47 protein-coding genes and 1 other annotated feature (2 of these 48 cut by a window edge) are annotated in these 57,671 nt (G+C 51.8%); of the genes, 42 read left to right on the top strand and 5 right to left on the bottom strand.

Annotated features, from left to right (window positions below; all coding sequences use genetic code 11):
* Positions 1–695: the 5' portion of an NCS2 family permease gene (locus CBE73_RS07385; RefSeq protein WP_094093691.1), read on the bottom strand. The gene continues 607 nt to the left of window position 1, outside the view; only the first 695 of its 1,302 coding nucleotides appear in the window; its start codon is at positions 693–695; its stop codon lies beyond the left edge, outside the window.
* A gap of 839 nt (positions 696–1,534) precedes the next feature.
* On the opposite strand from CBE73_RS07385, the gene CBE73_RS07380 reads away from it, so the two are divergent.
* The 7 genes from CBE73_RS07380 to CBE73_RS07350 all read left to right on the top strand — a co-directional run bounded on the left by CBE73_RS07380 (position 1,535) and on the right by CBE73_RS07350 (position 9,732).
* Positions 1,535–3,103 (top strand): response regulator transcription factor, encoded by a 1,569-nt coding sequence (locus tag CBE73_RS07380; RefSeq protein WP_094093690.1) that lies wholly within the window; start codon positions 1,535–1,537, stop codon positions 3,101–3,103.
* 450 nt (positions 3,104–3,553) lie between these two features.
* On the top strand, positions 3,554–4,333 hold the full coding sequence (locus tag CBE73_RS07375) for an HAD family hydrolase (RefSeq protein WP_094093689.1): 780 nt from the start codon (positions 3,554–3,556) through the stop codon (positions 4,331–4,333).
* A gap of 41 nt (positions 4,334–4,374) precedes the next feature.
* Complete coding sequence (thpR, locus tag CBE73_RS07370; protein ID WP_094093688.1) at positions 4,375–4,902, top strand: RNA 2',3'-cyclic phosphodiesterase; 528 nt, start codon at positions 4,375–4,377, stop codon at positions 4,900–4,902.
* Positions 4,903–4,912: 10 nt separating this feature from the next.
* Complete coding sequence (locus CBE73_RS07365) at positions 4,913–6,454, top strand: bifunctional metallophosphatase/5'-nucleotidase (RefSeq protein WP_094093687.1); 1,542 nt, start codon at positions 4,913–4,915, stop codon at positions 6,452–6,454.
* Positions 6,426–7,391: a carbohydrate ABC transporter permease gene (locus CBE73_RS07360; RefSeq protein WP_094093686.1), complete on the top strand. Its 966-nt coding sequence runs from the start codon at positions 6,426–6,428 to the stop codon at positions 7,389–7,391. Before CBE73_RS07365 ends, CBE73_RS07360 begins: the two co-directional genes overlap by 29 nt.
* Positions 7,388–8,221, top strand: coding sequence for a carbohydrate ABC transporter permease (locus CBE73_RS07355; RefSeq protein WP_157739434.1), 834 nt, complete (start codon positions 7,388–7,390; stop codon positions 8,219–8,221). Before CBE73_RS07360 ends, CBE73_RS07355 begins: the two co-directional genes overlap by 4 nt.
* An 89-nt stretch (positions 8,222–8,310) precedes the next feature.
* Positions 8,311–9,732, top strand: coding sequence for an extracellular solute-binding protein (locus CBE73_RS07350; RefSeq protein ID WP_094093684.1), 1,422 nt, complete (start codon positions 8,311–8,313; stop codon positions 9,730–9,732).
* 200 nt (positions 9,733–9,932) lie between these two features.
* Here the strand turns inward: CBE73_RS07350 and CBE73_RS07345 are convergent, their stop codons facing one another.
* Positions 9,933–10,898: an S-layer homology domain-containing protein gene (locus tag CBE73_RS07345; RefSeq protein ID WP_094093683.1), complete on the bottom strand. Its 966-nt coding sequence runs from the start codon at positions 10,896–10,898 to the stop codon at positions 9,933–9,935.
* A gap of 119 nt (positions 10,899–11,017) precedes the next feature.
* Positions 11,018–11,914 (bottom strand): helix-turn-helix transcriptional regulator, encoded by an 897-nt coding sequence (locus tag CBE73_RS07340; RefSeq protein ID WP_094093682.1) that lies wholly within the window; start codon positions 11,912–11,914, stop codon positions 11,018–11,020.
* A gap of 134 nt (positions 11,915–12,048) precedes the next feature.
* Here CBE73_RS07340 and yicI point away from each other — a divergent pair, with 134 nt between their 5' ends.
* The 6 genes from yicI to CBE73_RS07310 all read left to right on the top strand — a co-directional run bounded on the left by yicI (position 12,049) and on the right by CBE73_RS07310 (position 22,916).
* On the top strand, positions 12,049–14,367 hold the full coding sequence (gene yicI / locus CBE73_RS07335) for an alpha-xylosidase (RefSeq protein WP_094093681.1): 2,319 nt from the start codon (positions 12,049–12,051) through the stop codon (positions 14,365–14,367).
* A 165-nt stretch (positions 14,368–14,532) separates the two neighbouring features.
* Positions 14,533–16,311 carry a sensor histidine kinase gene (locus CBE73_RS07330; protein WP_229752471.1) on the top strand — a complete coding sequence of 593 codons (1,779 nt, stop codon included), beginning with the start codon at positions 14,533–14,535 and terminating at the stop codon, positions 16,309–16,311.
* Positions 16,312–16,464: 153 nt separating this feature from the next.
* Positions 16,465–17,529, top strand: a complete 1,065-nt coding sequence (locus tag CBE73_RS07325; protein ID WP_094093680.1) for an ABC transporter permease — start codon at positions 16,465–16,467, stop codon at positions 17,527–17,529.
* A 12-nt stretch (positions 17,530–17,541) separates the two neighbouring features.
* Positions 17,542–18,447, top strand: coding sequence for a carbohydrate ABC transporter permease (locus CBE73_RS07320; protein WP_094093679.1), 906 nt, complete (start codon positions 17,542–17,544; stop codon positions 18,445–18,447).
* A 169-nt stretch (positions 18,448–18,616) separates the two neighbouring features.
* Positions 18,617–20,338 carry an ABC transporter substrate-binding protein gene (locus CBE73_RS07315; protein ID WP_094093678.1) on the top strand — a complete coding sequence of 574 codons (1,722 nt, stop codon included), beginning with the start codon at positions 18,617–18,619 and terminating at the stop codon, positions 20,336–20,338.
* 133 nt (positions 20,339–20,471) lie between these two features.
* Positions 20,472–22,916, top strand: coding sequence for a glycoside hydrolase family 95 protein (locus CBE73_RS07310; protein WP_094093677.1), 2,445 nt, complete (start codon positions 20,472–20,474; stop codon positions 22,914–22,916).
* Here the strand turns inward: CBE73_RS07310 and CBE73_RS07305 are convergent.
* A complete protein-coding gene (locus CBE73_RS07305; RefSeq protein WP_244905530.1) occupies positions 22,913–23,755 on the bottom strand; it encodes an AraC family transcriptional regulator in 843 nt (280 codons plus the stop codon). The two genes, CBE73_RS07310 and CBE73_RS07305, sit on opposite strands and share 4 nt — an antisense overlap.
* 123 nt (positions 23,756–23,878) lie before the next feature.
* Here CBE73_RS07305 and CBE73_RS07300 point away from each other — a divergent pair, with 123 nt between their 5' ends.
* Positions 23,879–25,906 carry a beta-galactosidase gene (locus tag CBE73_RS07300; RefSeq protein ID WP_094093676.1) on the top strand — a complete coding sequence of 676 codons (2,028 nt, stop codon included), beginning with the start codon at positions 23,879–23,881 and terminating at the stop codon, positions 25,904–25,906.
* A 178-nt stretch (positions 25,907–26,084) separates the two neighbouring features.
* The gene (locus tag CBE73_RS07295; protein WP_094093675.1) at positions 26,085–27,068 is read left to right on the top strand and encodes a phosphotransferase family protein; all 984 of its coding nucleotides are present in this window, start codon (positions 26,085–26,087) and stop codon (positions 27,066–27,068) included.
* A 133-nt stretch (positions 27,069–27,201) separates the two neighbouring features.
* Here CBE73_RS07295 and CBE73_RS07290 read toward each other — a convergent pair whose 3' ends face one another.
* Positions 27,202–28,275 carry a M42 family metallopeptidase gene (locus CBE73_RS07290; RefSeq protein ID WP_094093674.1) on the bottom strand — a complete coding sequence of 358 codons (1,074 nt, stop codon included), beginning with the start codon at positions 28,273–28,275 and terminating at the stop codon, positions 27,202–27,204.
* Between the two features lie 447 nt (positions 28,276–28,722).
* On the opposite strand from CBE73_RS07290, the gene spoVAC reads away from it, so the two are divergent.
* The 27 genes from spoVAC to CBE73_RS07155 form a co-directional block, all read left to right on the top strand.
* On the top strand, positions 28,723–29,226 hold the full coding sequence (gene spoVAC, locus CBE73_RS07285) for a stage V sporulation protein AC (RefSeq protein ID WP_094093673.1): 504 nt from the start codon (positions 28,723–28,725) through the stop codon (positions 29,224–29,226).
* Positions 29,226–30,242 carry a stage V sporulation protein AD gene (gene spoVAD / locus CBE73_RS07280; protein WP_094093672.1) on the top strand — a complete coding sequence of 339 codons (1,017 nt, stop codon included), beginning with the start codon at positions 29,226–29,228 and terminating at the stop codon, positions 30,240–30,242. The genes spoVAC and spoVAD overlap by 1 nt, the downstream gene beginning before the upstream one ends.
* Positions 30,243–30,246: 4 nt before the next feature.
* Entirely contained in the window at positions 30,247–30,597 is a 351-nt protein-coding gene (gene spoVAE / locus CBE73_RS07275) for a stage V sporulation protein AE (RefSeq protein ID WP_068696623.1), read from the top strand.
* A 237-nt stretch (positions 30,598–30,834) separates the two neighbouring features.
* Positions 30,835–31,791: an AAA family ATPase gene (locus CBE73_RS07270; RefSeq protein WP_094093671.1), complete on the top strand. Its 957-nt coding sequence runs from the start codon at positions 30,835–30,837 to the stop codon at positions 31,789–31,791.
* 5 nt (positions 31,792–31,796) lie between these two features.
* Positions 31,797–33,050 carry a DUF58 domain-containing protein gene (locus tag CBE73_RS07265; protein WP_094093670.1) on the top strand — a complete coding sequence of 418 codons (1,254 nt, stop codon included), beginning with the start codon at positions 31,797–31,799 and terminating at the stop codon, positions 33,048–33,050.
* Positions 33,047–35,332 carry a transglutaminase TgpA family protein gene (locus tag CBE73_RS07260; RefSeq protein ID WP_094093669.1) on the top strand — a complete coding sequence of 762 codons (2,286 nt, stop codon included), beginning with the start codon at positions 33,047–33,049 and terminating at the stop codon, positions 35,330–35,332. Before CBE73_RS07265 ends, CBE73_RS07260 begins: the two co-directional genes overlap by 4 nt.
* 314 nt (positions 35,333–35,646) lie before the next feature.
* On the top strand, positions 35,647–36,174 hold the full coding sequence (locus CBE73_RS07255; RefSeq protein WP_094093668.1) for a YqeG family HAD IIIA-type phosphatase: 528 nt from the start codon (positions 35,647–35,649) through the stop codon (positions 36,172–36,174).
* The gene (yqeH, locus tag CBE73_RS07250; protein WP_094093667.1) at positions 36,171–37,304 is read left to right on the top strand and encodes a ribosome biogenesis GTPase YqeH; all 1,134 of its coding nucleotides are present in this window, start codon (positions 36,171–36,173) and stop codon (positions 37,302–37,304) included. Before CBE73_RS07255 ends, yqeH begins: the two co-directional genes overlap by 4 nt.
* Before the next feature lie 27 nt (positions 37,305–37,331).
* Positions 37,332–38,207 (top strand): shikimate dehydrogenase, encoded by an 876-nt coding sequence (locus CBE73_RS07245; RefSeq protein ID WP_094093666.1) that lies wholly within the window; start codon positions 37,332–37,334, stop codon positions 38,205–38,207.
* Between the two features lie 91 nt (positions 38,208–38,298).
* Positions 38,299–38,592, top strand: coding sequence for a ribosome assembly RNA-binding protein YhbY (gene yhbY / locus CBE73_RS07240; protein WP_094093665.1), 294 nt, complete (start codon positions 38,299–38,301; stop codon positions 38,590–38,592).
* 19 nt (positions 38,593–38,611) lie between these two features.
* Entirely contained in the window at positions 38,612–39,214 is a 603-nt protein-coding gene (locus tag CBE73_RS07235) for a nicotinate-nucleotide adenylyltransferase (RefSeq protein WP_094093664.1), read from the top strand.
* Positions 39,198–39,806 carry a bis(5'-nucleosyl)-tetraphosphatase (symmetrical) YqeK gene (gene yqeK, locus CBE73_RS07230; RefSeq protein ID WP_094093663.1) on the top strand — a complete coding sequence of 203 codons (609 nt, stop codon included), beginning with the start codon at positions 39,198–39,200 and terminating at the stop codon, positions 39,804–39,806. The genes CBE73_RS07235 and yqeK overlap by 17 nt, the downstream gene beginning before the upstream one ends.
* A gap of 28 nt (positions 39,807–39,834) precedes the next feature.
* The gene (gene rsfS / locus CBE73_RS07225; RefSeq protein WP_094093662.1) at positions 39,835–40,182 is read left to right on the top strand and encodes a ribosome silencing factor; all 348 of its coding nucleotides are present in this window, start codon (positions 39,835–39,837) and stop codon (positions 40,180–40,182) included.
* Positions 40,179–41,075: a CvfB family protein gene (locus tag CBE73_RS07220; protein WP_094093661.1), complete on the top strand. Its 897-nt coding sequence runs from the start codon at positions 40,179–40,181 to the stop codon at positions 41,073–41,075. Before rsfS ends, CBE73_RS07220 begins: the two co-directional genes overlap by 4 nt.
* A 119-nt stretch (positions 41,076–41,194) precedes the next feature.
* On the top strand, positions 41,195–42,034 hold the full coding sequence (locus tag CBE73_RS07215; protein WP_094093660.1) for a class I SAM-dependent DNA methyltransferase: 840 nt from the start codon (positions 41,195–41,197) through the stop codon (positions 42,032–42,034).
* A gap of 199 nt (positions 42,035–42,233) precedes the next feature.
* The gene (gene namA, locus CBE73_RS07210; protein ID WP_094096183.1) at positions 42,234–43,253 is read left to right on the top strand and encodes an NADPH dehydrogenase NamA; all 1,020 of its coding nucleotides are present in this window, start codon (positions 42,234–42,236) and stop codon (positions 43,251–43,253) included.
* Positions 43,254–43,537: 284 nt separating this feature from the next.
* Positions 43,538–44,416 carry an ROK family protein gene (locus tag CBE73_RS07205; RefSeq protein ID WP_094093659.1) on the top strand — a complete coding sequence of 293 codons (879 nt, stop codon included), beginning with the start codon at positions 43,538–43,540 and terminating at the stop codon, positions 44,414–44,416.
* 188 nt (positions 44,417–44,604) lie between these two features.
* Positions 44,605–45,579 carry an ROK family protein gene (locus tag CBE73_RS07200; protein ID WP_094093658.1) on the top strand — a complete coding sequence of 325 codons (975 nt, stop codon included), beginning with the start codon at positions 44,605–44,607 and terminating at the stop codon, positions 45,577–45,579.
* 36 nt (positions 45,580–45,615) lie between these two features.
* Positions 45,616–46,662, top strand: coding sequence for a Gfo/Idh/MocA family protein (locus CBE73_RS07195; protein ID WP_094093657.1), 1,047 nt, complete (start codon positions 45,616–45,618; stop codon positions 46,660–46,662).
* Positions 46,663–46,744: 82 nt separating this feature from the next.
* Positions 46,745–47,021: a binding site (T-box leader), on the top strand.
* An 83-nt stretch (positions 47,022–47,104) separates the two neighbouring features.
* Positions 47,105–49,546 (top strand): leucine--tRNA ligase, encoded by a 2,442-nt coding sequence (gene leuS / locus CBE73_RS07190; RefSeq protein ID WP_094093656.1) that lies wholly within the window; start codon positions 47,105–47,107, stop codon positions 49,544–49,546.
* Positions 49,547–49,834: 288 nt separating this feature from the next.
* Positions 49,835–50,440 carry a ComEA family DNA-binding protein gene (locus CBE73_RS07185; RefSeq protein ID WP_229752472.1) on the top strand — a complete coding sequence of 202 codons (606 nt, stop codon included), beginning with the start codon at positions 49,835–49,837 and terminating at the stop codon, positions 50,438–50,440.
* Between the two features lie 24 nt (positions 50,441–50,464).
* The gene (locus tag CBE73_RS07180) at positions 50,465–50,974 is read left to right on the top strand and encodes a deoxycytidylate deaminase (RefSeq protein ID WP_094096182.1); all 510 of its coding nucleotides are present in this window, start codon (positions 50,465–50,467) and stop codon (positions 50,972–50,974) included.
* Positions 50,975–51,232: 258 nt separating this feature from the next.
* Positions 51,233–53,941 carry a ComEC/Rec2 family competence protein gene (locus CBE73_RS07175; protein WP_094096181.1) on the top strand — a complete coding sequence of 903 codons (2,709 nt, stop codon included), beginning with the start codon at positions 51,233–51,235 and terminating at the stop codon, positions 53,939–53,941.
* A 174-nt stretch (positions 53,942–54,115) separates the two neighbouring features.
* Positions 54,116–54,664 carry an RNA polymerase sigma factor gene (locus CBE73_RS07170; protein ID WP_094093654.1) on the top strand — a complete coding sequence of 183 codons (549 nt, stop codon included), beginning with the start codon at positions 54,116–54,118 and terminating at the stop codon, positions 54,662–54,664.
* Positions 54,661–55,971, top strand: coding sequence for a zf-HC2 domain-containing protein (locus CBE73_RS07165; protein WP_094093653.1), 1,311 nt, complete (start codon positions 54,661–54,663; stop codon positions 55,969–55,971). The genes CBE73_RS07170 and CBE73_RS07165 overlap by 4 nt, the downstream gene beginning before the upstream one ends.
* Positions 55,972–56,250: 279 nt before the next feature.
* The gene (holA, locus tag CBE73_RS07160) at positions 56,251–57,270 is read left to right on the top strand and encodes a DNA polymerase III subunit delta (RefSeq protein WP_094096180.1); all 1,020 of its coding nucleotides are present in this window, start codon (positions 56,251–56,253) and stop codon (positions 57,268–57,270) included.
* A gap of 67 nt (positions 57,271–57,337) precedes the next feature.
* Positions 57,338–57,671, top strand: the start of a protein-coding gene (locus tag CBE73_RS07155; RefSeq protein WP_157739432.1) for a GNAT family N-acetyltransferase. It continues 629 nt past the right edge of the window; only the first 334 of its 963 coding nucleotides appear in the window; it begins with the start codon at positions 57,338–57,340; its stop codon lies off the right edge, out of view.

Here is a 57,671-nt window from a genome sequence, read left to right as displayed (position 1 = left end):
TCGCCGTACTGCTGAAGCGGTTTGCCTTCCATTTTATTCGCGGAGGGATGAGTTGCTCCCAGCACGTAAGCCAGCGCCGTGCCGACCAGGATACTGATCAGCAGATCGCCTTTGACCTTGCGCACGAACAGAACGAGCGCCAGCAGCAGCGTAATGCAGGCCGTGATGACGTTGGGGTCGCTGAAGTGGCCGATGGTCACAAACGTCGTTTGATGCGCGATGACGATCCCGCTCTTCTGCAGGCCAATAAAGGTCAGGAATAGACCGATGCCGACGCTGATGCCATGCTGCAGGTTATGAGGGATAGCGTCGCTGATCTTTTTATATAAAGAAGAGAAAGCCAGTCCCGCAAATAAAAGGCCTGCCGTAGTGGTCACGGCCAGCGCTTCCTGCCAGCTCAGCTTCATGGAATGGACCAGCGTATAAGTGAAGAAAGCGTTGATGCCCATGCCGGGCACGACGATAATCGGGGACTTGCCCCAGAAGGCCATCAGCAGACATCCGGCCATAGAGGTGAGCAGTGTCCCGACCATGGCGGCTTGCAGCGGCATGCCGGCGTCGTGCAGGATAGCCGCGTTGACCATCACTATATATACCACAGAGAAATAAGAGATCAGCCCTGCTCCGATTTCCTTTCTAATGCTGTGCTGCCCGGGAATAAACCCGAGACTTCCAGACAGCCAATTTCGTTTCATGTCTTTCGTAAACCTCCATTCTTTCTAAGCAGAGAAATAACAGCACATGTAAGCATACAATTGAAGGGCGGCAAGTACAAGGAATTCTTCTCCAGTATGCCCTTTTTTTCTAAAATCCTTGAAAGGGGAGGTAAAGTTTTAAACAATGGTTAAAATGTTAGGTTTATTCACACGAAAAGGGCGTGAACGCCTGGTATTTGCCTTAAAACTCTTGACTTCAATAGAAAACCTCCTATAATTAAACACATACGAAGCGGTTTTTAGAAAAAGATTCATTATTACGGGAGGATTCCTGACATAATGAATTGAAGATGATTCGGCGGCTGACGTCTCAAGCAGGACCTTCCTCTCCTTAGGTGAACCGCAGGAATTGGAAGTTGAGGTTGTCGGGGAATACGCCTGTATCATCAGACAAAGACAGCAGAGTAAGGTCCGTAAGCTGCCGGATGTGAACCGCCCTCTTTCCTCCGGCACTGGACCATCATCCTTGTTGATCATCTTCGTTAATCTTCTTCATCAATCATCTTTGTTAAATCTGTTCAGAAGAACGCAATGCTCTAATGGATATTTCCTCCCATACCCTCTGGAGTGCCGGTTTGCAGCCTGACGCAAGTGCTTGAAGCATACGCGTACGGTGCTGGAACCGGCCATTTTTTTGCCTTTTGCACCGTAAAGATTAAAATTGTGTTATTCAAACGCGATATTTTAAAAGATTTTACTGAAATATATCCGTATAATGCTAATATAAATCTAATTTGTTGTCCGTACATATGAAAGCGCTGTAGAAATGGCTTGATGAAAACATCAGGAGATTTGCTTGGAAGGAGGACCTAGCTTTGATGAAAGTGCTGATTGTCGATGACGAGCCAAAAGTCCGCGAGGGGCTAAAGGCGATTATTCCTTGGGAAGACTGTGGTTTTACCGTTGCGGGAACCGCTTCGAACGGGCTCGAGGCTGTTGAACAATACGAGAAGATCAAACCGGAGCTGGTGGTTGCCGACATCCGGATGCCGGGCATGGACGGGATCCAGCTCATTCAAACGTTAAGGGAACGCGACGATCGACTGCGCATTTTGATTTTGAGCGGGTATGCCGATTTTGATTATGCCAAGAAGGCGATCGCACATAGAGCAGATGGGTATTTGCTGAAGCCGGTCGATGAAGAGGAGATGGTTTCCTATCTGGAGAAAATCCGGATGGACCACAAGCAGGCGGAGGAGAAGCGGCAGTGGAGTGACGTATCAGAGAAGTGGAGCCGTGATATTTTTGTCCAATCCTTGCTGACGCACACCGGCGATGAAGAGGAAACCGCTTTGGAGGCTAAAGCCGAAAGCCTTGGCCTGAATGGGAAGGCGTATCAGGTCATGTTAATTGACTTTCACCAGCGCACCGGAAGCTCCAGTTATCTGGGCATGCTTGAGGAAGCGGAGAAAAGGATCAATGATTATTTTGAAGCGAGCGGCCGGGGGCTGGCTTTTTCGGTTCATTTTCAAACGGGAATCCTGCTCAAATCAACGGTTCTTGGCGAGCAGATGCGCAGGCAGCTTTATGGTGAAATTTCGGCCGTGCTAGAGGGAACGGGGGTGCAGGCCACGATTGCGCTAGGGCCGCTTGTCCGGACCATTCATGAAATCTCCAATTCCTATGAGGCGGCGCGGGAGCTGCTGGATCATGAATTTTTTATTGATTCGGCCGGGATCTTGTGCATGGAGGATGCGGAGGCTATGCTTTCGGGAGAGATGGGGGTGCCCGAGCCGGAGGATCTGGAGGGCAGGCTTTTTTATGCGATGGACATCGGCAGCCGGGAGGCTCTTGAACCATTGATCCATTCAGCCGGGGATTGGCTTAAAGCGTCAGGAGCTTCTGAAGAGGCCGTCAAACGTTACTTTGCCGAACTGCTCAGCAGCCTGCTTGCCAGGTTGTCTGCCAGCCATTCCGCTCTTGGCAGCTGTCTGAAGGATTACACTGACCGAATTGCCCTCGTCTACCAGCAGCGGAATCTCCAGGAGTTATACCGGCATGTCATCGAACTGCTGAATCTGGTCATGGAACCGCTGGCTAGTCGGTCTCAGGGACAGGATATCAAAGCGCTGCTGGATTTCATCCATCGTAATTTCGGCGATAATCTAAAGCTGGAGACGCTGGCGGGAGTGTTCAATTACAACACGGCGTATCTGGGGAAAATGTTCAAGAACGCCACGGGCGAATACTTTAACACTTATCTCGACAAAGTCCGGATCGAGCATGCGAAGCAGTATTTGCAGCAGGGGATGAAGGTCTATCAAGTTGCCGAGAAGGTCGGCTACACGAACGTTGATTATTTCCACAGCAAATTCCGCAAATACGTAGGGATGTCGCCTTCCGCCTACCGCAAAAACGGCGAGCCGGAGGAAGGCGGCCGAGTCTAAAAGCTTTAGCAATAGGCTGAAGATCTCTGATTCCTACCTTGGTTGCCCTACACAGGTTTTAGTCGGGTGTAAAACTGGATATAAAAGGATTAAAGGCGCAGTCTCCCTTGTGGGGCTGCGCTTTTTTTGTGGAGAAAACAACCTATTTTTACGTTTATTTTACAAGGGGTTAACGAAGAGTTGTATAAACTGTCGGAAGACTCTTGTATGCTTGTGTATCGCCCTTTTCTCAAAAGGCGGAACAGACTGTACATGATCCATCTATTGGGAAAGGAGCAGATAACATGCTGTTTAAGTTGTTTTTCGATAAATTTTTACACTAATTTTACAGGGCGTTAACGAAGAGGTGTATAAACGGCTGAACCATCTCTTGTATGCTGGCGTAATGCCCTTTTATCAAAGGGCGGACAGAACGGATATGATCCATCAATTGTGAAAGGAGCAGGTACCATGCAATCCAAGCTGTTTTTCTTTGATTTTGATGACACCCTTTATAGTCACCGGATCAAAAGCGTGCCGAAGAGTACCCGCGAAGCGATCGGCAGGCTGCAGTCCCTCGGTCACAGGGTGGTGATCGCAACGGGAAGAGGGCCGGAGTCGATAGCTTTCATTCAGGAGCAACTGGCCCTTCCTTGCGAAACCATAACCTTTCTGAATGGCCAGCTTGTCTTTCACCAGGGCCGGAAAGTGTTTGAACGATTTATACAACTGCCGTCCGTCGGATCGATGATGGAAAAAGCGAGAACCCATGGTTTTGCTTATGGAGGGCACTGCGAACACGGTGAGATTGTAGACCATGTAAACGAGCGGGTGCAAGCAGTCTGGAGCGATTTCAGCTCCCCGCTGCCGAAGGAAATGGCCCGGTTCGAGGCCAGCTATCCTTTATATCAGGCGCATCTTTATATCACAAAAGAGGAAGCGCGATATATGGAGGAATATTTAGACGATTATTTAACGAATTGGTCCCATGAATATTTAGTTAACCTGATCTCGAAACAGGCAGGCAAATCACAGGCTATCCGCTGGCTTATGGCTGAAGCCGGAATCCCGCAAGAGCATTCGTTTGCGTTCGGGGACGGCTTTAACGATGTGGATATGCTGTTGGCTGTCGGTCATGGAATTGCGATGGGCAACGCAACCGACGAATTAAAGTCGGTAGCGGAATTGGTGACCGGGAGCGCTGATGAGGACGGAATCTGGGAGGCGCTGCATGATTACAAAATCATCTGACGTCCGGCTACTTAATAAAGACTGAAATGGATGGATAGACGTTGGAACTTTTTATAGGCTTAGATACTCCGCCAGCTATTAAAAGGGAGTTGGAACGGGTGCAAAATCAGCTGCGTTTGTTTGACCCCAAGGGTGCATATGAACCTTCCATAAATTTCCACCTCACCTTGCGTTACATCGGTGAATCACCGGATGTCAGGACGATTGTCGAAAGAATGGAGCAGATCGAATGCGAGGGGTTCAACTTGACCCTTCACGAACTGGGGTTGTTCGAGCATTCGGAACGGAACGTAGTATGGAGCAATGTACAAGAGGAACCTCGCCTGCAAGCTTTGCAGCTGGAAGTTGATCGCAGGTTATCCGATATGGGTATCGGAACGGCGAGTTTCTTGTTCAACCCTCACATTTCTCTTGCTTTTCACTGCCGCTCCGACATTCCGGATGCGTTCCCTTCCTGCACGATCTCGCCCTTGTCCTTCAAAGTGTGCGGGTTCCATTTGTATGAAGTGGAGCATACACAGGAGGGCAAGCGGTTTCGCAAGCTGAGAGATTTCAAACTAAGGGAGTGACGGAGACAACATGGTGACCAAGACCGTATCGATTATCGGAATCAACGATTTTCACGCTGAACTTTTCGAAACCGGCCATGCACTCGGCTCTGCCAAGCTGTGTACCCTTGTTGAGCGTCAGAAGCTGGACAATCCCCACACAATCGTTGTCTTCGGAGGAGATAACTTCAAAGGCGACCCTATGTCGGAAGAACTGTCGGGCGAGCCGGTTGCCTATCTGATGAAAAGGCTGGGAACAAAGGTTTCGGCCGTGGGCAACCATGAATTCGAATACGGGCTGAAGGCGCTTGGAAACTGGTCGGCGCAAGGAGCCTTCACATTTGTTGCCGCGAATGTCCTGGACAGCAGGACCGGCGAGATTGCTTCGGGCTTCAGGCCTTATGTCATGGTGGAGGAAGCCGGCACCAAGATTGCACTACTGGGTTTGTCTACCCGGGAGAGGCTGGACCGCCATGGATACGAGCAGGATGTACGTATTCTGGAAATTGCGGACGGGGCTCGTGAAGCACGGAAATGGGTGGATTACTTAAACAAAGGGGCTGACCCGCTGGGTAAACCGGATGCGATCATAGCATTGACGCATTTCGGTTTTCGGTATACGGCGGATCATTCCGGGCTTGTTGGCGAAGAGGTCTTGGAGCTTTGCCGGCAGGTTCCCGAGCTGGCGGGGGTATTTACCGCCCACTGGCATCAGTTCATAAGCGCGGAGGTTTATGGCGTTCCCGTTGTTCAAGGAGGCAGCCATGGCCGAGGGTTTGCCAGGCTGGCAATTGAATTTTCTTGCGATAATCGGGTCCGCAAGGTCATCCCTGATTATTTGGATGCCAGCGGGACAGCTGGCGAAATGACTCCGGACCCTGTAATGCAGGGGGAACTGGAAGAATACAAAAGACGTACGGCGCGTACGCTTGGTGCCGTAATCGGGCGGCTGGAGCAGGAGATTGTGCACAAGTCTCCGATCACAGCAGAGGTAGACATGGAAGGAACGCCGCTGACGAGACTCGTGACCGACATCATGCGAGAACAAACGGGCTGTCCTATCGCACTTATTTATTCAGGCCGCATGGGTCCGGGGCTTACGGCAGGCGAAGTGACGATGTACGAGCTCCGCAAGCTGTTTTATTTCAACGACGAGATCGTCACGATGAAGCTCCGAGGCGAGGACTTGATCCGAAATATCGAAAACGGCATCAGCACGCTGAGCATTGAGCGGGCTTCGCCTATTGCGATTAGCGGGCTTAAGGTCGCAGCCGATTATGACAAACCGTTTGGTGCACGAATCGAATCCATCCTGCTGGAGAATGGCCAGCCGCTGGAGCCGGACCGTTATTATGAAATCGCCGTCGATGAATTCCTGGATTCTAACGAGATGGGTTATGATTTCTCGTCGGGCATTGAACGACGATACACAGGTATTTTTTTACGTGACCGCACCATTCAAACCATTCGGGAACAGGGTGGAATGTCCGCCGAACTTCCGGAATCCATCCTAGTCAAAAACAAAAAGGAGATCAATTTCGGCTATGTTCAAACAGAAGCGAAGTTCCTCTAAATCGCGTTACGACCATTCGGCTTATGTCTATCTGCTTCCGGCATTGCTGCTGCTTGGAGTCTTCACGGTTTATCCCGTTCTGCATACGTTCATTACCTCTTTCAAGCTGGGCTACCGGTTTCTTACGGGGGATTATACGGGTTATGGCATCAAGCAATATGTGGATGTCGCAAATGATCCGACATTCGGTAAAGCGCTCATCAATACGCTGTTTATCGCTTTCGTCTGCGTCCCTTGCTCGATGCTTGTTTCTCTTGCTTTGGCGCTTGCCCTGAATTCAATCAGACGGCTCAGAGGAGGATTCCTGACGATCTTTTATCTTCCTCAGGTCACGAACGTGATTGCTGCAGGCATGGTTTTTGCTTATATTTTCGACACGCATTTTGGGCTTATGAATTCCATCCTTGGATGGTTTGGGATGAAGCCGGTCGCCTGGATCAGCGGGGAAGGGATTTTAGGCTCGCAGCATCGGTACAATGAAGCTTATATGCGCAGCCTGTTCGTCTTATTCGTCTACAGCGTATGGGATGGATTGTCCCTCCATATCCTGTTGTTTCTCAGCGGACTTCAAAACATCGACCGCTCGTATTACGAGGCGGCCAGCCTGGACGGCGTGAGCAGATGGACCGTTGTCCGCAAAATCACGCTGCCGCTGCTGTCGCCTACCACCATTTTCGTTTTCGTTACGTCCGTTATTTTTGCCTTCCGCTCATATGCCAGCGTGATTGCTTTGTTTGGCGGTTCCTACGGGCCGCCGGGGGACAACTCCAAAATGATGATTACGCTGGTCGGGTATATTATGGATGCTTTGGGGGATTATTTGACGCCGGGGGCTGTAAGCAGCGCCAGTGCCGCCTCTGTAATTTTAATGGTGATGGTCATGATCGTTGTATATCTGCAATTAAAATGGACGAAAGGGAAGGTATTCTACCAGTGAGGACTACATCAAGGTTTGGTCAGGCGCTGCTTTACCTGTTTTTGATCCTTTCCGCCGTGCTGGTGCTGGTTCCGTTTTATTGGATGATCAGTACGTCCCTGAAATCGTCGGCAGAGGTCAATCTGTCGCCTCCGACGTTATTCCCGGCGCATTTTCGTCTGCGTAATTACATGGATGCCCTGGTTCAGGCCCCTTTGCTTACTTATCTGCTTAACAACTTGATTGCCGGAATGGCTACGGTAACCGTCAGCACGGCTGTTTCGGTTCTGTCGGCCTTTGCGTTTGCCCGGCTTCGTTTTCGAGGGAAACATGCGTTATTTTTCCTTGTGCTTGCGACAATGATGATTCCGCAGGAAATGCTGATCATCACCAATTTTCAGACGATTGCGCACTGGGGATGGATGAATACCTGGCAGGCCCTGGTCGTGCCTTATTGGGTGAATCCCTTCAATATTTATCTGCTTCGGCAAACGTTCCTGCAGGTTCCGGATGAGTTGTATCAGGCTTCCAAAGTAGATGGATTAACCAACTTCCGTTACTTGCGGAGTGTTGTGCTGCCACTATCCGGTTCGGCTGTGGCAACGTCCCTGATCCTGTCCATGATCTTGATCTGGCAGACCTACGCATGGCCGAATTTGGTTACGACGAAGGACAGCTTGAGACTCGTTTCCAACGGTTTGCAGAATGCTTTTACCAATAGCGTAGGAACGGTAGCCTATGAATTACAGATGTCTGCGGCAGTGCTGGTAACGCTGCCTTTGGTGATTATGTTTCTCTTCTTAAGAAAACAAATTTTCACGGGGATGGCCCGTGGGGGAATCAAGGGTTAATGCGTTATTAATTCTTAGAGCCTAAATTCGGTGAGGCTCGATGCCCCCACCCTCTTAATAATCCAATTGCTAAGGGAGAGGTAATATAAATGAAGAAAATCTTGTTGTCCATTTTAATTGTTCTGTTATTGCTTCCGCTCACTGCTTGCGGCAAACGAATTGCCGAAACCGGAAATTCCGGCGGCCAATCTGCGCAGGCTGGAAACGGAGCAGTTTCTTCGCAGGATCAAGGTGCCTTGGAAGCAGCCGTTCAAAGCGTCCTGACCGATAAGAAAACGGTGAGCGTTTCGTTCTGGACGGGAACCGGCACGTCGAATTTTCCTGTGCTTCAGAAAATGGTCGGCGCTTTTCAAACCAAATATCCGAATATCAAGGTGGAATTCTCCAACCAGGGAGCCGTCGGCGAACTGACGGACAAGCTGACCCAAAACATCGTTTCCAAGTCAACGCCAACCTTGTCCAATATCGATGCCGCAACCTTTCCCGAATATATCAAAAGCGATGCCATTGTTGATCTGATGCCGTACTATCAGAATAAGGAAATTGGACTGGCAAGCAGCAGCGATGGACTCTTTTCATATTATTTGGACGAAGTAAAAAGTTTGGGTCCGGAAGGCACGATGTTCGGTTTTCCAACCAACAAAAAGACGTCGGACGTACTGATTTATAATAAAACCTATTTTGACGGCAAAGGCTGGCAGGCGCCCAAAACATGGGATGAAGTAGTAGCCGATGCCAAAACCATCAAGGAGGAAACGGGCAAACCGGGTTTCAGCTTCGACAACGCGTACGGCGACGCCCCGTTTAATCTGCTGTCCAGACAATGGGGGAGTCCATACATCAAAGAGGATGGAACGATTGATATTGACAATGACGCCAGCCGGGATTCTCTTACCTTTTATAAGGAAAATATGGACAAGGGTTATTTCACGATGCCCGAGCTGCTGCCCAGCACGGCGGGTAAAAAGTACAGCAGCAACGCTTTTGTAAATGAAGAGACCTATATGTTTATCGGGGCTGCCGCAGGCGCGCAGTATGCCGTACCTAAACCCGAAGCCGGTCAAAAAAGCTTTGAAGTAGGCGTGGCACCCGTACCCCAAAAAGACCCTGACCATCCGGTCAGCTTCTCTAAGGGAGAAGACTATGTCATCTTCGCGAATGCCACTGAAGAAGAGCGGGTTGCCGCGTGGCTGCTCATCTCTTTCTTGACGGAGGCCAAGCCAAATGTGGAATGGCTTACAGCCACGGGGAATCTGCCTGTCAGCCAAGCCATGCTGGATGAACCGGCGTATAAGCAGTTTCTGGCTGCCAAGCCAAGCAACGATCCGGCGTATTATCGGGCTGCTGCGGTCAATGCCGTGCTGGCGTCCGGTAATCTGGACTTTAACCGGGTCATTCCGCAATCCGGCAAGCTGTCCCAGGCGATTGGAGACATGTGGGAGGCGATCATGATCGGGGGCGGGGATGTTAACCAGCAGCTGCAGGCTGCGCAGGCTAAAGCTCAGCAATAGCTCCGCCCGGTTCATTGTTGGGTCAGACATGGGAATGTGGATGTTTGCCGCTGCATTTAATGCCCCTTTAAAGCAAAATAAGTTACTAAAAAGGCGTTCCGGAATAGTCCTCCGGAACGCCTTTTTGCTTCAATGAACTATAGAAGCCGAAGATTTATTTGTGGTCAAGCTGCTCCGCCTTGTACAGGCCGCCTGCCTGATCAACTGGCCGGTGATTCGCCTCCGCCGTTCGCCAATACGGGTTTGTAATCGGCAGGAATATAGGCGCTTGCGGAGGTTTCCGTGATGACCTGGGGCACGATCATAGCGGGATCCGGTTTTCCAACCGTCGTATATAGGAGAGCCTGCCCGTCTTTGAACACGATTGAAGATATGCTCAGAGAATAACCCGGTGTTGGCGCATTGGCAGTGATCGTCACTTCGTTCACTTGATCATTGATTTTGCTGACACTTAGGCTGTAGTCCGTCAATGGATCATTGACCGGAACAGCGGGAATCAGCGGATGGGACATGCCCGGCGCAAGGCCGCCGTCTTCTTGTTCCTGCATTTTCTTCACATACTGAAGGCTGTCATACAGCCGGCCTGCCGCGGTACTGCGGGTCACCGTCTGTTTGGGCAGGAAGTTGTTATCCTTGTCCAGCAGTTTAAAACCGATATTGAGTAAATGCTGGACACTGCTTGCGTAAGCAGGATTCAGAGACTCTTCATCGTTAATATGCGTGTACAACAGTATAGTCGGGTAGTTTCCCGTGGTATTGATAGCTTGGGACAGCAGGTTAACGAGAACTTCCCGTGTCATGGGAGCGTTTGGATCGACCTCTTTCGGAATCGTAAGGCCGTTCGCTGCGGCAATAGTGAAAGCGTTGGAATACCAGGCCTCCGCCTTCAGCTTGCTGGACAGGCTGCTGACAGGAGCAGGGATTTTGCCTTCCGGAACCGTTAATTGAAAGCCGTTTACAATCGCGGAGACGCCAGCAGCGTAAGTCATGACGCCTTGAGGATTAAATGTGCCGTCAGGTTGACCGCTCAGCACGTGATTCTTCTGAAGGGCTTCGATCTTATCGGCATTAACATCGGACTGCGTATCCGAGAAGGCCCATGCCGGCATGGCGGCCGTGCTTAGAAGCAGAAGGGTAAGCAGGAATGTGCGGACAGATTTTCTCATTAGTACAGTTCACCTCTTGGTTATTATTGGTTAGCTTTAAGTTACCCTTATGACGGCAATTCCAATGAAAAGGTTGCAAGTCCATTTCATCAGCATCTGCCTCATTATATATCTCCTATTTATATATCCCCGATTTCACCGCGCCGGAACGCGGACGGGGAACATTTCATCATTTTGCGGAACACGCGGATGAAGTAGCTGATATTGTCAAACCCCACCTCAAGCGCAATATCCGAAATTTTGCGTTCTGATTGGGTCAGCAGGCCCGCTGCCAGGCGAATGCGGTAGCTGTTGATATAGTCTACCGGAGTTTGCCCGGTCATCGATTTGAAGAAACGGCAAAACTGGCCTTCGCTCATTGGAATCAGCCCTGCCAATTCTTTGAGGCGGATAGGCTTGTCATATTCCTGTTGAATATAAAACAGCACCTTCTTCAGCCGTTCCATTCGTGTCAAAGCACTGGAATTGCTGACGCTGCGGTCGCAGGCAATGCCTTCAGAGGCTATTTCATGCAGCATGAGAAGCAGATGCCCCTTTACGCCTGCTTCATAACCGTGTCTTTGCTGCTCACAAAGCTTTAACACGGCATCCAGATGATCCAGCAGACAGGATTCTGCTGCGGTTGTGCGGCTTATCAGCCTCGGAAATGAGGCCTTTCGTTCCTGAAACGGCAGAACGAGCGAGTTTTGAATAGCATCGTAATTGGCGCTGCTCAGCAGCTGCGTACCGAAGACAAGGGCAAAGAAACGGCAGCCTTCATCGCCGTATGCGTGACCTGCATGAATATCCCCGCCGTCAATGAAGACGGCCTCACCCGCATGTACAGGGAATAGCTCTTCATCCACCTGAAACATGACACTGCCCTCCAGGACGTAGAAAAATTCCGATTCATCATGCCAGTGGCAATCCACCACGTGTTCCCCCGGCCCGTATGCCAGCGAATAAGCGCCGAACGGTCGTAAATGTTCGCTGTGCACGCGGCTTTCCTTGAGCATTTGCTTCATGGCTTGCTCCAATCGAATCACCTCGTCAATATTGTGTTATAAACTCATTAAATTATGTTAGTTTTCCGAAATGAAGATCATTATAATGCAAGTATAGCGCTTACATCAGAGAATGTAAAAGTAAAAGAAAAGGCAGTGTGATCAGAATGAAATTTACGGACGGCAACTGGTTGATTCGCGAAGGCTTTACGATTATTCCGGCAGTACAGCTTCACGAAGTGGAGCAGGAAGGCCGCACTTTGAATGCTTATGTCTCGGCAGTGCCGCTGACTGGCCGTGCAGATACGATTAACGGCGTGCTGCTTACAGCCCAATTCCACGCTCCGGCTCCGGGTGTTATCGGCGTGAAGTGGGTTCATTTTGACGGTGTTCGTAATACGGGGCCGCATTTTGAACTTAGTGCGGCGGACGACAGCCATGCCGTGATCACCGAGACGGAGGAAGAAGCTGTTTTGACCAGCGGCAATCTAAGCGTAAGGATCAGCAAGGGCTCACATTTCTCTTTTGCTTTCTATAGAGGCGGCGAACGGATTACAGCCAGCGGTTATAAAGCCGGCGCCCATGTAGTGGACAGCGAAGGCAGCGTGTATATGCGCGAGGAGCTGGATTTGGCGGTAGGCGAATATGTTTACGGCCTCGGCGAACGGTTCACGGCCTTCCAGAAGAACGGGCAGGTTGTGGACATTTGGAACAAAGACGGCGGCACCAGCTCCGAGCAGGCCTATAAAAATATTCCCTTCTACGTTACCAACAAAGGGTACGGCGTATTCGTCAATAACCCCGGCGGCGTATCCTTCGAGGTCGCTTCCGAGAAAGTGAAAAAAGTGCAGTTCAGCGTTCCTGGACAATCGCTTGAATATTATGTGATCGACGGTCCTGACCCGAAAGGTGTGCTGGACAAATATACGGACCTGACCGGCAAACCGGCTCTGCCGCCGGCGTGGACGTTTGGTTTGTGGCTGTCGACTTCCTTTACTACCAATTATGACGAGGCCACAGTGAATTCTTTTGTGGACGGAATGGCTGAACGCGATTTGCCGCTGCATGTATTCCACTTCGACTGCTTCTGGATGCGGGAATTCCACTGGACAGACTTCAAATGGGATGAACGTGTATTCCCCGATCCGGTAGGTATGCTGCAGCGCCTCAAAGCCAAAGGCCTGAAGATCTGCGTCTGGATCAACCCTTACATCGCCCAGAAATCACGTCTGTTTGCGGAAGGCAAAGAACGCGGTTATTTGATGAAGAAGCCAAACGGCGACGTCTGGCAGGTGAACCTGTGGCAGCCTGGCATGGCGCTGGTTGACTTCACGAATCCGGCGGCCTGTGAGTGGTTCGCCGGGTATTTGAGAGAGCTGGTCGACATGGGCGTAGACAGCTTCAAAACGGATTTCGGCGAGCGGATTCCGGTAGACGTAGAATACCATGACGGCTCCGATCCGGAAAAAATGCACAACTACTATACTTATCTCTATAACAAAGTAGTTTTTGACACGTTGAAAGAGAAGCTCGGCGAAGGGGAAGCGGCCGTGTTTGCCCGTTCAGCTACTACCGGCGGTCAGAAATTCCCGGTTCACTGGGGCGGCGACTGCTACGCCGACTACGAGTCGATGGCGGAAAGCCTGCGCGGCGGATTGTCTCTGGGACTTGGGGGCTTCGGCTTCTGGAGCCATGACATTGGCGGTTTTGAAAACACGGCGCCGGCTCACGTGTTCAAACGCTGGCTGCAATTTGGCCTGCTGTCCAGCCACAGCCGGCTGCACGGCAGCACCTCGTACCGGGTGCCATGGGCTTATGACGAAGAATCCGTAGAAGTGGCTCGCAAGTTCACCAAACTGAAAGCCAAATTGATGCCTTATCTGTTCGGCAAAGCGGTAGAAGCTTCCAAGCGGGGCGTGCCTGTAATGAGACCGATGCTGCTCGAATTCCCTGAAGACCCGACGGCCGATTCTCTCGACCGCCAATATATGCTGGGCGACGCCCTGCTGGTAGCTCCGGTGTTCAGCGAAGCTGGCCATGTCACTTACTATCTGCCGGAAGGCCGCTGGACGCACCTCCTGACGGGCGAAACGGCGGAAGGCGGCAAGTGGTATAAAGAAACCTATGACTTCCTCAATCTGCCTTTGTTCGTTCGCGAGAATACGATTCTGGCGCTGGGATCTAATGATACCCGCCCGGATTATGATTATGCGGATGGTGTGGAGTTGGCGGTCTACGGCCTGGAGGACGGCACTTCAGCCAGCCGGATCGTTCCTAACCTGAAGGGCGAAGCCGAATTGACCGTAACGGCTGAACGTGCGGGTCAAACCTTGACGCTGAAGGCTGAAGGGGCTGGCAAACCTTTTGCCGTTTCAGTACACGGCCTGGGCGAAGTGGCTTCCGTTCAAGGCGGAGAGCTGACGGACGGCAAAGTGCAGGCCGGTGCGTTTGACGGTCAAACAACGGTGATCATTACGCTCAAATAATCGATACCGAGAAAAGTCCCTGGCTGTTTCCGTTCGAGAGAACGGGGCCGGGGCTCTTTCTTGTTCTCTTTCTTTTACCCTTTCTACAAGGGCTTCAGTTAATTATGGTATGATGATAGACAAAGAGTGATGTAAGCGCTTCTAAGAAAGCGGGGGGCATGGAGATTGTTAGATAAGCTGCTGCAGAAAACCAACAACCTGAAGCTAAAGCACAAGCTGCTCGTTTCCTACGTGCTGATTGTCATGATTCCGATCCTGATCGTAGGCAGCGTCGTAACCTATTATTTCAGGCAGCAGACACTTGATCGGGCTGTTGAGCAGGCTACAAATAACGTAGAGAAAATTACAATGCAGCTGGAGACGATGTTTAAGGTGCCGCTTAACGTTTCGGATCTTCTGTTTTTTGATAAAGAGATGAAACAGATCGTGAATACGAATTATGAAAGCGACCTGCAGCTGACCATTGCTTACCGGAACTTCAGCGCTTTCAGGGATTTCAAGAATCAATACCGTGAACTTTCCGGCATCCAGATTTATTTCGACAACCCCACCCTGGTTAATAATCTGGAGATTATCCCTTTAACGGCGGCCGCCAAGGAGTCGTATTGGTATAAGAAAGCCATGGCAACCAAAGCGGTCAACTGGCTTTACGTGAAAGGGGAGCAGGACGCGCCCGTCAACCGGTTGTCCCTGGTCAGGCAGGTGCCTTTTCCGGAATATCACACGTTCGGTGTGCTGGTGGTCGAGGTCAACCAATCCGAGTTAAACCGGATGCTGATCCAGGAGCCTTTTGAAACGGTGATCGTGGACGAGCAGGGATATGTGGCCGCCGCCAAAAATGCCGGCATGGTCGGCAAAAAGCTGGAGGATATCGGTTTCAGCAGTGAGCTGAACAGCCTCGCCAAAGGGACTTACCGGCAAGAAATTAATCACCGGGATTCTTACGTGGTTGTTAATTCAATTTATCCGGACTCCAGCGTAAACGGGTTAAAGGTGATTTCCTTGTTCGAAACCCAGAGCATTGTGAAAGGCGCCAATAGGGTTGCTTTGATAGGGCTTCTGATTATTGCGCTGGTGCTGCTGGTCGCCTTGTGTTTTGTATATACTGTATCCATTTTGACGACGAAACGGCTTCTGCTGCTCAGCAGACGATTTAATAAATTGGCGATGGGGAATCTGAACGTAGTCTCCCGAATCGACGGCAGCGATGAAATCGGTCAGCTCTCCAGGCAGTTCAACTATATGGTGGAGAGCATCAGCAGGCTGATGAATCAGGTCGTAGAGACAACCGAACAGAATAACCAGCTTGAGATCGCGCAGCGGGAAATCAAGCTGAAGATGATGGCCAGCCAAATCAATCCGCATTTCCTGTTTAACGCGCTGGAGTCGATCCGGATGAACGCCTACTTGAAGGGAGAAAAAGAACTGGCCAACATCGTGCGGCTGCTCGGCAAGCTGATGCGCAAGAATCTTGAAATCGGCCGGGAGAAAACGACGCTCCAGAACGAAATGGAAATGGTTTCCTCGTATCTGGAGATTCAAAGATTTCGTTATGAAGACCGGCTGGAATACGAATTAAATGTAGCTCCGGAAACGGCAAGGCTGCGTGTGCCGGCCCTGATCGTCCAGCCGCTTGTGGAGAATGCTGTTGTGCACGGGCTGGAGAACAAGGACGGGACGGTCAAAGTTGTCGTCAATCTGACGATTCAGGATAAAGAGCTTCGCGTAAGCGTTGAGGATAACGGCAGCGGCATGACGCCGGAGCGGCTGCAGGAAGTGCGGGAGTTTATATCCGGGCCGGAAGAAGAGAACAACCGGATTGGCCTCCGGAACGTGCATCAGCGTCTCACTTTGTCCTACGGCGAAGGCAGCGGGCTGGTCATCGATAGTAAATATGGGCAAGGAACACGAATGAGTTTTTCGATCCCTCTCTTTTTAGTCTAGGGGATCGAGAAACTCTTCTTTTTTTCGGACTCTGATGTCTGATTTTTTGGGTCGATCTCTAATTTTTATATGGTTTTTTCTCCAATCTGTCGGGTATTTCTGAAAGCCCTTACAAGCTAGAATGAAGGCATAGCAGAGAGGGGGAGTAATGCAATGGAAACGCTAACAGCCAACTCGGCATCCACGAACGAAAGCGTATCCTCTGTGCCTACGGAACGTGAACAGAACAAGAAATCAAGGTGGAAAGGGTTCCGAAAGCATTCGAATTTGCCTGTAAATGAAAGCCGGGCCGGGCTGCCGCCCAAGAGACCAAAAGGGATTTGGCGGACCCTGATTCAGCAGAAGTATTTGTATCTTATGTCCTTACCTTTTGTGATCTGGTTGTTTGTCTTTAACTACCTGCCGCTCTGGGGCTGGACGATGGCTTTTCAAAACTACAAGCCGGCCAAATCCTTCAGCGAACAGAAATGGGTGGGTTTCGATAACTTCACAAGATTGTTTCACGACGATCAGTTTTATCTGGTGCTGCGAAACACGCTTGCGATGAGTGTGCTGGGACTGATCTTCGGATTTATTGTCCCGATTGTGTTTGCGATTTTGCTTAATGAACTTCGTGGTATGGCGTTCAAACGGGTGACGCAAACCGTTTCCTATCTGCCTCACTTTGTATCCTGGGTAGTCGTAGCCGGCATTATCTCGAATCTGCTGTCGATGGACGGCATCATCAACCAGCTTTTGGTCTGGCTCCATATTATTGATGAGCCGATTCAATTCATGGCTAAAGGGACTTGGTTCTGGGGGATTGTAACCGCTTCCGATATTTGGAAGGAAACCGGCTGGAACGCCATCATTTATTTGGCCGCTATTACCGGCATCGATAAAGAGCTTTACGAAGCCGCCCGTGTGGACGGGGCCGGACGTTTCCGGCAAATCTGGAACATTACGATCCCGGGCATCCGCTCTACCATAATGGTTCTCTTCATTATGTCGATCGGGCATCTGCTCAGCATCGGCTTCGAGAAGCAAATGCTCCTCGGCAACAGTCTCGTAACGGATTATTCGCAGGTGCTCGACCTGTACGCCCTGAATTACGGAATTAAAATCGCCCACTTCTCTTATGGTACGGCGATCAGCATGTTCAACTCAGTTATCAGCATTATCCTGCTCTTTAGCGTCAACGGTCTGTTCAAAAAATTCGCGAAAGAAAGCATCATGTAGGAGGTGGGCAGTATGGCAAGCAGCAGTAAGGCATTTAATGCAACCAAAGGCGAGCGGACGTTTGACGTGATCAACTACATCCTTCTCGGCCTGGTGCTTGTGGTCACGCTGTATCCGTTCCTGAACGTGCTGGCGATCTCGCTGAACGATTCGACCGACACGGTCCGGGGCGGAATCTACATCTGGCCTAGAGAATTTACGCTGGAAAATTATAAAACGATTTTTGGTTATACCTCACTGGTTCAAGGTTTTAAAATTTCAATCCTGCGGACGGTCATCGGCACCCTGCTCGGGCTGATCAGCTCTTCCATGCTGGCTTATACGCTGAGCCGGCCGGATTTCCGGAGCCGCCGCTTCGTATCGGTCTTCCTGGCGATGACGATGTATTTCTCCGGCGGCATGGTTCCGGTCTACATCCTGATGCGCGACCTGCACCTGCTCGGCACCTTCGGCATCTATGTCCTGCCCGGCATGGTCAGCGCATTTAACGTCTTCGTGATCCGCTCTTTCATCGACGGCCTGCCTTATGCCCTGCAGGAATCGGCCAAACTGGACGGCGCTAATGATTTTGTGATCTACTACAAAATCATTCTGCCGCTGTGCAAGCCGGTGCTGGCCACGATCGCTTTGTTCCTGGCGGTGGGCCAATGGAACTCCTGGTTTGATACTTATCTCTATAACGGCAACAAACCTAGCTTGACCACGCTGCAATACGAGCTGATGAAAATATTGGACAGCACGAATCAAGGCAGCGCGATGACCAATGCCAACGATCTGGCGAACCAGATGGCTAACGTTTCACCTGAATCGATTAAAATGGCCATCACCATCGTCGTTACCCTTCCCATTCTGATTGTTTATCCGTTCCTGCAAAAGTACTTCGTAGGCGGGATGACGCTGGGTGCGGTGAAGGCTTAATCCGCTAAGGCATGGATAACTAGGCAAGGATTGGCTGTGGCGAAGGAAATCAGAGTATAAACAAAGGTATGTCCAGGCATCAGCCTGATGTACAATATAAGCTTCATGGTATGACAAGGTGTGACAAGGAATGACAAGCTTCGTACAATTTTTCTAGGGGGAAAGTAGAATGAAGTGGAGAAATTCAAAATCACTTGCCGTTCTGACGCTGGCTGGCGTACTTTTGCTGAGTGGCTGCGGAGGCGGAAATAACAGCAATGCAGGCAATGCTTCTTCAAATGGAGGCAGCGCATCCAATTCCGCAGATGATACCTCACCGGTTTCTTTCAGTTTCTTTGGTGCAGATACCAGCCCGAACTGGAACAACATGCAGGATGATGTAGGGAAAGAAATTACGGCCAAAACAGGCGTAACGATTAATGCTGAATACGATGTGGGCAGCGGCGGCGGCCAAAGTAAAATCGCCCTGATGGCGGCCAGCGGCCAATATCCGGATTTGATTTTTGCTAAAGGCGAGCTGGGCAAGCTCGTTGATGCCGGTGCGGTGATTGACCTGACGGATTTGATCGACAAATATGCGCCGCACATCAAAGAGATGATGAAGGACAGCATGAACCGTATGAAATACAGCAATGACGATGAAGCGATCTATTCCATTCCAACTAACGTAGGTGTCGACAACGAATATTTTGATGCGACCGGCGGTTTCGAAGTGCAGCTTCGTGTTCTGGAGGAGCTCGGTTATCCGGAAATCAAAACGCTGGACGATTACGAGAAAGTGCTGAAGGACTATGTGGCTAAACACCCGACTACAGACGGTCAACCTACGATTCCTTTGACGCTGAACGCTGACGACTGGAAAATCATGATTACCGTAACGAACCCGGCGTTTATCGCCACAGGCGCTCCGGATGACGGCGAATATTACGTGAACCCGGAAACCTATGAAGCTATGCTTCACTACAAACGTCCGGAAGAGAAAGAATATTTCCGCTGGCTGAACAAAATGTACAACGAAGGACTGCTGGACAAAGACACGTTTGTACAGAAAGACGACCAGTATCAGGCCAAAATCTCCAGCGGCCGTGTACTCGGCTTGATTTCTCAGGAATGGGAATACCAAAATGCCGAAAATGCTTTGAAAACAGCAGGCAAAAACGATTACACTTACGCGCATTTCCCGGTTCAATTGGACGGATCGACACAAGATCATGAACTGCAATCCGCAGGTCTTGACGGTTACGGCATCAGCATCACAACGGCTTGCAAAGACCCTGTGCGCGCCATCAAATTCATGGATTGGCTTGCTTCCGATGAAGGCCAGGTACTCAGAAACTGGGGCATTGAAGGTAAACATTACACGGTGGATGCAAACGGTCAACGCGTAATTCCTCAGGATATTCAGGACAGAAAAGTCAACGATGCCAACAACTTTGCGAAAGAATCCGGCATCGGCTTGTACCGGATATTTGGTCCTAACTTTGGCGACGGAGTGAAGGATTCTACGGGCAACTACTACACGACGAACTTCCCAGAGCAAATCGTAGCCAGCTACTCCGAGCCGGAGAAAGCAGCTTTGAAAGCTTATAACGCAACAACCTGGAAAGATCTGTTCCCAAGTGAAAAAGATCTGCCTGTCAAAGAGTGGGGCGCCCTTTACAATATGCCGGTGCCTACGGATGGCGACTATCAGGTGATTTACCAGAAAACGCAGGATATCATCCGTAAACGGATTCCGGAAGCGGTATTGGCTAAGCCGGCTGACTTTGACAAAGTTTACGATAGCTTTATCGCCGATCTGAATAAAGCCGGCGCCGAGCAGATGGAAGCGGAATATACCGAGCTTGTGAAAGCGAGAGTTTCTCTCTTTACCGGTAAAGACGTTCAATAATCGGCACTGGTATATCTAAAGTTTAAAGTTTAAAGGTTAAAGATTCATCAAATTAAAAACGCTCAGTAAAGGCCCGTTCCTCTGGTTCGGGCTTTTACTGCAGCTAAAAGAGGATAGGAGTGAGACAATTCCTATGGCACACAATCAGGAATGGAAGCTTTATTATAACCGGCCCGCTTCCTGCTGGGAAGAAGCGCTGCCTGTCGGCAACGGACGGATCGGCGGGATGGTATACGGAGGGACGGCCCAAGAAAAGATTGCGCTGAACGAAGATACGCTCTGGTCGGGATTCCCGCGGGATCAAGCGAATTATGAAGCGATCCGCTATTTAAAGCAGGCGCGGGAGCTGATTTTCTCCGGGGAATATAAACAGGCGGAAGAGCTGATGAACCGCCACATGCTGGGCGGGCGTACGGAATCCTATCTGCCGGTTGGCCATTTGCATCTGGAGCATCCGGAGGCTGCCGGCGAAATTCAGCCTGGTGCAGTTTATTCCAGGGAACTGGATCTGGACAGCGGAATCGCCAGAACGGTGTATGAGTTGAACGGAAGATGTTACACCCGTGAAGCGTTTGTCAGCGCGGTAGATCAAGTAATGATTGTGCGGTTGGAGACAGGAGACGGGCAGCCATTTGATCTAAGTGTGCTGCTTGATTCACCGTTAATGTATAGCTGCCGGAAGGGGGCTGGAGGTCACTTGCTGATGACCGGCAAGGCCCCCAGCCATATAGCCGATAACTATTTCGGGAACCATCCTCAATCGGTGCTGTACGAAGAGGGAGTAGGCATATCTTTTGAGGTCCGGGTGCAGGCCGTTCTGGACGCAGGGACGGCCGAGGTGACCGGGGATGGAACTCTTTATGTCGCCGGAGCCTCGAAAGTGACGCTGCTGCTTGCTGCCGAAACCAGCTTTGCCGGGTTTGACCGTGCGCCCGGCGAGAATCCGGAATGGACGCTGCGGAATGCCGAAACACTGCGAAGTGCAGCGGAGCTGAGAGAGGATGTGCTGCTGCAGCGTCATCTGGAAGACCACCGCCGGTTGTTCCGCCGGGTAACGCTGGAGCTGGGCTCGCACCCGGAAGCGGAGCGGCTGCCCACGGATGAGCGGCTTGCCCGTTATCGCGAAGGCGGCAGGGACCCGCAGCTGGAGGCGCTTTATTTTCAATATGGGCGTTACCTGCTGATGGGCAGTTCAAGACCGGGCACGCAGGCGGCCAATTTGCAGGGCATTTGGAATCCCCATGTGCAGCCCCCATGGAACAGCAATTATACGACCAATATTAATACGGAAATGAATTATTGGCTTGCGGAAACCGCCAATTTGAGCGAATGCCACGAGCCGTTGCTGGACCTGATTCAGGATCTCAGCGTGACCGGAGCGAGGACGGCCCTGATCCAATATGGAGCTCAAGGCTGGACGACGCACCATAATGTGGATCTCTGGCGGTCTTCCGGTCCTTCGGACGGCGACTCGAGCTGGGCTTTCTGGCCGATGGGCGGGATTTGGCTCTGCCGTCATCTGTGGGAGCATTATCAGTTTCAGCCGGATGAAGACTATTTACGTACTACGGCTTTCCCGTTGATGCAGGGGGCGGCGTTGTTCGCGCTGGATTGGCTGATCGAAGGACCGGACGGGCAATTGACAACGGCGCCTTCAACTTCGCCCGAGAATAAATTTCTGACCCGGGACGGTGAGGCTTGCAGCGTATCGTCCGGAACGACGATGGACATGGCCTTGATTAACGAGCTGTTTGGCGCTTGTCAGCAAGCGGCGGAGATTTTAGGAATTCGTGAGGCGTGGCTGGAGGAGATCCGGCAGGCGGCGGGACGCTTGGCTATTCCCGGCATCGGCCCGGACGGCCGTCTGCGGGAATGGAGCGAAGATTTTGCGGAGGCTGAACCGGGGCATCGGCATGTATCGCATCTTTATGGCCTGTATCCAGGCGAATTGATCACGCCGGAGACAACGCCGGAACTTGCTGCAGCGGCCCGGCGGTCGCTGGACAGCCGGGTTGCCCGGGGAGGCGGTCATACGGGCTGGAGCTGCGCCTGGCTGATCAATCTGTACGCCAGGCTGAAGGGCGGTGAGCAGGCGTACGGCTTCCTTAGAACGCTGCTATCGCGTTCTACTTATCCGAACTTATTCGATGAGCATCCCCCGTTTCAGATAGACGGCAACTTTGGGGGCGGCGCGGGCATGGCCGAAATGCTGCTGCAGAGCCATGGAGGCTGCCTTGATCTGCTCCCAGCCCTGCCGCAGGCCTGGGAGCAGGGCTGCGCTGCCGGCCTGCGAGCGCGGGGCGGCTATACGGCTGCGCTGGAATGGGCGGATGGCAGGCTGACTTCTGCGGCCATTGAATCTTCGCAGACCGGAACCTGCTGCCTTCGCAGCCGCGAAGCTTTAACAATAACCGCCACATTGACGGGTTCTTCCGAAGAGAAGGGAAGCCGGTCTGTTTCACATGCGGAGACAAACCTTCCGAATGTTACCGATGATTCGGCGAATGGGCGGGAGCCTGTTTGGGAATATCGCTTTGAAGTTGAAGCCGGATATACGTATTGGATCAAAGCTGTTTAATGCAGCTTCCGGAACTGATCGGGCGTCATGCCGGCGGTCTTCCGGAAGGTAGCGACGAAGTGGCTGGGATCGCGGAAGCCTGTGGCTCGGGCGACTTCACTGATCGTGCTTCCGCGGCTTGCGGCAAGCAGTTCTTTAGCTTTGCGCAGCCTTACCTGAAGGAAATAGGCATAAGGCGAAACGCCAAAGGTTTCGCGGAACAGGCTGTTTAAATGCCGCCCCGAGACACCCAGCACTGCGCCGAAATCGGCAAGTCCAACCTCGGGGCTGGCAAGCTGGTCATCCATCCATCTAAGCAGGGGCTGCAGCTTCTCAAGGTTGCGGGTAATGGCTTTGTTATGGTGTAGAGCACCAAATTTGCTGAGCAGGCCGACAAAGCGGTAAGTATCGGAGGAAGCTTCCAGGCCAAAGGTGTCTTCTCCGGATTCAAGCCGCTCCAGCATAGCCCAAAGCAATCCGGGCAGTCCGGCGTCAGGCTCCCAGCTGAAAAAGGCCGATTCGCGGATGCCAAACGCATGAACGATTTCGGCCGCCGCCGGGCCGCCAAAGGTCAGATATAAAGTACTCCATGGGGAATCTTCTGCGCGATAGCGATGAGCTTCGTCTGGGAACAGCAGCATTCCGCTGTTTGGAGGCAGGAGGTAATTACTTTGCCCCATCGTGAGCAGTCCTTCGCCTTCCACGGTCTGAATCCAGTGGTACAGCGGATAACCTGAGGTGCGGACGATTTCCTCCTGACTGGGATTAAAGCCGGCACTCTCTACCTGGAGAGGGAGGGACTGTTCCCCGGCCGGCGTGAAGACGAATCTGCGGTGAATTTGCGTATTCATGACCTTCATAACCTCAATTTCTATTTGGTTTCCATATTCTTATATCGAATCTCCATTATCTTATATTTAAAGCCGATGAAAGCGGTATTACAATGATAATATAATTATATATAAAAGGATGTGCAGCGCAAAATGATCAATTCCAAACTGCCTAAAATCTGGTACGGCGGCGATTATAACCCGGAACAGTGGGAACCGGAGGTCTGGAAGGAAGACGAAAGAATGTTTAAGCTTTCGGGCATCGATGTCGCCACAATTAACGTCTTCTCCTGGGCGCTGAATCAGCCCAGCGAACATGAATATGACTTTGCCTGGCTCGATGAGCAGATGGACCGTTTGCACCAAAGCGGTACTTATGTCTGCCTCGCAACGAGCACAGGCGCGCATCCGGCCTGGATGGCCAGACAATACCCGGATGTACGCCGGGTAGACAAAAGCGGGCATAAACGCCAGTTCGGCGGGCGCCACAATTCCTGTCCAAATTCGCCGACCTACCGTAAATATTCGGAAGCGATCGCCGGCAAGCTGGCGGAACGCTACAAGAAACACCCTGCCCTGCTGATTTGGCACGTATCCAACGAATACAGCGGCATGTGCTACTGTGAGAACTGCGCAGCTGAATTCCGCGTCTGGCTGCAAAAGAAATACGGAACGCTGGACGCCGTGAACAAAGCGTGGAATACCCGGTTCTGGGGGCATACCTTCTACGATTGGGAAGAGATTATTCCGCCTAGCGAGCTGAGCGAAGAATGGGGCCACAACCGGAGCAACTTCCAGGGGATGTCCCTCGATTACCGCCGCTTTATGTCGCAGAGTATTCTGGAGTGCTACAGATTGGAGTATGACGCCATCAAAAAGCATACGCCGGATATTCCCGTAACGACGAACCTGATGGGCTTCTATCCGGAGCTGGACTATTTCGAGTGGGCCAAATATCTGGACGTCGTGTCCTGGGACAACTATCCGGCGCTGGATACCCCGGTCAGCTTCACGGCCATGACCCACGACCTGATGCGCGGGCTGAAGAGCGGCCAGCCGTTTATGCTGATGGAGCAGACGCCAAGCCAGCAGAACTGGCAGGCGTACAACTCGCTGAAACGCCCTGGCGTGATGCGCCTCTGGAGTTATCAGGCGGTGGCCCGTGGCGCGGATACGGTGCTGTTCTTCCAGCTGCGCCGTTCGGTCGGCGCCTGCGAGAAATACCATGGTGCGGTTATTGAACACGTGGGCCATGAGAATACCCGTGTATTCCGCGAATGCGCGGAGCTGGGCCATGAGCTGCAGCAATTGGGTGACACGCTGCTGGATGCCCGAAGCCGGGCCAAAGTAGGGATCGTCTATGACTGGGAGAACCGCTGGGCAACCGATCTGACAAGCGGGCCTTCCGTCGCCCTCGACTATGTTAAGGAAGTGCATAAGTTCTACCACGCTTTGTTTGATCTGAACATCCAGACCGACATGATCGGGGTGGAGGAGGATTTTTCCAAATATGATCTGGTCATCGCGCCTGTCATGTATATGGTGAAGGCCGGTTTCGCAGATAAGGTGGAACGGTTTACGGAAGCAGGGGGCACCTTCGTGACGACCTTCTTCAGCGGAATCGTAAATGAGAACGACATCGTGACATTGGGCGGTTACCCTGGAGAGCTGCGTAAGGTACTCGGCATCTGGGCCGAAGAGATCGACGCTTTGTTCCCGGATCAGCGCAACGAGATTGTGATGAAGCAGCAGTGGGGAGGCCTGAAAGACAGCTACGAATGCGGCCTGCTGTGCGATCTGGTGCATGCGGAAGGCGCAGAGGTGCTGGCGGAATACGGCCAGGATTTCTATCAAGGTATGCCGGTGCTGACCCGCAATAAATTCGGTAAAGGCCAAGCTTATTATGTGGCTAGCAGCCCGGATGAGTCCTTTATGAAAGGCTTCCTGGCCAATCTCTGCGAAGAAGCTGGCATCCAGCCGCTGCTAGTCACACCGGAAGGCGTGGAAACGGCTGAACGTTATAAAGACGGACGAAGTTTCCTGTTCGTCCTCAACCATAACGCGGAAGCTTCCGAGCTCGAACTGGGCGGGAACAAATTTAAGGAGCTGCTCAGTGATGCCGAACTGGCAGGAACAACCACCATCCCGGGACGCGGCGTGTTGATTTTGGAACAGCTCTAGGCCGTTACCGGAACAGAATTAGGACGATAGCGAAGCAAAAAACTCAAAAGAAAGCATTTTCATTTCCCAGCTCTTCTTATATAGTATTCGTTAAGAAGACAGGGGAGGAAACCGCCAGCATGAAGAATGTTGCTCATCTGGCGGTTTTCTTGTTTCCGAAAGAGACGGAGGAGTTAGCATGAAGAGCGCAACAAAAGCAGAACTGACTGAGGAGCAGCTGCAGAAGCTGATTAGGCATATTTTTGACGAGCAGACGGTTATACACCACTCCCAGGAGCTGGAGGACGGTTGGTTTAACGCGGCCTACCGGATTACCCTGCGTTCAAGCCGGGAGGGGAAGACGGTGATCCTGAAGGTCGGGCCTCCTCAAGGCGCACACTGCATGCGCTATGAGCGAAATATGATGAACGCTGAAGTGAAAGCGCTGTTAAAGCTCCGTGAGGCTGGAGTGCCCGTTCCTGAAGTCTACGGGTATGATCCAAGCCGGACGCTGGCTCTAAGCGAATATTTTGTAATGGAGTGTCTGACGGGCGAACCGTTTAATAAAATAAAGGAACAGCTTCCACGGGAGCAGGCCGAGCAGGTGCAGCGAGAGCTGGGACGGATCAATAGAGCAATCAACGGTATTGCCGGCACTCAATTCGGTTATTTGGCGAATCCGGAATCCCGGAGCGGCGATTGGGCCGAATGTTTCCTGAACATGGTCGAAGGTTTGCTGCTTGACGCGGCGGATGTGGGGTGCGAGCTTCCAGCCGAAGCGGATGAGATCCGCAGAACTTTTGAGCGGGGACGGGCCAGCCTCTCCGAAGTAAAAGAACCTCGTTTGGTCCACTGGGACTTGTGGGACGGTAACGTGTTTGTGGACGATGGGCGGATTACGGGCATTATCGACTGTGAGCGGGCTTTATGGGGCGATCCGCTTATGGAATATTATTTCCGCTCGATTGTAGACTCGCAGGCTTTTCTGGAGGGCTACGGGCCTCTGCCGGAAACGCCGGGAAGTGTGAAGCGGAAGCGGATGTACGATATGTATTTGAATCTTATTTTTCATATTGAGTGCGTATTTCGGCAGTTTGATAACGAGGGCCATATCGATTGGGCGAGAACAAATCTCTGGAAAGACTGGCCGTCCTTCCAGCTGGTGATGGAGCAGCAGCCTTAAATGGGCTGCAGTCCGCGTAGAAAAAGGCAGCCGGCGGGGTATCCCTGCCGGCTGCCATTATTTTTATAAACCTTCTATATATTAGATTAGGTTTGCGAAAATGGGGTTCGTTGCAGATCAAGCACGCTATAGATCAAGCACGCTCCAGAATCGTGTTCAGCGTAGTGCGGTCAAGACCGCGCACCAGCTTCGTAATCAGCTCTTTAGCTGCCGCGTAATCATCCGTGTGGATGATCGAAGAAGAGGTGTGGATGTAACGCGAGCAGATGCCAATCACGGCTGATGGAACGCCGATACCGCTCAGATGAACCTGTCCCGCATCGGTGCCGCCTTTGGAAATGAAATACTGGTATTTGATCTTGTGGGTGGAGGCTGTATCCTCCACGTATTCGACCATACCGCGGTGCGTCAGCATACCCGGATCAAAGATGCGCAGCAAAGCGCCGTCGCCCAAACGGCCGAAAGCTTGACGATCTCCGGTCATGTCGTTGGCCGGGCTGGCGTCCAAAGCAAAAAAGATATCCGGCTGAATCAGGTTCGCTGCTGTGCGTGCGCCTCTGAGGCCGAGCTCTTCCTGAACAGTGGCGCCGGCGTAAAGCACGTTTGGCAATTTTTCCTTATGTAGGTTCTCCATCAATTCGATAGCCAAACCGACACCGTAGCGGTTGTCCCAGGCTTTGGCCATGATTTTCTTCGGATTGGACAGCGGTGTGAATTCGCATACCGGCACGATCTGCATACCGATTTTGATGCCAAAGCTTTCGGCCTCTTCACGGCTGTCCGCGCCAACGTCCAGATACATGGACTTGATGTCGACTGGTTTGTTGCGCTGCGATTCATCGAGCAGGTGAGTCGGAATCGAGCCTACCACGCCGTTCACCGGACCGTTAGGGGTAATAACCTGAAGTCTTTGGGCCAGAATCGTCTGGCTCCACCAGCCGCCAAGCGGTTGGAAGGAGATCATGCCTTTGTCGCTGATGCCGGAAACCATAAATCCGACCTCGTCCATATGACCGGCAACCATAACCTTTGGTCCGCTTTCGTCACCGCGCAGCACGCCGAACAAGCTGCCCAGACGATCCTGAACAAATTCTTCGGTATAGGCTGACAATTTGTTTTTGACAAAACCCCGAAGCTCGCGCTCAAACCCCGATACGGACGGGAACTCTGTCAGCTGTTTAAATAATTCAAGTGTTTTCTGTTCCATATGTGCCTATTCGCTCCTTTCAATATGTTATTAGTATGAACCAATACGGGCGGGATGTCCATTTTGGAAAAAGGCGCTCAGACAGGCACCTCGAACAGTCTCTCCCGCATAAAATGGCGAAGGGCTGAATACCGAAGGCGGAGGGCTTGGGATGCTGGATGAGAGACAGAAAGAGTGGCTGCTGATTTGTCTATTGTTCATTTTATTGGTGATTGTTCTTCAGCTGGTGTAAGGGGAATCAAGAAATCAAAGGGATCCGGGGATTCGGCTAAAAAATGTAGGAACGGTGCACTTAGACCTGAGCGGAGAACGCTTGGGTGGGAAGGCGCCGTTTTTATTTTTATCCAACATAATTATCCAAACATAATTATCCAATCATAAGTGTGGGACAAATAACAAATAATAACGGCTAAACAACAGATTTTTCTTAAGAAGGAGGCGTCAGTCATGGCCACTAAAACAAAACCGGGGACAAAAGTTAAGCTGAATTCCATATCGCTGAACGCTGAAGATTACAAGCAGATCGCCAAGAAACACGAACCGTCCCGCAGTGTATTTAAGAACTGTATTCGGGCTTTTTTGGTCGGAGGTTTAATTTGTATCATCGGACAAGCGATCCAGGAATTTTTCAAAGCGGTTTTTGACATGACGGAGCGGGAGGCTGCGAACCCGACAGTAGCCGTGCTGATTATTATCTCCATTATTCTCACCTGCCTTGGCATTTATGACAAAATTGCACAGTGGGCGGGAGCGGGGTCAGCCGTGCCGGTTACCGGTTTTGCCAACTCCATGTGTTCATCGGCTCTGGAGAGCCGCAGTGAAGGGATTGTGCTTGGTGTTGGCGCCAACATGTTTAAGCTGGCGGGATCTGTCATTGTCTTCGGCGTGGTAGCCGCCTTCATTATCGGGGTTATTTACGCGATATTCGGCATTCAAGGGGGGCATTCCTGATGCTGCTCGGCGGACAAACCTGGGAATTCAAGACAAAGCCGGTCATTATCGGAGCGGCCGCCGTTGTGGGGCCGGAGGAAGGACAAGGACCGCTTGCCGCGGATTTTGATTACGTGTTTGACAACCTGGAGATCGGCGAACCCACTTGGGAAAAAGCCGAGCGCAAGCTGCTGGAGCATGCCGGCACTACCGCGCTGATGCATGCGGGCATTACCAAAGACCAGCTGCAATACTTCGTCGGCGGAGACCTGATGAACCAGATTATCAGCGCCTCCTTTGCGGCACGTACCTTCGGGGCTCCATATCTGGGCGTCTTCGGCGCCTGCTCCACCTCCATGGAAAGTTTGGCGGTCGCTTCGATGATGGTTGACAGCGGCAACGCCGGGTATGTGCTGGCGGGAACGGCGAGTCACAACTGTACAGCCGAGAAGCAGTTCCGCTACCCGACCGAATATGGTTCCCAGAAGCCTCCAACGGCCCAGTATACGGTAACGGGCTCAGGGTGCGCGGTAGTGGCGGCGAAAGGAAGCGGCCCGCGTGTCACCCATGCCACGGTCGGCAGAATTCAGGATCTGGGTATCACGGACCCGTTTAATATGGGGGCTGCCATGGCTCCGGCCGCTGCCGACACGATCGTTTCGCACTTCCGCGATACGGGCAGAACACCTGCCGATTACGACTTGATCGTGACGGGGGACCTGGCCTCTGTTGGGCTGCCGATCGTCAAGGATATATTGCAGCGTGACGGGGTTCCGATGGAGCAGACGAACTTTGAGGACTGCGGGCTGATGATTTTTGACCGGGAGAAGCAGCCGCAGGTGATCGCCGGGGGCAGCGGCTGCGGTTGTTCGGCTTCCGTTACTTATGGTCATATTCTGAAAAGGATAACTTCCGGCAATCTCAAGCGGGTTCTTGTCGTAGCGACAGGCGCGCTTCTGTCGCCGCTGTCTTACCAGCAGGGAGAATCGATCCCCTGCATTGCTCACGCTGTTGCGATAGAGAAGGAGGGAATGTAAACCAATGATCTTTTTGTGGGCTTTTCTTATTGGAGGCGCATTTTGTGTAGTCGGACAGCTGATGTTTGACGTGGCCAAGCTGACCCCTGCCCATACGATGAGTACGCTTGTGGTCATCGGGGCGGTTTTGGACGGTTTGGGCCTATATGAGCCGCTGGTGAAATTTGCCGGTGCAGGAGCTTCGGTGCCGATTACCAGCTTTGGCAACTCCCTTGTTCACGGGGCGATTACCGAGCTGCACCGGGATGGCTGGATCGGCGTGATCACCGGAATCTTTGATGTGACAAGCGCCGGGATTTCTTCGGCGATCATCTTCTCGTTTTTGGCGGCGCTTGTGGTTCGTCCGAAAGGCTGATCGGCGGGAAGACTCAAGGTTTAGGAAGAAGAATGGCAGGAAGGGAGAATGCTCCCTTACCTGTCTTTTTTTGTTTTATTTATTATTGAATAATAAGGAAAACCTGGGTTGGCATGTACTTAATTGAGTATTATCATGTACAATAATCATAGAGCCCTATTTTTATAGGAAAATCCCAGTTGAATGAAACTAACTCATAATTTAACAATTTGACTATACTCTAGGAGGCTAAAGGATATGCCCTTAAACCCCGAATCATTAGCTGTTGTTTCCGCTGTTAGAACGAATTTGGAATCCTGCATCCTGGGGAAATCCTTTGAAATCAGGCTGCTGTTGACTGCCCTGCTGGCCGGCGGACATGTACTGATAGAAGATGTGCCGGGAACGGGGAAAACCCAATTAATCAAAGCGTTAGCGAAATCCATGAATGGAGAATACCGGCGTGTCCAGTGTAATCCGGACATTTTGCCGAGCGATATAACAGGCGTTTCCATTTATCATCCTCATGAGCAGAAATTCGTATTCCGTCCGGGCCCCGTAATGACCAACCTTCTGCTTGCTGATGAAATTAACCGTGCAACCACCAAAACCCAATCCGCGTTGCTTGAGGTTATGGAAGAACGCAGCGTTACGGTCGATGGCGTAACCTACTCGCTGCCGCACCCTTTTATGCTTTGTGCGACTCAGAATCCGATTGATTTCGAAGGCACGTACCTGCTGCCTGAAGCCCAGCTGGACCGCTTCATGCTCAAAATCACCATGGGATATCCGGATGCCGAAACGGAGAAAAAGATGGTGCTGGCTCAGCAAGTCGTCCAGCCGGTAGATGCTCTTGTTCCGGTCACCGACATGTACCGTGTCGCCCAGCTTCAGCAGGAGGTCCGTGAAGTGCATATCAGCGAAGCGGTTACCGAATATCTGCTGGACGTTGTCCGCGCTACGCGTCAGCACAGCGCCGTTTTGCTTGGAGCAAGTCCGCGGGCTTCCCTAGCGTTTATGGCAGCCGTCAAAGCTTATGCCTTCCTGGATGGCCGGGATTTTGTACTGCCGGACGATATTAAGATGCTCGCGCCTTATGTGTTAAGCCATCGCATGATGCTCCGTCCGGAATCCAGACAGGGCGCTCACCATGCCGGAGTTGTGCTTCGTTCCATTCTCGAGCAGATACAGGTGCCTGTATCGGTAGGGAGATAAGATTTATGTCCCGAATCAAATTAAGAAGCCTGAAGAGAAGCCGCAGACTTTCCGGCATCAAGCTGTTTGGCTTCGTTTGGGCAATATGTTTATTGTATGTTCTGTTTCAGGGCGGCAAAACGTCCATCATGCTGTTTGTGATGGTCTCCCTGCTGGCCGTATATTGGTTTCTGAATCTGCTTGGAACCAAACTGAAGACACGCGGATCAAGAGCTTTGTCTACGAACGAGGACCAGCGGCAGCTGCAAGCCGGGGACCAGGTGCGTATCAAGTTTCGTATGGAACCTCCACGGTTTCTGCCGGTTCCGTACGTGATTGTGCGTGAAGTGCTGAAGCGTCACAGCGGGGAATCGTGGTCCTTTGAGGAAAGCGTCGTTCCGAAGGTTCGCTCCGGCGGCGAACTGGTCTACCAGACGCCCCCGCTTGAACGGGGCAGCTATTCTTTTACGGATACGGAGCTGGTCTACGAGGATATATTCGGCCTTGTGGAGCATAAACGTATGATGAGCGTTCCGGGGAACTTTCAGGTTCTTCCCAGAACTGTCTTTGTTCCTAGGTGGCAGCTGTTTGAACGCGGGCTTCGTTTTGCCGGGCCTCAGACGCAGCAGGCCCAATCCCGTCATGAAACAACGCAAATCGGCGGGGTGCGCGACTATGTCCCCGGGGATCGTATGACGCGGATTCACTGGAACGCCACGGCTAGAACCGGAGAGCTGAAGTCCAAGGAATTTGAGCACGAATCTATGCCGAATACGATGCTGATTCTTGATGGCAACGGGGAGAGCTATCCGCATCCCGATCAATTTGAGCTGGCTGTTTCCACAACGGCTTCGCTGCTGGATTATGGCGGACGGAACCGGATTCGGATGGGTTTATGTACACTGAACGCGTTTCCGAACATTTTCCCGCCTGAGCTGGGTCAGCAGCAGCAAATGCTGCACCATCTGGTTGATCTGCTTCCTGACGGCAAAGGTTATTCTTATGGCTATGAGTTTATGGAGTCCCAGGGTCATCTGTTCCGCAGCGGCATGCTGCTGGTCTATATTAGCCCGCAATCTCTGGAGGGCTCTTCAAGACTGTTCCAATTTGCCCGCCAGCGTCAGATGTCCCTTTACCATATTCAAATCGGCAGCCAGGCTAATAAGGGCATGGGATTAACCGCACCCCAGAAGAATTTGTGGTCGCCGGCCGGAATTCAAGGTACGTATCTAAATGCGATTGAGGAGCTTCCCGCTGCGGTAGGGGGTGGGCGAGTATGAATAAGCTTCGAAGCGGGTCAAGGTCATGGTATTATCTGGCTTCGGTGGTTTGGCTGTTCATTTTAGCTTATCAATGGTACAGGTTTACGGAGCCTGTTTGGCTGGATAAAACGTCGAACCTCGTTTTGTATACGCTGATCGTGACCGCTGCCGCTGAGTTTCTACCGATCGGTTCAGTATTCAGGTGGCTGGTAAAGCTTGCTGCTATGGCTGTCCTTCATATTAGATTGTTAGGCATTTATCACATTTTCTCGGACCAATATGCTTATCTTCCTATTTCTATGAAAATACGGGCGGCCGTGGAACAATTGGCGCCTTATATCTGGTTTACGGTTGCGGCTTGGGCTTTATTTGAGCTCGCTGTCCGCGTTATAGAACGGCGCAGCCGGATTCTTATTTTTCTTGGACTAAATATTATTGCTTTTACCATTTTTGATTCTTTCACTCCTTATTCCTTATGGACCGAAACCGCTTGGGTCGTATTTGCCGGCATGGGCTGGCTGGTCAGCAATCATTTCCGGCGGATGGAACTGAACCATCCCCGGGGCTGGAAGGCGCTGCGCAGAAGACCGCTGCGGATTGTTGCCAATATCGCTTTCATATTCGCTGCCGTGCTGTGGATTGGAGTGAGTATGCCTACCATCAGCCCGGTGCTTGAAGATCCTTATACGCTTATGCAGAAATATTGGAACGGCGGGAATACCACGAGTGCTGGAGGTGCTTCAAACGGCGAAGCCTCCGGTAAATCCGGAAGCGGAACTTCGGGGACTACTTCCGGATACAGCCGGGACGACAGCAAGCTGGGCGGCGGATTTCAGTTCGACAGCAGTCCGGTCATGAACGTGGTGTCGGATTCCAGAGCTTATTGGCGAGGGGAAACCCGGGAATATTATACCGGTACAGGCTGGATTGACGATGCCCGGGAGAACACGGGACCGAGATCAGCCGAATCCGGAGAAGGTGTGGTGAATCCGCAGGGCGGTACGGCTGCTAAACACCAGATCACCCAGCGGATTACGATGCTGAATCAGGAGAAGTATCCGGTGCTCTTTGGGGCTTATTCCATTACGCAAGTGGACATTCCGACAGAACCGGAGGAAGCTGATGCAAGACCCAAGCTGATCTGGAGCGGCAAAAGAGCGACCATGTACTGGGGCGGCTTCACCAGCGGCTCCAGAGGCAATGGTAATTATCCTCGGCAGTACACGGTAGTTTCGGAGGTACCCGAATACTCGGAAGACGAGCTGCAAAAGGAGACTTTTGATCAGCTGTACGGTACGGAAAGTGATGATAAGCAGGCTTATTTGCAGCTGCCCTCCGCTTTTCCTGACCGGGTAAAGGATCTGGCAGAGCAGGTAACAGCTTCGACAGATACGCCTTACGGCAAAATTATGCTGCTAAGAGATTATTTAAGGACTAATTTCAGATATACCAATACGCCTGATCTCAGCAAGAAAACGACCCATGATTTCGTGGACAGCTTTCTGTTTGAAATTAAGGAAGGGTACTGCGATTATTTCTCGACTGCCCTTGTCATGATGGCGCGTTCCTTGGATATTCCGGCCCGCTGGGTCAAGGGTTATGCCCCCGGACAGCTGGGAACGGCTTCGGATTTGGCTGAGAAAGCTGGTGATCCGGATAATCAACTTGAGACTTATATGGTAACCAACGCCGATGCGCATTCCTGGGCGGAGGTATACTTAGGAGAAACTTACGGATGGGTTCCTGTTGAGGCGACTCCCGGGTTTTCGCTGCCGGATACGGCGCCCGTTCAGGAGCAGGAGGATGAACCTGTCGATGAACAGCAGCCTGAAGAAGAGGAAGAGGCGTCCCAGCCCGACCAGCCGGCTCAGGCTGATGTTTCAGACAGCTCTATATCGGCTTCCGTTATCAGCTGGATCTTGGCCGCAGCACTCGTGCTGTGGGCTGCGTTTGCCACATGGAGAAACCGTACAGCCCTTTATTTCATGATGCTCCGGTTGAAACACGGTCAACATCTGTCGAGTGCGGACAAAGTGGTTGCGGAATCCCGGCGATGGCTGGCTATTATGAAACGTCAGGGATACAAGAGGGCTGAGCATGAAACAATAAGGGAAACTGTAATGCGCTGGGAGCGCGAGCATCCGGAGGTTGCAGAACTTTTGGAACCTCTGCTTAGACAGTTCGAGCAGGCTAAATACAGCGCTGAAACAGTTGGTGAAGAAGATTGGAGAACAACGATCCGGCTGTCCAGGCAATTAAAGGTTTTCTTGCTTGAACAGAAACGGAAGCAAACCGGATAATTTTAATAAAATTAATCTTAATAAACCGAATCTTAATATACCTTATTTTAATAAACGGACATTTGCGGTTTGGAAGAACTGAAATCAGGTTGACATGATAACGGGTGCTGCTTTCAGCCGCTGCTGCGGAAGGAGGCAGCTCCCGTTTCTGCTTCCCGTTATGACCTGGACAGTTTGTTCCCTGCCAGAGCCAGTTAACGTTTCGTTTAAGGTGTTTAATTTCAGGTGTGTGCGGCAAAGCCTGCCATGGCGTATCTATTTGCTATAATTGAAGATTATGGTATAGTTTGTCCTATGAAACCGAGGTGACGAGATTGTTTGAGAAATTTATGCCCAAATTGCGGGTCGATACGGTGTTTGACATCGATCTGGAGGATCTGTATACCAAAGGGTACAGAGGAATCATTACGGATTTGGACAATACGCTGGTAGGAGCCAAGGATCCTTTATCTAATCCAAAGCTTGTGGCGTGGTTTGAATATGTAAAGAAATGCGGATTTCAATTGGTGATCGTATCCAACAATAACATGAACAGGGTGTCCAAGTTTGCGACTCCTTTAAATATCGAATTTGTGCATCAGGCGCGCAAGCCTTCCAATGCCCCGTTCAGACGAGCCATGAATATGATGAATTTGCAGCCTCAGGAGATGATCGTCATCGGGGATCAGCTGATGACCGATGTTTTGGGCGGAAACCGTCTGGGGCTGTTTACTGTGCTTGTCCTGCCGATTTCGGTAGGGGATGAAGGGATTGGAACGAGGTTTAACCGCAGACTTGAACGTTTTGTCAAAGGACGGCTGAATAAAGCCGGGCTTTGGCTCGAGGAGGAAAAGAACAAATGACAACCGCTCAAGAAACCTCCGCACAGCCGCGCTGCAGCGGCTGCGGAATTTCCTTGCAGACTACAGATACAAGCAAACCGGGATTTGTGCCGGAGAAGGCGCTGCAGAACGATCCAGTTATTTGTCAGCGCTGTTTCCGGATTAAAAATTACAATGAATCCTCATCTGTAACCCCCGATCAGGATGAATTCCTGCGTCTCTTGGGCCAGATTGGCACCAAAGATGCGCTGGTGATTCATATCGTGGATATTTTTGATTTCCAGGGCAGTGTCATCAGCGGGCTGCAGCGTTTCATCGGCAACAATCCCGTTCTGCTGGCTGTCAATAAAATTGACTTGCTGCCGAAGGTTTCGAATTGGAACAAAATCCGTAACTGGGTGCAGAAGCAGGCTAAAGATGCGGGTCTTAAAGTGGAGGACGTCATTTTGTGCAGCGCCAAGCAGAACGACGGGTTTGACCGTCTGCTGGATGCTGTCGGCAGATATCGTGGGGATCGTGACGTCTATGTCGTTGGAGCTACTAATGTCGGCAAATCGACGCTGATTAACCGTTTGATTCGCGATTACAGCGACCTGGAGCAGGAGCTGACTACCTCCCGTTATCCGGGGACAACGCTGGATATGGTCAATATTCCGCTGGATGACGGCAAGTATATCGTGGATACGCCGGGGATTATGTATCCTTCCCGTTATACAGAGATCGTGGACACACGAGATTTAGGTGTACTGCTGCCGGAGAAGGCGCTTAAACCGGCTGTTTACCAGCTTAATGAAGGACAGACGCTGTTCTTTGGCGGGTTTGCACGGTTTGATTTCATTCAGGGAACAGGACATCATCATTCCTTTACCTGCTTTGTGAGCGGACGGGTGCCGATTCACCGGACCAAGCTGGAACGGGCGGATCAGCTGTTTGCAGACCATGCGGGAGAGCTGCTGTCCCCGCCAACCAAAGACAATATCGAGAAATTGCCTGTTTGGACAAGACACGAGTTCCGGATTGCCAAAGGCTCTCATTCGGATGTGTTTATTTCCGGTCTGGGCTGGGTCAAGGTCAACAGCGATCAGGGATCGATCATTGCCGTCCATGCCCCTAAAGGCGTTAAAGTAATGGTGCGGGAATCGCTGATTTAACCGATTTAGAGAAACGGGGGAGACGGAATGGGAAACCGTGCTCAGCAAACGAAGATTCATGAACCGTTGCTGCTTGGCGTCATGGGCGATCCGATCGGCCACAGCAAATCTCCGGTGATGCAGATGGCGGCTTTGAAGGAGCTGGGGTTGTCCGGCTCCTATGTGCCGCTGCATGTGAAGGGTGAACAACTCGGAGCGGCAGTCGAAGGAATCCGAGCTTTAGGTTTTCACGGCGTAAACGTAACCGTGCCGCATAAGGTGGACGTCATTCCTTTTCTGGATGCGGTGGATGCCGATGCCAAGGCGATTGGCGCGGTCAATACGATCGTCAATGACGGAGGTTTTCTTACCGGCTACAACACGGACGGCATCGGGTACATCCGTTCGCTCAAAGAAGAAGCGATCCCGGATTTAAGCGGAGCAACCGTGCTTGTCTTAGGAGCGGGAGGCGCGGCCCGCGGCATCGTCCATGCGCTGCTGAAAGAGAAGCCTTCGGAGATCATCATCGCCAACCGCACAACGGAAAATGCGAGCAAGCTGGCCTTGGAATGGGCGTCGCTCGGCAAAATCACGGCCTGCGGGACAGATCCGGAAGCTTTGGCAGCTTATGCAGGCCGGGCGGATATTATCATTAACACGACTTCGGTCGGCATGCACCCAAGCAGCGGGGCCACGCCGCTTGAAGCACGGTTTATCCCGGAGGGAATTGTGGTCAGCGATTTGATCTACAATCCGCTGAAGACCCGGCTGCTTCAGGAGGCGGAAGCCAAGGGCTGCCGGATCCACGGCGGACTAGGTATGTTTGTGAACCAGGGCGCTTATGCCTTGGAGTATTGGACCGGTCTCACGGCTCCTTCCGAAGCGATGAAACAGGCGGTATTGACCGAATTTGGGGTATACTAGAATTAATTTTATAATGAGTCCCGCTTATGAATGATGAATTGGATTCGTTAGAATCAGGATTTTACGATATGGAATGGAGTAATGACTAAACATGTTAACAGGAAAACAAAAACGCTTTTTGCGCGCGCAGGCTCATCATTTGGACCCGATCTTTCAGGTGGGCAAGGGCGGCACCAACGAAGGGGTTATTAAACATATCGAGGAAGCCATTGAGAAGAGAGAGCTGATCAAGATTTCCGTTTTGAACAATTGCCTCGAAGATCCGAAGGACATTGCAGCCGAGCTGGCCGAAGGTTCCGGCGCGGAGCTGGTACAGACGATTGGCCGTACGATCGTGCTTTACAAGGAGTCCAAAGACTACAAGCAAATCGTGCTGCCGAAATAAGGGAAAGGTCGTTGATGGCATGACGGCAAGAAAAAAAGTAGGCATTATGGGCGGCGCCTTCGACCCGATCCATACCGGTCATTTGCTGGCGGCAGAAGCGGCGAGAGATCAGTACGAACTGGAAGAAGTCTGGTTTATGCCCTCGCATCAGCCGCCTCATAAAGCCAAGGCGGGAGTCAGCGGCGAACAGCGGCTCGAGATGGTTAAAGCGGCAATCCAGAGCAATCCGGCTTTTCAACCGCTCGACATCGAGCTGCGCAGAGGCGGGATCTCCTACACGGTGGATACGATGAAGCAGCTTCTGGCCGAACATCCGGCTTACGAGTTCTATTTTATTATCGGAGCGGATATGGTGAACTACCTTCCGAAGTGGGAGGGGATCGACGAGCTGGTTCAGATGATTACCTTCATCGGTCTGCAGCGTCCGGGGAGCATGCTGGAGCTCGATTCCCTGCCGGAGTTTATTCAGGATGGCGTAGTGCTGGCCGAAATGCCGCTTGTCGATATTTCCTCCAGCCTGATCCGCAGCCGGCTCAGACAAGGCAAATCAATCCGTTATCTGGTGCCGGACGCGGTTTATGATCTGATGATAAGGAGCGGAGCGTATGGCATTCACCCGTGAGGAACTGATTAAGGCGGTATCCGGTCAAATGCCTGAGAAAAGGTGGAGGCATACCGAAGGGGTTATGGCTTCTGCTGTAGAGCTGGCTGAACGTTTCGGCGCCGATCCGGTTAAAGCGGATTTGGCGGCGCTTCTGCATGATGTGGCCAAATATTGGCCGATCGAGCAGCAGGCGGCCGTAATCCGCGACAATGCGGACAAAGGCTTAAACCAGGAGCTGCTTGAACATGACAAACAGCTCCTACATTCAGAGGTCGGTGCTTTTGTTGCCGAGCGGGATTATGGCGTAACCGACCGCGAAGTGCTGGACGCGATCCGGTACCATACCTCGGGACGGATTGGGATGACCAAGCTGGACAAAATCATTTGCCTGGCCGATTATATCGAGCCGGGACGGGATTTTCCGGGCGTGGATACGATTCGTGATTTGGCGAAAAATAGTCTCGAAGAGGCGCTGGTCTCAGGCTTCGATTCGACCATTTCTTTTTTGCTGCAGCAGCGTAAAATTATATTCCCGATGACGATGTTTGCCCGGAACGATCTCATCAAGCAGTTGAACGAAGCTAAAAGGGCTCAAGCCGCCAAAGGCTGAATTTAAAAGAGTATAAGGAGGAAACTGAATGGCAGTTTCGCCAAAAGAATTGTTAAACCTCGCGGTTACGGCCGCTGACGATAAGAAAGCTATGAATATTGTTGCTTTGGATTTGAAGGGGATTTCCCTGATTTCGGATTATTTCGTGATTTGCCACGGTAATTCCGATACCCAAGTGCAGGCGATTGCGGCCGAAATCCGCAAGCAGGTGAATGAAGCAGGAGGTACAGTCAAAGGCATCGAAGGTCTTGATTCGGCCCGCTGGGTGCTGATGGATCTGGGTGACGTCATCGTGCATATCTTCCACCGCGACGAACGCGAATATTACAACATCGAACGCCTTTGGTCCGATGCCAAAGTTGTGGAGACGGTATGAGTCTGATTGCAGGTACGATTGTTTCTCTGCCGGTAGACCGGGAGGTTTCACCTTACGGGTATTTTCTGCGCGGAGATGAAGGACAGGATATTCTGCTTCATTATTCGGAAGTGACGCATCCGGTCAAAGCGGGGGATACCGTTGAAGTGTTCCTGTTCTTCGATACGGAGGACCGGCCCGCGGCCACGATGAAGAAACCTTATCTGACGCTGGGCGAAATGGCGCTACTGGAGGTTGCGGACGTGCATCCGCGTCTGGGCTGTTTTCTGGAAATGGGGCTCGGACGCCAGCTGCTGCTGCCGATCCGCGAACTTCCGGAACTTCCGGAGCTGCATCCGCAGGTCGGAGACCGGGTGTATGCGATCATGGAACAGGACAAGCAGGGCCGTCTGAAGGCGAAGCTTGCCGGAGAGCAGGAATTGAGCGTCAAGGCCTTCCGGGCGCCGGAATCCTGGAAAAATCAATGGTTAGACGCCATCGTCTACAAACCGCTGCAGATGGGAACCTTTGTCGTCGTTCAAGGCGGAGTGCTTGGCTTTGGCGCGATTGGCATGATCCATTCCACGGAACGTTCCCGATTGCTTCGGCTTGGTGAGACGGTTCAAGTGCGGGTGGTCCATATCCGCGAGGATGGACGGGGCAACTTGTCCATGACGGCCCGCCGCGAGGTGAGCCAGGTTGAAGATGCTGACAAGATTTTGGCTTTTCTGGAGGAACGGCCCGGTAAAGCGATGCCTTATTCGGATGCTACGCCTCCCGATGTGATCAAGCAGCGTTTCGGCATCAGCAAATCGGCATTCAAGCGGGCGCTGGGCAAGCTGATGAAGGACGGCAAGATCACGCAGAAGGAAAGCTGGACTTATCTCGTCAAACCGGATGAAAATCAGGACTAGATCTTTCAATTTAAGAACCGGCGGATATACCGCTTTAATAAATAGAGGTAGGTTGGAAACGGTTATTTGAGTTTTCGGACCGGCCTCTGTTTTTTTGGGGGAAAAGGAGTCGAAGCGTGATGGAGGCTTACCGGAAATTTGCTTACGTGTATGATGAATTAATGCAGGACATGCCCTATGAAAGCTGGGTAGAATTTGCTCAGACGGCGTGGCAGAAGCACGGCATTCCGCATACGGTTGCCGAGCTGGGCTGCGGAACGGGGAGCATCACGATTCCTCTGACAAATGCCGGTTATCAGATGACGGGCATCGACCTGTCCGAAGATATGTTATCGGTCGCACAGAACAAAATGGAGGCCTCGGCCGGCGGAAGCCGCTTATACCGTGAAGGCAGCGTCAGATGGGTATGTCAGGATATGCGGAGCTGGGAGCTGCCCGAGCCGGTGGATTCCGTCATCTCTTTCTGTGATTGTATGAACTACGTGCTGGAGCCGGAAGAAATCGCCCAGGTGTTTGTACGTACCTATGATGCTCTGAAAGAGGGAGGCAGCTTCCTGTTTGATGTCCACCATCCGGATACCCTCCGCCGCTATGGCGAGGAGCAGCCTTTTGTGCTCGATGAACCGGAGGTATCGTATATTTGGACCTGCGATTTTGATGAAGAACGGTGGGAGATTGAGCACCATTTATCGATTTTTGCGCGGGTGACACCTAACAAAGGTTCGATAAACAAGGCAAATTCGGCTGAACAGGACAGCCTGGAGCGTTCTGCTTCGGCCGCGAGACAAGCTCTCTACGAACGGTTTGAGGAAATTCACATCCAGCGTGCTTACGATCCCGAATGGATGATGGCGGAGCTGAGACGAGCTGGCTTCAAAGAGATCAAATGTTATGCGGATTTCGAGTGGAAACTGGCGGATGACGAGGCGGAGCGGTTATTTTTTGTGGCGATTAAGTAAAAATGAGCAGCGGCGGTCTTCTTCTGCGGAAGGAGGCCGTTTCTTTTTCCCGGGTAATGGACAAAGTAATACTGGACGGCTGGATCAGCTAAATCAGGATTGTGGACTTCCTATAAGGATAAAGATATATTGAAATATTGCGATATACGAAAAAAAGGGGTATAGTGAATAAGTCTTGATTTTATATATAGAAAAAGGAGTGAGATTCTTGCTGTTTGAACCTTACCAACTCAAAAATATTACACTCAAAAACCGGATCGTCATGGCACCTATGTGCCAATATTCCGTTGAAGATGAATCGGGTAAAGTGCAGGACTGGCATAGAATTCATTACCCGGCACGGGCCGTTGGCCAAGTTGGGCTTATTATTCTGGAAGCTACAGCTGTAACACCTCAGGGCCGGATTTCTCCTAACGATCTTGGCATCTGGAGCGATGAGCATATTGAAGGACTGAAGGAACTTGTGGGCCTGGTTAAAGCTCAAGGCTCCCATATCGGCATTCAGATTGCCCATGCAGGCCGCAAAGCGGAATTGCAGGGTCCGATTCTGGCTCCATCGGCTATGGCTTTCAGCGACCATTATCAAACGCCTCAGGCCATGACCAAGGAGCAGATTCAGGAAACCGTTCAGGCCTTTGCGGACGGCGTTCGCCGTGCCAAAGAAGCAGGGTTTGATGTGATCGAGCTTCATGCTGCGCATGGTTATCTGATCAACCAGTTTCTTTCTCCAATGACGAACCGCCGCGAGGACGAATATGGCGGCAGTCAGGAGAACCGCTTCCGCTTCTTGAAAGAAGTAATCGGAGAGGTTCAGAAAGTATGGGACGGTCCGCTGCTTGTTCGCGTATCGGCGAATGATTATCACGAAGAAGGCGACACGCCGGACGATTATGTAGTTTATTCGAAGTGGCTTAAAGAGCTTGGCGTTGATCTTATTGATGTCAGCTCCGGCGGAGTTATTCCGAAAGCCCCGTCTAAAATTTATCCGGGCTACCAGGTTCCGTTTGCGGAGCAAATTCGCCGTGAAGCGGACATTCCAACGGGTGCAGTCGGCTTGATCACCGAACCTGAAATGGCCGAAGAAATTTTGTTCAGCGGCCGTGCCGACCTGATCTTCCTGGCGCGTGAGCTGCTGCGCGAGCCTTATTGGCCACGTATTGCTGCCGCTAAGCTTGGCATTGAGCTTGAAGCGCCAAAGCAGTATTCCCGGGGCTGGTAAGCAGGGGAAGCAGTTAAGGTTTTAGTTTGGCGGAATTCATTCCGGGCGGTTTTAACCAATCATCCGCATCCGGGATCTTAAATATAAAATGCCGCGGGGTTTGCCTGCGGCATTTTTGCTTTTTTGAAGGAAAGACAGGCTGCTCCCGGAAAGAACCTGGTTGGTCCAACGGCCTAAATCCGACATTTTACGACAATACTTGTATCTTATACCGCATCGGCGAATGAATTATGGTACAATCGGTTTTAGGTGCATTCATATTTTAGCAGATTGGGGCGAAGGGCATGCTTGGAGCAATTGAAGCAGGTGGAACAAAATTTGTTTGCGGCATCGGGACAAAAGAGGGAGAAGTGCTTGACCGCGTAAGCTTTCCAACAACAACCCCGGAAGAAACGATGGGGAAAGTGATTGAATATTTCAAAGACAAACCAATCGAAGCGCTGGGCGTCGGTTCTTTTGGCCCAATCGATCCGGTTTTGGGCAGCGATACATACGGTTATATTACGACAACCCCTAAGCCTTACTGGACCAACTATAATATCATCGGCACGCTGAAATCCGAATTTAACGTGCCGATGGCGTTTGATACGGATGTTAACGGCGCGGCTCTCGGCGAATCCTTGTGGGGAGCGGCCCAAGGCGTAGACAGCTGCATTTACATTACCGTAGGCACCGGGATCGGCGTCGGCGCGATGATCGGCGGTAAGCTGGTGCACGGCCTTTCCCACCCGGAAATGGGACATATTTATGTCCGTCGTCATCCGGACGACCCGTTTGAAGGCACTTGCCCTTACCATGGTGACTGCCTGGAAGGACTGGCAGCTGGCCCGGCTATCGGCCGGCGTGCAGGTGTTCCTGCGGGCGAATTGGCAAAGGATGACCCGGCTTGGGAAATGGAAGCCTACTATCTGGCGCAAGCTTTGATGAATTACATCCTGATCCTGTCCCCGGAAAAAATCGTCATGGGCGGCGGCGTCATGAAACAGCTGCAGTTGTTCCCGCTTATCCATACGAAACTGAAGGAGCTGCTGAACGGCTACGTCCAGCATCCGAACCTCAGCGACGAGAAGATCTCGAGCTATATCGTACCTCCTGGTCTGGGTGACAATGCCGGGATCTGCGGGGCGCTTGCTCTGGCCCAGTCGGCGCTGCAGGGGGTTTAAGAGAAATGAATAAGACGGCTGTTTATTAGCCGGATTTAGAACATAAAGCGGCTTTCCGAATTAGGGAAGGCCGCTTTATTTTTTTATATTGTAACAAAACTCCATGTTCCCGTCCCATAAATCTATTCCGATTCCGAAAGGCATCGCCTAGGATAAAAAGTGATTTTGTAGGAAGAGGAGGGGCAGGGGTGTCCGCATACACGGTCGGCATTGATTTAGGCGGAACGAATATCAAAACGGCGGTTTTTGATGGAAACGGCCGAATCGTAAGGGAAAGAAGTGATCAGACCGATGCTAAAAAGGGACCTTCCTATGTGATAAATAAGATTAAACATATTGTCAGACAAATGCTCAAGGAACTAGAGGCGGCCGATACCAATGTTGCCTGCATGGGATTAGGCATCCCGGGCCTGCTTGATCCCAAGGAGGGCTTGTCCATCTTCTCCCCGAACTTCCCCGGTTGGGAGAACATTCACGTGGTGAATGAAATGAGTGGGGAATTTTCGTTTCCTGTATATATCGACAATGATGTGAGGGTCAATCTATACGGCGAGTGGTACTTTGGAGCGGGGAAAGGATTCAGCAACATCGTTTTGATTACATTGGGTACTGGACTTGGCTCGGGCATTGTGGTCGATGGGAATGTCCTTTACGGAGCAACCGCGAGCGCCGGGGAGATAGGCCACATGAATATGTACAGGGAAGGACGCCCCTGCCGCTGCGGCAGTTCCGGCTGCCTGGGAAGATACGTCTCGGCCGTCGGAATGGTGAGCACTTTTACCGAGCGGCTTGAGCAGGGGAAGACAAGCATCGTTCAAAGCTGGGTGGGCAGCAGTCATCAGAAGATCACCGCCAGGATGATTTCTGATGCTTATGATCTTGCAGACGATTTGGCGATGGAGGTTATGCATGAAACGGGAAGGATACTCGGATTCGGACTTTCCAACGCTATAAACTTATTTAACCCGGAGCTGGTGATTATCGGGGGAGGAATGGCAGCCGCCGGAGAACGTCTTCTTCGCACCGTGCGCGACACGGTCAACCAGCACAGCTTACAGCTATCCTCCCAAGCCTGTAAAGTGGTGCAGGCCCAGTTGGGGGAAAAGGCTGGAGTGTACGGCGCTGACGCTTATGCTAAACGGAGGTTGTCCGCCGGCTCCTGATCAGAAAAGATTAAAGGATTATGGAGGTTATAAAATATGCCTGTGCGATTTGGATTAATCGGGCCGGGCTGGCGTGGGAAAGCCTACTTGCGGATTGCCAGCCAGCTTCCGGAGTGGTTTCAGCCTGCCGGAGTTGTTGTACGGGACCCGGAAAAATATCGCGGGGACGAGGCCCTGCAGGGCCTGCCGGTGTTTCAGTCTCCGCTGGAGCTGGCGCGGGAATGCGATTTTCTGGTTATGGCGGTCAGCAAAACGTCGGCAGCGGCTTTGCTGGAGCAGCTGTTCGAGACCGGCGTTCCCGTGCTGGCCGAAACGCCGCCTGCTTTTGACGATGCCGGATACCGGCAGATGGCTGCCCTTGCGGCGCAATCGCCGCGAATTCAGGTAGCCGAGCAGTACCCGCTGCAGCCGCATCATGCAGCCCGGACGGCCCTGATCCGCTCCGGTGCTGTGGGCGAGGTGCGGCATGTCCAGGTATCGGCAGGCCATGGTTATCATGGGATTGCTTTGATCCGTCAGTGGCTGGATGTCTCGGATGAAAGCTGTACAGTGACAGCCCAGCAGTTTAAGCACCCTGTGCTGGAGGTCCCCCACCGCGGTCGAAACGTTGGAGACGGCCTGGAGACAGAGCTGCAGGATATCGCGCTTTTATCTTTTGAGAGCGGCAAAAGCGCTGTACTTGACTTCGCTGCTTCGCAATATTTCTCTCCGCTGCGGAAGAACCGGGTTCTGATCCGGGGTTCACATGGGGAAATCCGGAACGATGAAGTGACCCGAAGTTTGGGCCAAGGGGCATACGAAACCTTTTCCATCAGCAGAATTCAGGATGGAATGGAAGGGAGCCTTGCTCCTTTGTCCCTTCGGGAACTCCGGGGAGCCTCCGGGCGGTTATATCAAAACCGGTTTTATCCCGCACCGCTTTCCGACGAAGAGCTGGCGATCGCGGAGGTTTTGTTTCGAATGAGCGAATACGTGCGTACGGGCAAAAGCTCTTATTCATTATCCGAAGCGCTGGTAGACGTCCGTCTGTCCCTTGCCATTGAGGCCTCGATTGCGGCAGGGATGCCTGTTGTATCTGGGTAGCAGAACGTCACTACCATCGGCGTTGACTTCAAGCAGAATGTTTATGTATAATATATGGGAATAATTGAATTGATCAGCATAAACGACTGCTGTGATGAGGAATATTAGCTTAGGTCAGCCATACAGAGAGCCGGCGGATGGTGCAAGCCGGTTGGAGACCCATGCGAACTCGCCTCGGAGCCGGGATGCAAACTTGGAGGACATTATCGGGTGTTTTAGGTAACTCCGTTTAGCGTATTGTCCACGCCACTTGGGAACATCTCCGTTTCACCCGCGTTAAGGGTTAAAGTGAGCTTAAGGCAAAGCATGCCGGAAGCTAACTAGGGTGGTACCACGGGAATCAAACTCTCGTCCCTAGCGATTATACGCTATGGATGGGAGTTTTTTTATTTTACATGATTGTTCGATTGTTCAGGCAAGACATTTAAGGAGGAAGCAACCTATGTCCGAGAATCAAACAGTGCCAAACGGCTATCATCCCCAGAGTCTTGAGCCGAAATGGCAGGCTTATTGGGATGAGCACAAAACTTTTAAAACCAAGGAAGACCCGGGCAAACCGAAATTTTACGCGCTCGACATGTTTCCTTATCCGTCCGGTGCCGGACTTCACGTAGGCCATCCGGAAGGTTATACGGCGACGGATATCGTTTCCCGCTTTAAGCGCATGAAAGGCTTTAACGTGCTGCACCCGATGGGCTGGGATGCGTTTGGTTTGCCTGCGGAGCAGCATGCCCTGGATACGGGCGAGCATCCGCGCGACATTACGGTCAAGAACATCAACAACTTCCGCCGTCAGATCAAATCGCTGGGTTTCTCTTACGACTGGGACCGCGAGATCAGCACGACCGATCCGGAATATTACAAGTGGACGCAGTGGATTTTTATCCAGTTGTACAAGCGGGGATTGGCTTATGTAGCCGAGATGCCGGTTAACTGGTGTCCCGCGCTGGGCACGGTTCTGGCGAATGAAGAGGTTATCGACGGAAAAAGCGAACGCGGCGGCCACCCGGTCATCCGCAAACCGATGCGCCAGTGGGTGCTGAAGATTACCGAATACGCAGAGCGCCTGCTGGAAGACCTGGAGGAACTGGACTGGTCGGAGAGCATCAAAGACATGCAGCGCAACTGGATCGGCAAATCCGAAGGTGCGGAAGTCGTATTCCGCGTGGACGGCTCTGATGAAACGCTGACGGTGTTCACTACCCGTCCCGATACCTTGTTTGGCGCTACTTATGCTGTATTGGCCCCTGAGCATGAGTTGGTGGAAAAAATCACTTCCGCCGAGCAGCTTGCAGCTGTTAAGGCGTATCAGGATCAGGCCGCACGGAAAAGCGATCTGGAGCGCACGGACCTTGCCAAAGACAAATCCGGCGTATTTACGGGCGCTTATGCGGTTAACCCGGTGAACGGCGCCAAAATTCCGGTCTGGATCGCGGATTACGTATTGGCCGGTTACGGAACCGGAGCCATTATGGCCGTTCCAGGCCATGACCAGCGCGACTATGAATTTGCGGTCAAATTCGAACTGCCGATCATTGAAGTCGTGCAGGGTGGGGACTTGTCCAAGGAAGCCTACAGTGGTGAAGGCCCGCATGTGAACTCCGGTTTCCTTGATGGCATGAACAAAGAAGAAGGCATCCGCACGATGATCAAATGGCTGGAGGATAACGGCCATGGGCAAGGCAAAGTAACCTACCGCCTGCGCGACTGGCTGTTCAGCCGCCAGCGCTACTGGGGCGAGCCTATTCCAATTTTTCATCTGGAAGACGGCACGATGAAGCCGGTTCCGGAAGACCAGCTGCCGCTGGTGCTGCCGGACATCGACCAGATCAAGCCGTCCGGCACGGGCGAATCTCCGCTGGCCAACGTGACGGAATGGGTGAACACCACCGATCCGGAAACCGGGCTTCCGGCGCGGCGCGAGACGAACACGATGCCGCAATGGGCCGGCAGCTGCTGGTATTACCTGCGGTTTATCGACCCGCACAATGACGATATTTTCTGCTCGCTGGAGAAACAAAAGGAATGGCTGCCTGTCGACCTTTACATCGGCGGCGTAGAACATGCCGTGCTTCACCTGCTGTATGCCCGCTTCTGGCATAAGGTGCTGTATGATATCGGCGTGGTTTCCACGAAAGAGCCGTTCCAGAAGCTGGTCAACCAAGGCATGATCCTGGGAACCAACAATGAGAAGATGAGTAAATCCCGCGGCAATGTCATCAATCCGGACGATATCGTAAATGAATACGGCGCGGATACGCTGCGGATCTATGAAATGTTCATGGGGCCGCTTGAGGCGACAAAGCCATGGAACACAAACGGCGTAGACGGCGCGCACCGCTTCCTGTCCCGCGTATGGCGCCTGTTCGTAGCCGAAGACGGAAGCCTGAACAGCAAAATTGCGGATGAAGGCGGCAGCGACGATTTCAAACGCACCTGGCACAAAACGGTGAAGAAAGTAACGGAGGACATGGAAGGCCTGCGCTTTAACACCGTCATCAGCCAGCTGATGATTTTCATCAACGAAGCTTACAAAACGGACGTGGTGCCAAGAGCGGCAGCTGGAAGTTTTGTGCAGATGCTCTCCCCTCTCGCTCCGCATATCGCGGAAGAGCTGTGGCAGCGTCTTGGACATAACGAATCCATTACCTATGCGCAGTGGCCGACTTACGAGGAAGCCTGGACTGTTGAGGCCGAGGTAGAAATTGTCGTTCAAGTCAACGGCAAAATCGTTGAACGCACCAAGATTTCTAAGGATCTCGATCAGGCAGCGATGCAGGAGCATGCGCTTGCCCTGCCGAACGTGGCAGCCGCCGTGGAAGGCAAAACCGTCCGCAAAGTGGTTGCCGTTCCCGGCAAGCTCGTAAACATTGTAGCGAATTAAGCTAAGCTCATTGTATTGTAGCTGCAGCGAACTAAACTGCAGCAGGCTGAGCCGTTTAACAATTAAAAAGCGACATCCTGGTACTACACTTAGCGATGAATCTTTGGACACTTTCCGAAGGTTCATCGCTAGCTTTTTAAGTCCCCTTGTCTTTCGCTTCTAATTAGCAAGTAATAGACAAGGTTTTTTGAACGCATCAAGACGACAACTTGTACAGACATTCATGGGTTTTTATGGCTTTGGCATCATGGAGTCGGCATGAATTTTGGACAAGATTGGAGTAATGCCATGTTAAAGGAACGTATTTCAATCGCTGTTTTGTCTGCCGTTTGCGGAGCCGGATTAATGCTGCTGGTTTTAGGGATTAAACCCTCTTCCGGTATAAACGGCTGGGCTCCGGTCAATGAAGCGATGGCGGCAGCTGTGGAGGATCACGGTCAGGTTTCTTCGGGAACGTTAGTGTCTGAAAGCAAGAAGCCGGTTGAATCGGCTGCTTCCGGATCTGCCGCGCCTGCGGGACAGTCCGGTACAAGCACTGCTGGAGCTTCCGGGTCCACTGCGTCTCCGGTCTCAACTTCTGGAGCCTCCTCCACAAGCGCAGATTCCATGGCGACAGCTACGGCTCCTGGTACTTCTGCCGGACTTTCAGGTCAAGAGCCGGGCGGCATGCCGGCAGATGCAGCCGCAGCCGCGGCGTCATCCAGTGTCATCTCTATCAATACGGCTGGCACTAGCGAGCTGCAGGAAATTCCCGGCATTGGCGAGAAGAAAGCGCAAGCGATTATAGAGTACCGGAATCAGCAGGGCGTTTTCTCTTCTCTGGATGAATTGAAGAATGTGAAAGGTATCGGAGACAAAATGTTTGAAAAAATGCGGCCTTATATCGGACTCTGAGAACAGGAGAGCTGGAAAGTGAACATTCGCAAAGATTGGGACACCTATTTTATGGACATCGCTTATATGGTATCCACCCGCTCCCGCTGTAATAGACGCCATGTAGGAACGGTGCTGGTCCAGGGGAAAAAGCTGCTCGGCACCGCCTATAACGGCGCTCCCTCCGGCGTTCCCGACTGCTCCGAAGCAGGCTGCATGATTGCCGAAGAGCTCGAGACCGTTGTGGTGGACGGCCAGGAGCAGGTCGTGCGCAAGCAGCGCTGCATCCGCACGATTCATGCGGAGCAGAATCTGCTGCTGTTCACGGACCGTGCCGACCGTGAGGGCTCCAGCGTTTATGTAACAGACGAGCCTTGCTGGACCTGTGCCAAAATGCTTGCCAACAGCGGCATTGTGGAAGTGGTTTACCATCGCCCTTATCCCAAGGATACGCATTTAGTCAGCGAATTGACGCGCCAGAAGGGTATCACCTTCCGTCAGCTGGAGGGCTATCAGCCGCCTGCGGATACGATGGAAGGAAGCATTCACAGCTGACTCTTTCGGTCGGGTGCGGTGTCAGTAGATTTATAGGTTTATATAAACAGCATATGCAAGAGATTTAAGAGGAAGAACCTCTGCGGGTAAAGACCGTGGAGGTTTTTTTGTTGTCTTTGTGGGTTCTCTAAATAGATTCGTAGGTAGATTTGAGAGTAATTCAAGAGTAAAACTTTAGAGTCGTTTCGGAGATAGATTAATGAAGCTGTTATTTTGCATTTTGTATTTTGGATGTACAAGAAGGGAGGAATGAACACGGTGAAGCAAAGGCCGTTATTGGAGTCTGCCTGCTGGTGGATCGCCGGCAGCGGAATCGCGTATTTCTTCAGCGGAGGGACCCGCTGGCTGCTGTGGGCTGCCTGTCTGCTCGGATATTCAATATTTGCCTTACGGATGGGCAGAGCGAAGAAACAGACCGTAGTTATGCTGCTGCTTTTTACGGCATCCTTCCTCTATTGGCAAATCCATGAAGCACATAACCACTCAACCCTGCCTGATCGTCTTCAAGTTTCGGAAGAGGAGCTGAATGAATCGCAGGTCAGGCTGAAGGGGATCCTCGTTTCGGCTGTCGAACGGGATGGTGACCGCGCGGATTTCATCATGGAGGTCAATCAGGCCATTTATGGAGCGGCAGCAGCCGCGGCTGCAACCGACTTTGGCGGAACGACAATCCATCACGAGAAGGTGCAGGTGCAAGTCAGGCTAGCGAAGGAATCGGAAATTCAAATCGTCAACACTTGGACACGGGGTCAGAGCATAGAAATCGAAGGTACACTCGAACAACCGGCTGGAGCCCGTAATTTCGGCGGATTCGACTATTCAGCTTATCTCCACAACAAACATATTCACTGGCTGTTGAAAGCGCCCGGTGCTGCAGCAGTGAAGACCGGGCCGGGCCCTTTCAGCATAGCGAAGCTGCTAGGTTATAACGATCAAATGCGCCAGGCTGTCGGCCGGCAGATCGAGTTCATCTTCGGCGGGAACAACGCCGGCTTTATGAAAGGTCTGCTGATCGGGGATACGGAGGAGCTGGATCCCGATATATACAGCGGCTTCTCCGCGCTGGGATTAACCCATATTTTAGCCATATCCGGCAGTCACGTGGCTGTTAATGTAGCGGTTTTATTCTGGCTTCTCAGAAGGTTCAGAGTGCCGAGGGAGACGTCGATTACTGCAGTGATCGCGTTTATTCCGTTTTACATGCTGCTTACAGGTTTATCTCCCTCTGTGGTTCGTTCTGGCATTATGGCTATGATCGGTTTATTTCTTCTGCGCAAGCATCGCCTGAAAGACGGGCTTCATGTGCTGGCGGCAGCAGCGCTGCTGATGCTGGTCTGGGAGCCGTATTATCTGCTGGACGTCAGCTTCCAGCTGTCGTTTGTGGTTACGGCAGGACTAATTGTAGTAGTACCCTTGATGCAGCCGTTTTTTAGCTTCCTGCCGAAACGTCTGGCAGGCGCGGTGGCAATTACCCTGACGGCGCAGCTGGCTTCTTTTCCGCTTACGATCTATTATTTCAATCAGTTCTCCTTGTTGTCTCTGTTGTCCAACCTGCTGCTGGTGCCCGCGATCAGTCTGGTGTCGCTGCCAGCCGGAACCGCCGCCCTTGTTCTCAGCTATATTTACGAGCCATTTGGGAAATGGGCGGCGTATCCGATTAAAGCCATCAATGCCGTCACGTTTGATGCTGTGGCTTGGCTGGAGGCAAGAGAGGGGGTTATGTTGATCTGGAAATCCCCGCCGCTTTGGTGGATCGCTCTGTTTTATGTCCTGCTTTATCTCATGCTCAAATGGATTCGCCGGGCGTCGGTGTCCTCAGAACAGGCAGAGCTCTGGGCTTCCAGGAATGATGACACCGTTCCGTTGCACCCGGACATGGCTCCAGGTCAGCGTTCACATTCAGCCGTGTTGGGGTGGGCGGCACCCTCTGCTTTAACTATGGATGCGGTGATGGGCTTTCTCCGTTCTGCCAACAAAAGATATGTCTATGGCGCTTGGTTATGTGGGGTCCTGCTCGCAGCGGTCTTGTACGGAGGCTACCAACCGGCTTATGCGAAAGGAAGGGGTTATGTTCAATTTATTGATGTTGGTCAAGGCGATTGTATGCTGATTACAACTCCTCAGGGGCGGAATATTCTGGTGGATAGCGGAGGAACGGTTTCATTTCGCAAGGCGTCAGATGCTTGGCGCGACAGAAGGGTGCCTTATGAGGTCGGGGCGAAGGTTGTGGTGCCAATTTTGAAAAAGAGAGGCATACACGCCTTGGATGCCGTGATTATTACACACTGGGATCAGGATCATGCCGGCGGCTTACAGGCTGTCCTCGATCAAATTCCCGTCAAAGCTCTGGTGATGAACGGCAGTGTCACGGACACCCCTGCTTTTAAAAAGGTATTCAGCCGCGTAGAGCAACGTAAAATTCCGGTTTATTATGCTCATAACGGACTTCGTCTTCAGGCTGACAGGCATACCCAGCTACAATTTATAGGTCCTTTAGAAGAAGAGCAGGGACAGTCCCAGTCCCGAACAGAAGAGATCCGGAAACTTGAAGATCAGAACGCCCGGTCCGTTGTTTTTCTAATGGAAATGGAGGGAGTTTCCTTTCTGTTTACGGGGGATATGGATGCGAAAGAAGAGCGGGTGGTTATGCTTGATCTGCAGCAGGCCCAAGGCCTGACAGGCGGAAAGACAATTCAGGGAACCGGGGGACCAGGAGCAGTTGATGTGCTTAAAGTGGCCCACCACGGCAGCAAAACATCTACGACGGAAGAGTGGCTCAATTATTGGAAGCCCCGTCATGCCGTCATTTCCGTCGGCGCCAATAATACCTACGGGCATCCTAACGGAGATGTGCTCCAAAGACTGCTGGCAGCAGGGACGGAAGTGCAGCGAACGGACGAGCTTGGTGAGATTCAAATCAGTGTGAAAGACGGGAAAATGACGTCCAGGCATAAAGTGGAAAAGTAAAACCGGCGGGAAGAGCACGTCTAATGACGGGGCTCTTTTTTTCTGCTATTCTATTGAAGACACTGCGTGTCAGATGTTTAACAGACTTCTAAAAAATATTTGATCAGAAACATCGGAGATGCAACAAATAGCGCGGAAAGACCGTCTGTAATGTTGCAAGGAAGGGGGATCATTGTGGTAGAGCAGGAACTTATCAGGGCCGCTCAATCCGGCGATCGCGACGCTCTAATCACCCTATTGCGAGAGATCGAACAGCATGTTTACCGGACTGCCTACTATATTCTGAATAACGAACAGGACGCGCATGATGCAGCGCAGGAGGCGTTGATCCGGATCTATACAAAAATTGGTTCCTATGAAGAGAAAGCACAGTTTAAAACCTGGGTCCAGCGTATCGTTACCAATATCTGTATCGACAAGTTCAGGAGAACGAAACCGACCGTTTCGATTGAGGAACATGAAATGGTTTTTGAAGGAAAAGAAAGCGTGGAGCGGGAAGTGATGACGGGGTATTTGGCTCAGGATATCGAGGCCGCAATCAGCCAGCTTCCGGAACATCACCGGTCAGTTGTGGTCCTGCGCTACCTTCAGGATTTTTCTTACAATGAGATTGCAGATACGATGGGATTGCCGCTTAATACGGTCAAATCTTATTTATACAGGGCCAGGCAGCAGCTTCAAAACTTACTTCAGGATTATCAGAAAGGGGGTGTGTCGGGATGAAATGCCAAGAGGCAAACGAATGGATGAACCGTTATCTGGATCACGATCTGAGCGAAATAGAAACGAAACAACTGTTCCAGCACCTGGACAGCTGCCCGGACTGTGCTGAAACCTTTGATATGCTGAAGCGTATTTCGGCCGGGCTGGACAGTCTGCCGGATGTGAAACCGGGATACAGTCTGGTTGACTCCATCTTATCCCGTTTAGACGAAATAGATCGATCGGGTGAACAGGCTGAAATTAAGCAGGAGACTTCGTCAGCCCCTTCCGTTATGAAGCCGCTTGTGGCAGAAGACGATTTGCAGCAGACGGATAAGTCTGATTTGAGTCGAGTGCGCTCTTTACCGTCCAGAACAAGACGGCTGTGGACACGGGTAGCAGGCGGAGCAGCAGCGGTGGTTATTTTAGGATTCTGCATCTATCAATTTCAACCGAAGGAAATTCCTAATGCCGAGCCGGCCGTTCAGCAGCGAACCGGGGCGTCTCCATCGGCGTTTCCCAATCAGGAGAGCTCGGATTTATCTGCTCCCGCATCGAGTGAACCGTCCGATCCGGGGCAGGCAAAGGATTCAGCGGATAGTCTTGCGCCTGGAATTGCTGCTGACCGCAGCAGTTCATCGGCTTCGGATCCCGTACAGAGCATGGATGATGCCGGCTCAGCCGGTACTGGTACAGTAAATCCAACTCCGTCAGAAACAGACCGTTCTGCTTCTGACGGACAAACTTCGGATCAAGGCTCGGCAACTAAAGGGAATCCGGGTTCTGATCCTAAACAAGGGCAGCAGGGGACGGATGGGCCTGCAGCACCGCCGAAGGAATCTGCAGGTTCCGGGACAGCGAAAGTGGACCGTCCGGTTAAGGTGGAGACGCCGCCAGCGTCCACAGACCCGATGCCATCCGATGAACCGGCTCCAGATTCAAGCGATCCGAATGACAATTCGGATTCGGCTGGAACGGCTTCTATCATGGATGCGCCTGCTTCGCTCGAGCCCTCGGTCCCTCCGGGTGCCGATGCGAAGAAGAATACTTTCTCGATGGGCATTCAGGCCACGGTTGAGACTAACGTATGGGATTCTCCAAACGGACAATATGTAGCCAAACTTGAGGACGGGCATTTAAATGTCTATCTGGTTTCCTCAGGGGAACTGACCAAGATCTACGATGATCCTGTAAACGGAGAGTGGAAAGAAGGTTCGGCTCATTGGTCCAAAGACGGTTTGATCTTTTTCTATACCGCCATTGAGGAGACGGGTCCCGTTGAATCCCAGGTGGATGCAGCCCAAGCTGCATCGATGATTCAAAAATAAGGAACCTTTTTCGGCGAGCCGGAATAGAATACATTGTCTAGCAGCTATCGATCAGATGAACACCTGTACGTCGTATGACCAAAGGCAGCAAGTTTCTAGAGCTTGCGCAGCCTTTGTTTATATAGATGCACTGGAGCAAAGGAACTTCAGTCCTGCAAAGGTCTGGAGTTCCTTTGTTGTTTACAGGGAGAAGTTATTTTACAATAATAGAAGATCATATAAGGATGGAATCAGATGCGCGGCATCGGGCGGCGCAAGCAGGCAGGGGGATTTCGGAAATTGGATGCTAGAACGGCAATTAAAGAGATTAAACAAGGGAAAGTAAGTCCTTTATATTTATGTTATGGTACCGAAAAATATCAAATTCGTGAATTTGTGGACACGCTCACGAACCAATTGGTGGAGCCGGAACAGCGGGAGATGGCTGTTGTACAGATAGACCTTTCGGAAACGCCGGTTGAGCTGGTAGTAGAAGAAGCCGAAACACTCCCGTTTCTGGTGGAACGCAAGCTGGTGATCGTTCAGTCAGCATCGCTTTTTACAGCGGCAAAGGAAGGCGGAAAGGTCGAGCATAACGTGGAAAGGCTGCTCTCTTATTTGGCCGATCCTGCTGAGTACAGCGTGATTTTGTTTATCGCAAACGGGGAGAAGCTGGACGAGCGGAAGAAGACCGTTAAGATGATCAAAACCGCCGGGCAGGTGCTCTCTTTTATGCCGCTGGGCGCTTCAGAGCTCGTACAATGGGTGATTCGTGAAGCCGGAAAACATAAATGCACGATGGGGCAGCAGGCGGCGGAGGCCTTGATTGCCAATGCTGGCGTGCAAATGTCCACTTTATCGGCTGAAGTGAATAAGCTTTGTCTGTTTACGGGAGCAGGCGGGGAAATTACGGTAGAAGCGGTAGGAACGCTGGTTGCCCGCACTACGGAACAGAATGTATTCAGTATGGTGGAAGACATCGCCAATTTGAAGCTGGATCGTGCGCTTGGCACCTTCTATGAATTGCTGAAGCAGAAAGAGGAGCCTATCAAAATCGCTTCGCTAATTGCCCGTCAGTTCCGGATTATGCTGCAGGTCAAAGAATTGGGGAGTCAGAGCTATTCCCAGCAGCAAATTGCTTCCCAGCTGGGTCTGCATCCGTATGCGGTTAAGATCGCCGGCGAGCAGGCCCGTAAGTTCAGTCCGCAGCAACTCGCCCAAACGCTATCACAGCTTGCACAGCTGGACTATCAAATGAAAAGCGGCGGCATTGACAAGGTACTTGGCATCGAGATGTTTTTGCTTAAATTAGGCGCCTGAGAGGGCGTCTTTTTAGTTATCAGGATTGAACATAGAGAAGATTGGAAGGATGGAGGAGATGAGGCTGGTGACGAACCCTAGGATTCAAATCTTGACTTTGCCTGACCGGGCGGAGGGGCAGCGTTGGATTTCGCAAATCGCAGGCGTGGAGATGCAGACGGGAGGTTCTCTTGAATTTGTCATGCGCGGATTTGGAAGTCCGGGCTATCGATCAGCCTTTATGGCACTTCAGGAGGATCAGATCGCCGGAATGGCAGTCTCATGGAAAGCAGAATTTCATCCTTTTTGTACTTATGTGGCTATGGCAATCACTCCGGATAGCCTGGAGGAAGCCGGGAGACGATTGTTGGATGAGATCGTGAAGCGGTCAGAGGAACCGGGAAGGCCTCTGCAAACCTCTA

Source organism: Paenibacillus physcomitrellae (assembly GCF_002240225.1).
Taxonomy (GTDB): Bacteria; Bacillota; Bacilli; order Paenibacillales; family Paenibacillaceae; genus Fontibacillus; species Fontibacillus physcomitrellae.
Note: the sequence above shows the minus strand (reverse complement) of the source record. Positions and strands in the feature narration are given on the sequence as shown.

What these genes read in the sequence shown, in the direction of transcription:
- CBE73_RS07380 (WP_094093690.1), top strand. Translation starts at nt 1,535, where the DNA reads ATGAAAGTGCTGATTGTCGATGACGAGCCAAAAGTCCGCGAGGGGCTA.
- leuS (WP_094093656.1), top strand. Translation starts at nt 47,105, where the DNA reads ATGTCCGAGAATCAAACAGTGCCAAACGGCTATCATCCCCAGAGTCTT.
- CBE73_RS07265 (WP_094093670.1), top strand. Translation starts at nt 31,797, where the DNA reads ATGTCCCGAATCAAATTAAGAAGCCTGAAGAGAAGCCGCAGACTTTCC.
- CBE73_RS07305 (WP_244905530.1), bottom strand. Translation starts at nt 23,755, where the DNA reads ATGAAGGTCATGAATACGCAAATTCACCGCAGATTCGTCTTCACGCCG.
- spoVAC (WP_094093673.1), top strand. Translation starts at nt 28,723, where the DNA reads ATGGCCACTAAAACAAAACCGGGGACAAAAGTTAAGCTGAATTCCATA.
- CBE73_RS07315 (WP_094093678.1), top strand. Translation starts at nt 18,617, where the DNA reads ATGAAGTGGAGAAATTCAAAATCACTTGCCGTTCTGACGCTGGCTGGC.
- CBE73_RS07350 (WP_094093684.1), top strand. Translation starts at nt 8,311, where the DNA reads ATGAAGAAAATCTTGTTGTCCATTTTAATTGTTCTGTTATTGCTTCCG.
- CBE73_RS07295 (WP_094093675.1), top strand. Translation starts at nt 26,085, where the DNA reads ATGAAGAGCGCAACAAAAGCAGAACTGACTGAGGAGCAGCTGCAGAAG.
- CBE73_RS07360 (WP_094093686.1), top strand. Translation starts at nt 6,426, where the DNA reads ATGTTCAAACAGAAGCGAAGTTCCTCTAAATCGCGTTACGACCATTCG.
- CBE73_RS07290 (WP_094093674.1), bottom strand. Translation starts at nt 28,275, where the DNA reads ATGGAACAGAAAACACTTGAATTATTTAAACAGCTGACAGAGTTCCCG.
- spoVAD (WP_094093672.1), top strand. Translation starts at nt 29,226, where the DNA reads ATGCTGCTCGGCGGACAAACCTGGGAATTCAAGACAAAGCCGGTCATT.
- yhbY (WP_094093665.1), top strand. Translation starts at nt 38,299, where the DNA reads ATGTTAACAGGAAAACAAAAACGCTTTTTGCGCGCGCAGGCTCATCAT.
- yqeK (WP_094093663.1), top strand. Translation starts at nt 39,198, where the DNA reads ATGGCATTCACCCGTGAGGAACTGATTAAGGCGGTATCCGGTCAAATG.
- CBE73_RS07365 (WP_094093687.1), top strand. Translation starts at nt 4,913, where the DNA reads ATGGTGACCAAGACCGTATCGATTATCGGAATCAACGATTTTCACGCT.
- yicI (WP_094093681.1), top strand. Translation starts at nt 12,049, where the DNA reads ATGAAATTTACGGACGGCAACTGGTTGATTCGCGAAGGCTTTACGATT.
- CBE73_RS07215 (WP_094093660.1), top strand. Translation starts at nt 41,195, where the DNA reads ATGGAGGCTTACCGGAAATTTGCTTACGTGTATGATGAATTAATGCAG.
- spoVAE (WP_068696623.1), top strand. Translation starts at nt 30,247, where the DNA reads ATGATCTTTTTGTGGGCTTTTCTTATTGGAGGCGCATTTTGTGTAGTC.
- yqeH (WP_094093667.1), top strand. Translation starts at nt 36,171, where the DNA reads ATGACAACCGCTCAAGAAACCTCCGCACAGCCGCGCTGCAGCGGCTGC.
- CBE73_RS07345 (WP_094093683.1), bottom strand. Translation starts at nt 10,898, where the DNA reads ATGAGAAAATCTGTCCGCACATTCCTGCTTACCCTTCTGCTTCTAAGC.
- CBE73_RS07320 (WP_094093679.1), top strand. Translation starts at nt 17,542, where the DNA reads ATGGCAAGCAGCAGTAAGGCATTTAATGCAACCAAAGGCGAGCGGACG.
- CBE73_RS07245 (WP_094093666.1), top strand. Translation starts at nt 37,332, where the DNA reads ATGGGAAACCGTGCTCAGCAAACGAAGATTCATGAACCGTTGCTGCTT.
- CBE73_RS07235 (WP_094093664.1), top strand. Translation starts at nt 38,612, where the DNA reads ATGACGGCAAGAAAAAAAGTAGGCATTATGGGCGGCGCCTTCGACCCG.
- CBE73_RS07300 (WP_094093676.1), top strand. Translation starts at nt 23,879, where the DNA reads ATGATCAATTCCAAACTGCCTAAAATCTGGTACGGCGGCGATTATAAC.
- CBE73_RS07270 (WP_094093671.1), top strand. Translation starts at nt 30,835, where the DNA reads ATGCCCTTAAACCCCGAATCATTAGCTGTTGTTTCCGCTGTTAGAACG.
- CBE73_RS07165 (WP_094093653.1), top strand. Translation starts at nt 54,661, where the DNA reads ATGAAATGCCAAGAGGCAAACGAATGGATGAACCGTTATCTGGATCAC.
- CBE73_RS07185 (WP_229752472.1), top strand. Translation starts at nt 49,835, where the DNA reads ATGTTAAAGGAACGTATTTCAATCGCTGTTTTGTCTGCCGTTTGCGGA.
- CBE73_RS07325 (WP_094093680.1), top strand. Translation starts at nt 16,465, where the DNA reads ATGGAAACGCTAACAGCCAACTCGGCATCCACGAACGAAAGCGTATCC.
- rsfS (WP_094093662.1), top strand. Translation starts at nt 39,835, where the DNA reads ATGGCAGTTTCGCCAAAAGAATTGTTAAACCTCGCGGTTACGGCCGCT.
- CBE73_RS07310 (WP_094093677.1), top strand. Translation starts at nt 20,472, where the DNA reads ATGGCACACAATCAGGAATGGAAGCTTTATTATAACCGGCCCGCTTCC.
- CBE73_RS07375 (WP_094093689.1), top strand. Translation starts at nt 3,554, where the DNA reads ATGCAATCCAAGCTGTTTTTCTTTGATTTTGATGACACCCTTTATAGT.
- CBE73_RS07220 (WP_094093661.1), top strand. Translation starts at nt 40,179, where the DNA reads ATGAGTCTGATTGCAGGTACGATTGTTTCTCTGCCGGTAGACCGGGAG.
- CBE73_RS07260 (WP_094093669.1), top strand. Translation starts at nt 33,047, where the DNA reads ATGAATAAGCTTCGAAGCGGGTCAAGGTCATGGTATTATCTGGCTTCG.
- CBE73_RS07195 (WP_094093657.1), top strand. Translation starts at nt 45,616, where the DNA reads ATGCCTGTGCGATTTGGATTAATCGGGCCGGGCTGGCGTGGGAAAGCC.
- CBE73_RS07205 (WP_094093659.1), top strand. Translation starts at nt 43,538, where the DNA reads ATGCTTGGAGCAATTGAAGCAGGTGGAACAAAATTTGTTTGCGGCATC.